Source organism: Rhodococcus sp. NPDC076796, from assembly GCF_040702765.1.
Taxonomy (GTDB): Bacteria; Actinomycetota; Actinomycetes; order Mycobacteriales; family Mycobacteriaceae; genus Rhodococcoides.
The window spans coordinates 1-57,671 of record NZ_JBFBMS010000011.1; the positions used below are offsets into that span (position 1 = coordinate 1).

Below are 57,671 nucleotides of genomic sequence, written 5' to 3' on the forward strand. Positions count from 1 at the left end.
ACGCCCGGTCCCATTCCGAACCCGGAAGCTAAGCCCTCCAGCGCCGATGGTACTGCACTCGACAGGGTGTGGGAGAGTAGGACACCGCCGAACACAACATTCCAGAATGGCCCCCGACCACCAGGTCAGGGGCCATTCTGCATTTCGAAACCACCACACCCACAACCGAACCCCTGGCGCAGACGAACGCGCACGCAATCGCCATCCGCGCGCACAATCGCACCCCGACCACTCACCAATCCCCGCGCTCCTGACGAACGCGCGCGCACTTGCCATCCGGCGAGGCTGCCGCGCATCATGCCTCCGGCCAGTCTTCGTGGGCTCCCACGAGATTCTGTGGCACAGTCGACGGCGATGAAACTCGCCGTCGATCAGCTCCGCGTCAGCAGAATTTTGCTCGATTTCGATCTGAGCATCGAATTCGACAACGGTGCCAGCATTGCCTTCAGCGAGGTGACGGTGGATGGCCTCATCGTCGACGAGGACAACCAGTTCGAGGGTCTACGCGCATTCGCGACACTGCACGGTCTTGTATGCGACGACGCAGACTACGACGAATTCGGTGTTCTCCGTCTGACGTTCGGGGGCCGGCAGAGAGTGGTGGCCAGTCCGCGAGACGAAGTCGAATCCTGGGAGTACACCGCCGCGGACGGTTCGACTGTTTTGTGTGGACCGGAAGGGGCCGTCGAATCGTGGCCCGCACCCGAGCACCCGAAGGCGGTAGCCCCGACCGTCGAGAGGCTTCCGTCCATCGGAGCCACCGTGGTCCGGCTCTCCACTGGCGACAACCCTGCCGTCGAATTCTCGGACAACACGAAGCTGTTGTTCGACCTCGCCCTCGACGCCGGGTACCTCGTGTTGCGGGAAAGTGTGACGTCGAGTTCCATATCCGACAGCGCTGCTGCAACACCGGGAGATTGGGTTGTCGAACTGTCCTCGGGCCACGTGATCTTCTACCGACCGCGCACTGTGTAGGGCCTACCGAACTGGGTCTCCACACCGGGGGAGTACAGCACCGAGTCCGGGGGCCGGGTACTGATGTCGGGTAGGCCTGCCGCGGCCACTAACTCGTCGGAGCAGTGGGTGAGTTCTGCGTCGACCAGCGGCCAGTGTCGGTGCACGTTCGGGACGTACAGCAGGCGTCCGGCCAGTGAGGTGTGCAATCCCCAACGCGCGGTGAGGAACACAGCGAGCGGATCCTCGGACATGTCGCGTGACCCTCTGACGACGCCGAAGTCCGTGGTTGCGCCGCGGTGCGGTGGTGCGAGTCGTCGGCTGCGGTAGCCGATCGTTCGACTGTCGTCGTCGATGTCGATCGATGACCAGCGGTACGGAATGCGAGCGGCATTGGTGCCCAGCACGACTGCGAGTCTGGTTGCTTCCAGGGAGCGGAACACGACGCCGCGTCGACCCTCCGCGTCGACCGAGTACAGGCGCACATTGATCTCGCCGAACGTGCCGAAGTACGGAACAGGGTGACGGTAGCCGAGGCCGGCTCCGACCATGTGGAAGCCGATCAGCCCGACCCACGACGAGCCGTCGAACTCGTCGGGTACGCACCCGCTGGGCAACAGTGGGGCGACAGCCGAACTCGGAACCCGCCAATGCAGAAAGACCAGCCGTTCCCATCGCTGATCCATCACGATCGGACGAGGCAGCAGCGGTGGCCGCGGCCAGAGGCGTCGGGCATCGTCTCGATTCATGATTCGAGCGTAGGCGCGAGGCGTCAGGAGGCGGTGAATCGGGCGTGCACACTCGCGGAGATCGTGATGTTCTCCGGCTTGAGTGCAAACCCTGCCGGCGCTGATGTCGCTGCGAACATTCGCGCCGAGGATTCGACGCCACTGTGCTCGGCGACCCCTGGCAGCAGACCGGGATCGGCCACCGCGACAGCGTGCACGCCCGATCGTCCAAGGCTCGACGCGTAGGCCTCGGCCTTGGAGACCGCGTCGCGCACTGCGAGTTCCCGGACCGCGAGGGTGCGAGCAATCCTGCTGGATTCGGTGAGGTCCCAGTCGAAATTGTCGATCGACACTCCCTCGAGTGCGGAGGCTGCGTAGACGAACGCATCCACCAGATCGAGTTGGCTGAACTGCACCTCCACTGACGCCTCGGCTTGATAGACGTACGGCAGTTGTTCTCCGTCGTGATTGAACGGGCGTTGCCGCGAGTGGCGCACCTGGTCCACCGACCACCGATCGATGGGTCCCCCGGCGCTGTTGTAGAGCGGCTCGACCAGTCTCGTGAGCTCTCGGACGAGTTGCTGAGCCGGCTCGGATGCAGACTCTGCAGTGCGACCGTCGGTGCGAACAGTCAGCGCGAGCGTGCACTGTTCGGGCGGGTAAGTGGCTGCGCCGTGACCGACGACGGTGATGTCGAGTGCTTCGGGGCTCATGGCATTCAGTGTTGCATCCGGGTCCGGCGGTTTCACAGAACCTTGACAGTGCTGGCCGACGCGTCGAGGGAGGAGGACAATGCCAAACATGCTTCCCGTTCTCGATCTCGGTCTGGCCGACCACGACCCCCGCGCGTTCCAGCTGTCCCTGCGCGAAGCAGCTCACCGGTCCGGCTTCTTCTATCTCGTCGGACACGGGATCGAGACCGAACGAATGCACGAGGTGCTGCGTCTCGCGCGTGAGTTCTTCGCCGTGCCGGACCACGTCAAGGACGAAATCAGTCAGCTGAAGAGCCCGCACTTCCGCGGCTACTCGCGGGTGGGCGGCGAGCTCACGAACGGTCGGGTGGATTGGCGGGAGCAGGTCGACATCGGTTCCGAACGCCCGGCGATCGACGGAGCGGTGGGGTACTGGAACCTTCAGGGCCCCAATCTGTGGCCCTCGCAGCCAGCAGGATTCAGGGAGACGTTCGAGCAGTGGGAACGCACGGTGTCGGGTCTCGGACTTCGCCTCCTGCGTCATTGGGCGCAATCCCTCGGAGCGCCCCCGGATGTGTTCGACGATGCATTCGCTACCGCGCCCGCGACGCTGATGAAGGTCGTGCGCTACCCGGGCACTCCCGATCACTCGCAGGGCGTCGGTGCACACAAGGACTCCGGGGTGTTGACGCTGCTGCTCGTCGAACCGGACTCGGCCGGGCTGCAGGTGGAGACGACTGCCGATACGTGGATCGACGTACCGCCGCTGGACGGGGCCTTCATCGTCAACATCGGTGAACTGTTGGAAGTTGCGACCGGCGGCTATCTACGGGCGACGCGGCATCGGGTGGTCTCGCCAGGGCCCGATAACGACCGGATATCGGTGCCACACTTTCTGAGTCCGGCCCTCGATGCGCTCGTCCCGGTGATCGAACTTCCGGCCGAGTTGGCCCGGCAGTCCCGGGGAGTCGAGAACGATCCCTCCAATCCCATCTACAGCACCTACGGCGAGAACGCGTGGAAGTCCCGTACGCGAGCACACCCCGACGTGGCGCAGTTGCACCACGGCATCGCTGCGGCCGGTCGGCAGTCCGCCTACTGATTCCGACTGCGGCCCCGACGTGATGCGCGGAAATGCGCCCATGCCCCCGTGCACCACAGCGCCCAGACGATCAGCAGTGGCTGGAACAGCAAGCGGATTCCTCGGGCCGTATCGGTGTCCAGGCCGAACGCGTCGGTGTGTGTGACGAACTGCGAAATATTGCCGGGGAAGACCGCGACGAAGAACGCCGCGACCACCCAACCGACGAGTGGTGCGCGAGCGGTCCAGAACAGCAGTGCCAAGCCGAGCGCGATCTCGACGATGCCCGACGCCAGTACGACGAAGTCGGTACTGATCGGGACCCAGGTCGGCACCTGGGCGGCGAAGGTGCTCCTCGCCCAGAAGAGATGACTGAGGCCGGCGAAGACGAGGAACGCTCCCAGTACTACTCGTCCGATGGTGCGAGATATCGATTTCGTCATGGCGTCATGAGACACCACGGGCACACTGAGCACTATGACCGGGAGTACTCCGACCGACCCAGCGCGGCGCCGATGGGTACTGCATGTCGACCTCGATCAATTCATCGCCGCCGTGGAAGTGCTCCGCAATCCGGATCTGGCGGGCAAAGCGGTAGTGGTCGGCGGTAGGGGAGACCCGACCGAGCGCGGGGTGGTGTCGACGGCCTCGTACGAGGCGCGTGCGAAGGGCGTCGGATCCGGAATGCCACTGCGCGTCGCCGCAAAGAAGATTCCCGACGCCATCTTCCTCCCCGTGGACAAGCCGGCGTACGACGAGGCGTCGGTGCTCGTGATGGACACTCTGCGGACGTTGGGATTCGTCGTCGAGGTGATCGGTTGGGACGAGGCATTTCTCGGTGTGGAGACCGATGACCCCGAGGGCGTGGCGAAGACAGTGCACGACGCGGTCTTCGACGCGACGGGGCTGCATTGCTCGGTCGGCATCGGGGACAACAAGTTACGAGCCAAGATCGCCACCGACTTCGACAAGCCGCAGGGTATCTACCGGCTGACGCAGGACAACTGGTTCGAGGTGATGGGCGATCGCAGTACCGATGCGCTGTGGGGGATCGGCAAGAAGATCTCGAAGAGGCTGACCGCCCTCGGCATCTCGACAGTCCGAGAACTGGCCGATGCCGAGGACGCGGACCTCGCCGCCGCGTTCGGACCGAAGATCGGTCCGTGGCTCGGTACGAAAGGGCGAGGCGTCGATCTCGCACCGGTGACGTCCGAGCCGTGGGTCGCACGGTCGCACAGCCGCGAGGTCACGTTCCAGAGCAACGTCGCCGATTGGGCGATCATCCGAGACGAAGTCGCGGCTTTGACGTCGACGGTGTTGGCCGACATCGAAGCCGAGAACCGGCCCGCCGTCCGGGCTGCACTGAAGATCCGTTACGCGCCGTTCGAGACGCATACGGTCAGCGCACCGATCGTCGGCGCGCCCACCTTCGACCCGGAAATCCTGACCTCGGCTGCAGTGGCCCTCGTCGACCGCCTCGACCAGACGAGAGAGGTTCGACTGATCGGCGTCCGGCTGGAAATGACTCCGCCGCAACCTCTCTGACTACTTGCGGCCCGCCGCCCAGCGCAGTCCCCAACCGTACTTCTTGTCGAGGTCGGCCTGGCTGCCCTGGATGTACTCGACCTCGCGGGTGACGGTGATCCCCGCAGAGGTGCTCTCCAACAACGCGATCGAGCAGATTCGCGCGGAGTTCTCGGCCGAGTCGAGGCGTACCTCGACCTGTGGTCCGCTGGTGGGGTACAGCGTCACCACCCCGTCCACGGCGGCCCAGTTCGGTGCGCCGTCGTAGATCATCGCGAAGATCAGGATGCGGGCGAACTTCTCGGGATTGGCGAGGTTGATGTGCATGTTCTCGCCGCCGCTGACCGAACCGGAGCGGTCGTCGCCGTCGAGCGCGATGAACGGGGCGTCCTGCAGCGAGCCGAAGCTGTTGCCGAGTGCCTGGACGACGCCCTTGGAACCGTCACGCAGTTCGTAGAGGCAGCCGAGGTCGAGGTCTACACCGCCGGAGCCGTACGACGCCGCAGCCAACTTGGCCAGGAAGCCCTTCTTCTTCGGCTGCGCCGCGGGTGCGCCGGTCGACCAGTTCAGGTTGACCCGCATCGAACCCTGCTTCTCGCCGGACTTGGTGAGGCTGATCGTCGGTGACGCCTTCGACAACGTGACTTTGCTCAGACTGACGGGAGCTCCGGGTTGCTGCGCTGGGTTCTGCCCCGTCGAGGGCTTGCGGGTGTAGTCGATGGCCATAGTGGAGCCTTCCGGAACAGTCGGTGACCGGATCGGGTGTCCGGTTTGGGCGGTCCGTCGAGAATAACCGCACGTCCGACGGTCCCGGTGCTCGCACCGACCTCGAGCTTCATCGCGACAGCGATCTACGGCCGAGGCACGTTGCGCAGATTCGACTTGGCCATCCGAACCGCCTCGCCGACACCGCCGTTGAGCACTACCTTGCTCATCGCGAGTGCGAATCCCTTGATCTGCTCCCCGGTTATGGTCGGTGGGACGGACAGCGCGAGCGGATCGGTGATCAGCTGAACCAGAGCCGGTCCGTCGACGGCGAACGCGGTCTCGAGTGCGTCGCGGATGTCCTCGGGCTGGTCGACGCGTTGTGCGTGGATACCCGCAGCCGCGGCGATGCCGGTGTAGTCGACCTGGGGCACGTCGACTCCGAAGTCGGGCAGACCGTCGACGAGCATCTCGGCCTTGACCATGCCCAGTGTCGAGTTGTCGAACAGCACGATCTTGACAGGCAGCTTGTACATCGCGACTGTGAGGAGTTCGGAAAGCAGCATCGAGAATCCGCCGTCGCCGGAGATCGAGACGACCTGGCGGCCCGGATTGGCGAACTGCGCTCCGATGGCGTGCGGCAGGGCATTGGCCATCGAACCGTGCAGCATCGACGCGACGAACGCTCTTCTGCCGGTGGGGTTGATGTAGCGCGCGGTCCACACGTTGCACATGCCGGTGTCGGTGGTGAATACGGCGTCGTCGGCGGCGAGGTCGTCGAGCACCGACGCGGCGTACTCGGGATGGATGGGGACCAGCTTCTCGGCGTTGCGGGTGTATGCGCCGATGGTCTTGCCCATCAGATCGTTGTGCTTGTCGACCCACTTCTCCACATAGCGGCGATCGGTCTTGCGAGTGACCAACGGCTGCAATGCATTCAGCGTCGCGAGGACATCACCGTGAATCGGGTACTGCACCGAGGTCCGTCGCCCCAGCTTCGTCGGATCGATGTCGATCTGTGCAGTCGTGACGTCCTCCGGCAGAAACTGCTGGTAAGGAAAATCGGTGCCGAGCAGGATGAGCAGATCCGCGTCGTGGATCCCGGCATGGGCCGCGCCGTATCCCAGCAACCCTGTCATCCCCACGTCGTACGGATTGTCGTACTGGATGAACTCCTTGCCGCGCAACGAATGTCCGACGGGAGCGCCGATGGTGTCGGCGAACGCAACCACCTCGTCGTGGGCACCCTTGACTCCGTAGCCGGCGAAGATGGCGACCTTCTCGGCGTTGTTGATGGCATCGGCCACCTTCTGGATGTCCGCCGCAGGCGGTGTCACGATCGGTGTGGACGGAATGGCGATCGGATCCATCGTGCCGGCGGCCGACAGCTCGGCGATGTCGCCGGGAAGCGTCAACACGGACACTCCGCCGCCGGTGACGGCTGCGTTGATCGCTGCTCGGAACACCCGGGGAGCCTGCTCGGCGGTGGAGACGAATTCGTTGTAGAGCGAGCATTCACCGAAGAGGCGGTCGGGGTGCGTCTCCTGGAAGTAGCCCGAGCCGATCTCGCTGCTGGGAATGTGCGACGCGATCGCCAGAACCGGTGCGCCGGAACGATGTGCGTCGTACAGGCCGTTGATCAGGTGCAGGTTTCCGGGTCCACACGAGCCCGCGCAGACGGCGAGTGCGCCGGTGGTCTGCGCGTCGGCCGACGCAGCGAAGGCCGCGGCTTCCTCGTGTCGTACGTGAATCCAGTCGATGCCGCCCTTGGCCGATCCGCCGGTGCGACGCACTGCGTCGACCACCGGATTGAGACTGTCGCCGACGATGCCGTAGATGCGTTGTACGCCGGCGTCGACGAGTCCTCGTACGAGTTGATCGGCCACTGTGGTTGGCATTGATTCTCCTCAAAATTCGGTGACGCACCGATGTGCCTCGGCCGCGTCTTCTCGACGCCTTCCCTGCACCGAGGGTCTGCCAAACATAGAAGTGCACGTCGATGAAGCCGTCAAGGTGAACGTGCTGGTGGAGGCGTCTACGATCTGCGTCACGTCGGGATGTTCCGATGACTGCGGTTACCGGCCGACCGGCGAGAAATGGGTGGGGGCAGTTCGCCCCGGAACGGTGGAGTCGCGGACGACCAGTGTCGGTGTGAGTGCCACCGAGGACACCGGTAGTCCGTGGGTGACGGCCAACAGCATTTCGGCTGCGCGTGTGCCGATTTCGCGGTGCGGACTGTGAATTGTCGTCAAAGGCACCGTCAGTTCGCTGCAGATCGAGATGTCGTTGTAGCCGACGACGGCGATGTCGCGTCCCGGCTGCAATTCCGCTTCGCGCAGCACGCCGAGGACTCCGATGGCGCTGAAATCGTTGGTCGCGAAGATCGCCGTCGGAGGTTTCGGCAATGCCAGAAGTGCTGTGGCCCCGCGTCGTCCGGCCTCGGGATCGAAACCCTCTTCCCGAACGTACTCGTCCGGAACGTCGATTCCTGCGTCGCGGAGGGCAGCCCGGCAGCCCTCCAATCGGTCGATTCCGGTGCTGGCCCACGCCGGACCCGACACGATCCCCACTCGGGTGTGGCCGAGTCTGGCCAAGTGCTCGCCGGCGAGGTAGCCGCCCCGATGGTCGTCGCACGTCACCGAGGTCATCCCGGGGTATCTACGGCTGATGAGCACGAACTTGATCCCTCGGCGGTCGAGGTCTTCGAGGTTCTCGCTGTCGAGGCGAGCATCACCGAAGATGAGGCCGTCTACGTTGCGGCCGAGCAACAGATCGATGCGTCGACGCTGCTGAATCGGATCGTCGTGGGTGTTGGCGACGAAGGTCTCGTACCCGGCACGGTTCGCGGTTTCCTCGATGGCGTCGTACATCGCCGAGAGCACCACGTCGGTCAATCGCGGTACGAGTACTCCGAACGCGGTGGATTTCTTGGTGGTCAAGCTCGCCGCGTTGGGGTTGGGGACGTAGTCCATCTCGCGGGCCAGCTCGAACAATCGCAGATCTCCGGCGCTGGCACCGGCAGGGTCGAGCGCAACGCGTCGCAGAGCTCGGGAGACGGTCGAAACATGTACTCCCGCAGCAGCTGCGACCGTCTTGAGCGTGACGCTTCCCGAAGTAGTGCTGTCCACTGGCGGTTCCCCTCGATCCTCCGTCGGCGCTGCCCCGACCCCTGATGACCCCTAAGCTAGCACCGTGCGCAATCGTTTGCGCAACAAGTTGCCCTCGAGGAACGGACATTCGATGACAGGTCTTGGTGGTCTCAATCCGTCGCCGACGTCTCTCACGCTCGGCCTGGTCCAGCAGCAGGTTCCGCTGATCACGAGCATGGACGATGTCGACGCGACGACCGATCGCGTGTGCCGGCAGTTGCGCGAGGCGAAGGCCGGGTTCGGGGCGCTCGACCTCGTGGTGTTCCCGGAGTACTCGCTGCACGGTCTACGCAAGTCGTCGTGGGCGTCCGACGAGGTGATGTGCGACATGGACGGTCCGCAGGTGGAGCGATTGCGCGACGCCTGCCGTGAGTCGACAGTGTGGGGGTGCTTCAGCATCATGGAACGCAACCCGGGCGGAGCGCCGTTCAACTCCGGAATCATCGTCGACGACCGAGGCGACATAGCCCTGTACGTCCGCAAACTGCATCCCTGGACGCCCAAGGAGCCATGGGAACCGGGCGACATCGGTCTACCGGTCTGCCCGGGGCCCAAGGGCTCGGTGCTGTCGCTGTTGATCTGCCACGACGGAATGTTTCCCGAGATGGCGCGGGAGGCGAGCTACCGCGGTGCCAACGTGTTGCTGCGCACGGCCGGGTACAAGTTTCCGCTGCGGCAGTCCTGGCGTATCACCAACGAGGCCAACGCTTTTCACAATCTGGCGTACACGGCGTCGGTGTGTCTGGCGGGGGAGGACGGCAACGGCATCCCGTCCATGGGCGAGGCGATGGTGTGCGACTACGAAGGAACGATCATCGAGCGCGGCGATTCCACACCCGATCGGGTGGTGACCGTGTCGATCGAGCCCGCCAGGGCCGATGCGGCACGTCGCGAGTGGGGAGTGGAGAACAACATCTATCAACTGGGTCATCGTGGGTACACCGCGCTCGACGGAGGGGCGCGCGATTGCCCGTACACCTACGTCCGCGATCTCGCCGACGGAACCTACCGAGTTCCGTGGGAGGACGAGGTTCACATCGTCGACGGAACATCGGAGGGATATGGACCCCCGCGCCGACACGGCAGTCCGATCGATACGGCCAGGGCCGGGATGCGCGGCGAGTAAGGCGCAGGTTACGCAGCCGGCGTCCGTGTAACGGTGCCATTAATTGGTTTCGGATTTGTCGCCCAAAGCTCGACATCGACTGAGAAACCCCTCTATCGTCAGAGCAACGCAATCGGTTGCACGACCGGTTGCACAGCAAGCGAAAGAAGGCTCGTTTCGATGACTTCCCAGGTAGGCGACTCTCTGGAGCTCACGGATCGCACCCGCCACGACATCGACTCGATGTCGTCGGGGGATGTGTACAAACTGCTGTCCTGTGCAGTGCAGCCTCGTCCGATCGCATGGATCTCGACCGTTTCCGGCGACGGCGTCCGCAACCTCGCACCGTTCAGCTTCTTCAACGTCGCCTCGCGCAATCCGGCGACGCTGATGATCTCCATCGGTGAACGCATCGGGTTCCCAGGAGAGCTGAAGGACACGCTGGTCAACATTCGCGAGACCGGCGAATTCGTCGTCAACATTCCGTCCGCCGACACCGTGGACGCGGTGACAGCGAGTTTCGCCACCGTCGACGCGGAGGTCGACGAATTCGAGCTCTCGCACATGACCGCGGTGCCGTCGGTGTCGGTCGCGGCCCCGTCGGTGCTCGAATCCCTGGTGTCTCTCGAATGCCGCACCATGCAGGAAATCGCACTCGGCACGGACACTCTGGTGTTGGGGACCGTGACGGCGGTGACCAGCAGGCCCGGCCTGCTCACCGCCGACCTGCACGTCGATACTCTCGAACACCGTTTCCTCGGCAGGCTGGCGGGCCCGTTCTACACCACCGACATGAATCGGGTGGCGCAGTGACGGCCTCGGCCCGTCTGCGCGGCGTCGACACCGAGTCGATTGTCGATACGTTCGATATCGCTGTGGTGCAGACCGGTTCGCGAATCGGGGCTTGGCAGCAGAACATCGACGCGGTGCGCGCGGAGGTGCAGTCTCTCGCCGCGGGCGGATCGAAGTTGATCGTTCTGCCCGAATTGTTCGCCAGCGGTTACGATCTCGACAGCATCGAAACGATGGCCGAGTCCGTACCCGGTCGAACGTCGACCGCGCTCGGAGCACTCGCCGCCGAAACCGACACGGTTCTGGTGACGGCCATCGCGTTTCGTGATGCCGACGGAGTCGTCTTCGACAGCTCGCTCGTCGTGGGTCCGGGCGGCCTGATCGCATTGGGACACAAACGCTTTCTGTGGGACCGAGAGAAATCGGTGTTCACTCCCGGCGCGGAGAGCGGACTGCTGGTGAGCACTCCGTTCGGCACCATCGGCGTCGTGATCTGCTACGAGGCAGGGTTCCCCGAGACGGTCCGAGACCTCGTCCAGCGAGGAGCCGATGTGATCGCCGTACCGTCGGCCTTCGGACACGTCCGTTTGCACGTGTGGAAGCTGCTCACTCGCTCCCGAGCACTCGAGAACGGCGTCGTCGTCGCGGCCGCCGGACTCACCGGACAGGCCGGCGACGGCCCACGGTTCGCAGGCCACAGCGTGATCGTCGGACCGCAGGGGCGCACCATCGTCGAGATGGACGAGAGCGTCGGATCGGTCTCGGCGACAGTGACTCGCCGTGAGTTGCTCGACGCACGCGACGAAGTTCCCTATCTGAAAGACCTTGCCCGCCTGGGCGGAATCACCGACAACGATTCAACCGAGAACCCTCACGAGAGGAACCGAGATGTTCGATCTGCGATCAGCTGATCTCCTGCGCGCGTTCACCCGTCAGCTCGAGCTGTGCAAAGTTCAGCCAGGAGAGCAGGTGGTGATTCTCGCGGAGCCGTCGAGCCGCGGGGATTACGTCTCGGCTGCATTCGGGGCGGCTCAGAGTTTGGGCGCACAGGTACTCTCGGCCACCGTTCCCGGCGGCAGTCCGGCACCGATGCCGAGCACCCACACCGGTGCGGGCCCCGGTCTGGTGTCGGTCATGAACAGTTCGGTCGCTCAGGACATGCTCAAGGGAGCCGATCTCGTGGTCGATCTGACCAGCGAGGGCTTCATCCACGCTCCCATCCAGCAGGAGATCCTGGCCGCCGGAACACGCATCATCTTCGTGTGCGACGCCCCGGACGTGCTCATCAGGAACATGCCGCAGGACGGCGACAAGGAACGGGTGCAGGCAGGCGTCGATCTGATCCGCAACGGTTCGACCATGCGCATCACCAACGAGGCCGGCACCGATCTCACCGTGCAACTGAGCAATTCGCAGCCCGAGTTCCAGGTGGGCTTCGCCGACGACAAGGGACGCTGGGATCACTGGCCGTCGACCATGGTGTTGTGTTGGCCGGAGATCTCCAACGGACAGATCGTGTTGTCCGAGGGCGACATACTGCTGCCGTTCAAGGAGTACGTCCGCGACAGGACGACACTGGCCGTCACCAACGGACATATCGACGAGGTCACCGGCGGTGCCGAGGCGGCTCTGCTCAACATGTTCTTCGCCGACTCCAACGACAAGTGGGCGCGCTACCTGTCCCACATGGGTTGGGGATTGATGAAGACCGGCGACTGGTTCGCTGCCGCGATGTACGGCAAGGACGACATCATGGGCATGGACGCCCGAGCCTTCGCCGGCAGCTTCCTGTGGTCCACCGGCCCGCACCCCGTACTCGGCCGAGACTCCTACGCACATCTCGACATCGGAATGCGCGCCTGCACCGTATCCATCGACGGCATCGACGTCGTCACCGAAGGCCGATTGGTGGAGAACTGACATGGCACCGATCGAAGTGGTCGTCGCAGGCGGCGGTCTGGGCGGGCTGACCGCGGCGCTCTCGCTGCGGCACAGAGGAATCCAGGTGACGGTACTCGAAGCAGCTGCCGAGCTCGGCGAGGTCGGAGCCGGCATCCAGACCGCACCGAACGCAAGCCGCATCCTCATCGCCCTCGGTATGCGCGAGAAGCTCGAAGCGATCAAGACCGAACCGATGGACCAGGTGCGCAGGCGCTGGGAGAACGGCAAGGTCATCGCGCTCACCGCGCTCGGCGAATACTGCAAGAAGACCTTCAACGCGCCGTACTGGCACTACCACCGTGCGGACCTGCACTCCGCCATCCACACACAGTGCCTCGACCCCGACGGCCCGGGCCCGGTCGTGGTGTTCGAGACCGACGCGAAAGTCGTCGAGGTCGACCGAACCGACCCCATGCGGCCCGTCGCGGTGACCGGAGCAGCACGTCGATACGAATCGGATCTGCTCATCGGAGCCGACGGAATCCGCTCGACGGTACGCGATCTCATCGGCCTGCCCGACACGTTGGTGTTCTCCGGCGAAATGGCCTATCGCGCACTCATTCCGGGTGATCGCATCGTCAAGGACCCGGCGACCCGCTGGCTCGTCGACCGATACCAGAGCACCATCTGGTACGGACCCGACCGACACCTGGTGCACTACATGATCCGCAACGGTGAATACCTCAATGTCGTTGCGCTGGCACCGTGTACCGACGAGGTCCGCGACGGTGGACCACGGCTCGTCGGGCCCGAGGAACTGATGGCGACGTTCCCCGACTGGGACGACCGCGCCCACGCGATGCTGTCCAAGGCCGACGAGAACGTGCTGTGCCAGGCGCTCTACTACCGCAGGCCCGACCCGCGTTGGACCGACGGCCGCGTAGCGCTGCTGGGCGATGCCTGCCATGCCATGCTGCCGTACCAGGCGCAAGGTGCCTCGCAGGCCATGGAGGACGCCGCCGTGCTGGCCGAGGAACTCGCGAAGGTGACCTCGAGCGGAATCGACGACGCGTTGGCGCGTTACGTCTTTCGCCGGGCCCGGCACGCACGGATGGTGCAGGACGCGAGCCTGCAGAACAAGACGTTCTACCACATACCCGATGGACCCGAGCAGCAGAAGCGGGACGCGACACTGGCGTCGTTCGATGGGGAGTCCGACATCTCGTACGACTGGCTGTGGAGCGGTACCCCGCTCGACGACAGCGACGACGAGAAATTCCATTACTCGTTCGTCCGATGACGACCTCGGACCACAACACCGCGCCGGAGGCTGCGATGAAGACTGGTGATCAGGTAGTACAGGAACTCCCCTGGAAATGGGGTGTGCAGGGCAAGATCTTCATCATCGGCGGGCTGGGTTACATGTTCGACGCCTGGGATGTGGCGCTGAACGGTTTCTTGACGCCGCTGCTCGGAAGCTACTGGGATCTGTCCCAGGCCGAGCGCGGGCTCGTCGCCACCGGCAACCTGATCGGCATGGCCGTCGGAGCCGTCGTGTGGGGAACGATCGCAGACAGGGTCGGGCGTAAGCGTGCATTCTCGTTGACGCTGTTGATCTTTGCGTTGTTCTCCGTCCTCGGTGCTTTCGCGCCGAACTTCGAGATCTTCATCATCCTGCGGTTCCTCGCAGGGTTCGGCCTCGGCGGCTGCATCCCGGTGGACTACGCGTTGGTCAGCGAATTCTCGCCCCGCCGCATTCGCGGCAAGATTCTGTCCGCGATGGACGTCTGGTGGCCGATCGGTGCCACCATCTGCGGCGTCGTGGCAACACTTCTGGTCCCGATCGACGGTGATGTTCGCTGGCGCTACATGCTGCTGTTCATGGTTCTGCCTGCGCTGCTGCTGTTCTGGGTTCGACGCGGCATCCCGGAGTCACCCATCTACCTCGCCAAGGTCGGCCGAGAAGCCGAGGCCCGCGCCGTCATCGACGACATGGTGACCCGCACCGGATCCGAGGCCGTCGAATACGCCATCGTCGCCGATACCGCACCCAAGGGTCCGGGTGGCATGAAAGCTGCTCTGACGCAGCTGAAATCGGTGTGGCGCTACAGCCCGCGCATCACCGCCGCGGCCTGGATGCTGTTCGTGTCGATCATGCTGCTCTACTACGCTGCGCTGAGCTGGATGCCGTCCATCCTCCGCGCCGAGGGCTACGGGGAGTTCGCAGCCTTCGCCGGTACGACGCTCATGACCGGAGTCGGCATTGTCGGTGTGCTCACCTCGGCGTTCATCGTGGAGATCTTCGGACGCAAGTGGGTCATCGGGCTGTCCGGCCCGATCGCGGGTAGTGCGCTGGTCATGTTCGCCGTCATGCTCGACATTCAATCCGCTGCGCTGATCTGGCTCGGCATCTTCGGATTCGTCATTCAGCTGACCATTCCGGTGCTCTACTGCTACGTCTCGGAGCTGTATCCCACCAACATTCGCGCCTCGGGATTCGGGTACGCGTCCTCGGTGAGCCGGGTGGCCACGGGCTTCGCGCCACTGCTCTTCGGCTCCGTGATGTGGCCGATCCTGGGTCTTCCGTTGACCTTCGGCATCGTCACCGCGTTCGTGTTGTTCGCGGTGATCTGGATGGCGTACTTCGCACCGGAGACCAAGGGGCGCGAACTCGACACCCTCGTCGACGAACCCACCGAGGTAGTCGCAGGCGAGGCTCGGGTCTGATGAAGCCCGCACAGTTCGACTACCACCGGGCGCGCGATGTCTCGGGTGCAGTGCGGCTACTGGCCGAGCTGGGCGAGGACGCGAAGATCATCGCCGGAGGCCAGTCCTTGGTCGCCATGATGAACTTCCGCCTCGCCCGGCCCGGGCACCTGATCGACGTGGGTGGGTTGAACACTCTGCGATACATCCGCCGAGAATCCGACGGCCTGCACATCGGAGCACTCACCACCCACCACGACGTCGAATCCGGTCACGTGGGAACGGACTTCGCTGTTCTTCGCGACGCCATGCGGTGGGTGGGGCACTACCCGATCCGTACCCGCGGCACCGTCGGTGGCAGCATCGCCCATGCGGACGCCACCGCAGAATGGTGCCTGCTCGCCATCCTGCTCGACGCCCGGATCGTCGTCGAGAGCGTGCGGGGGCGGCGAACCGTCGAGGCGGACTCGTTCTTCTTCGGGTACTACTCCACCGATCTCGCGTTCGACGAGATGATCGTCGAGATCGTGTTCCCGAACCCGGCACCGCACGCTGCGGTGACCGAATATGCCGAGCGCCAGGGAGATTTCGCGATCGTGGGCGCAGCGGTGTCCCTCGATCTCGACGGCGTGGCCGTGGTCGGCGGACGCGTCGCCCTCGCGGGGGTCGGCGCGACCCCGATGCGATCGCCGGCAGGCGAGGCCACGCTCGCCGCCGGTGGAACGTTCGCCGACTGCGCGGACGCCGCAGCCGAAGCACTGGAACTGGAGGACGAGGGCATGTTCACCGCCGAGTACCGCCGCACCCTGGTGCGCACGTTGGTCGCCGAAGCCTGCAGCGACGCATTGGTATCGCAGGGAGTGCCCACGTGAGCGTCGATCAGGTCCTCACACCGAAATTCGTCGGCACCTCGGTCGCCCGCCGGGAAGACCCGCGGTTGCTCACCGGCCGAGGCAGATTCGTCGACGACATCGCGATGCCGGGAATGTTGCACGCTCAGTTCGTGCGCAGCACTGTCGCGGCCGGCTCGATCACCGGTCTGGACGTCGGTGACGTCACCGGAGTCGAGGGAGTGCGCGGCGTCTTCACCGCGGCGGACTTGGACCTGCGGCCGATCCGAGCCGAATTGTCCCGTCCGCTCAGCGAATTCGTGCCCACCGACATGCCCGTGCTGGCGCACGACGTCGTGCGCTACGTCGGTGAGCCACTGGCCATCGTCGTCGCCGCCGATGCCTACAGCGTCGAGGACGGGCTCGAAGCGGCACGGGTGTCGTACCGGACCGTCACCGCCGTCACCTCCGCAGACCAGGCCATGTCCGACGGCGTACCCCTGGTGCACGATTCGGTTCCGAACAACACCGTCGTGGACGTGCAGATGTTCGCCACCGACGGCATCGACGAGATATTCGACGACGCGCACACCGTCGTATCCGTGCGATCGCGCACCGGGCGCCAGAACGCGCTTCCGCTCGAGACCCGCGGCTGCATCGCGTACTGGGACGACCGCGACGAGCAGCTGATCGTCCACATCTGTACACAGGTGCCGCACCAGGTTCGGACCGTCACCGCACTGTGCCTCGGGCTCGACGAACGCCAGGTCCGCGTCGTGGTACCCGACATGGGTGGCGGCTTCGGGCAGAAGTGCGTCGTCGGTCGCGAGGAGATCGCCGTCGCCGCAGCAGCGTTGAAGCTCCGCCGTCCGGTGAAATGGATCGAGGACCGCAAGGACGCACTGACGGCGTCGTTCCTGGCGCGCGAACAGCAGTACGACGTGCGGGCAGCGTTCGATTCCGAGGGCCGCATTCTCGGCCTCGACGCAGATGTCGTGTGCGATATGGGCGCGTACTCGTGCTACCCCTTCACCGCAGGGATCGAGCCGCTCATGGCTTCGGCCGAAATGCCCGGGGTGTACCAGGTTCCGGCATATCGGGTGCGGGGCCGCTCGATCTTCAGCAACAAGGCACCGACGGCGCCGTACCGAGGGGTGTCCCGGCCGCAGTACGTCATGGTGATGGAGCGGCTGTTCGAGCGAGCGGCCCGTGAACTGAACATCGATGCGGTGGAGATCAGACGGCGCAACGTCATCACCGCTTTCCCCTACACCGGCGTCAACAACATCACCTACGATCCTGGCTCCTACCTCGAGGCACTGAACCTGTGCGAGCAGACGCTACGAGACGGTGGGTGGTACGACTTCCAGGAGCGGGCGACCGCAGACGGCCGACACATCGGGATCGGATACTCGTGCTTCAGCGAGCGAACCGGGTACGGCAGCAGCGCATTCGCGGCCCGCAAGATGAACGTGGTGCCCGGGTTCGACATCTCGGAGGTCCGGATGGACACCTCAGGCACGGTGGTCGTGACGACCGGCACGATGAGCCACGGCCAGAGCCACGAGACCACCATGGCGCAGATCGTCGCCGACCGGCTGGGCATCGACGTCGAACAGGTCAAGATCGTGCAGGGCGACACCGACCGCATCACCTACGGCTTCGGGTCGTTCGCCTCCCGCTCGATCACCATCGGCGGCAGCGCGGTGGCGTTGGCGTCGAACAAGCTGGGAGACAAACTGTGTGAGATCGCGGCGCACCTGATGGAGACCCGTGACGACAACGTCGAGCTGGCCTCGGGCCGCGTCCGTCAGCGCGACGACCACTCCAAGTACGTCACCTACCGGGACATCGCGGACGTCGCGTATCTGAAGGCGCAACTGCTACCGAAGGGCGTCGAACCCGGATTGTCCGCGACGGCCAGCTTCGACGTGTTCAACGACGGCACGTTCTCCAACGCCACCCACGGCGTCGTGGTGGAGTTGCACGAGGGCACCGGCCGAGTAGAGATCCTGAAGTACGTGTGCGTCGAGGACTGCGGCGTCGCCATCAACCCCAAGATCGTCGAAGGCCAGTGCCGGGGCGGGATCGCCCAGGGCATCGCCGGCGCGTTGTTCGAGCAGGTCTCGTACGACGACCACGGAAACCCACTGTGCGCCAGCTTCATCGACTACAAGGTGCCCACTGCCTGCGAAATCCCGGACATCGAGATCCATCACCTCGAAACGCCCTGCCTGTTCACCGAATCCGGAGCCAAGGGAGCCGGTGAGGGCGGCACGATCGGTGCACCCGCCGCCGTGCTCAACGCCGTCAACGACGGATTGCGTTCCACCGGAGTCGAACTGAACGACACACCGATCACCCCTGTGGCAGTACAGGCAGCACTGGCGAAGGGAAGGCCATGAGCAACAAGCAACTGATCGAACTGAACGTCAACGGCACCGTCCACGAGGTGATCACCGAACCACGCCGAACTCTGGTCGACGTGCTGCGGCACGATCTGCAGCTCACCGGAACACACGTCGGCTGTGAGCACGGCGTGTGCGGGGCCTGCACCGTGCTGATCGACGGCAAGCCGGCCCGAGCCTGCCTGACGTTCGCAGCGCAGGTGGAGAACTCGGACATCGAGACCGTCGAATCGCTCGGCAACGACGGCGAACTGAACGATCTGCAGCAGGCCTTCGCAGACCACCACGGCCTGCAATGCGGCTTCTGCACACCGGGATTCCTGATGCTGGCCGAGGGCTACCTCGCCGACAACCCCGATGCCACCAAGGAACAGATCCGCGAGGTGGTGGCGTCGAACTACTGCCGCTGTACCGGATATCAAACCATCGTCGAGGCCATCGACTCGTGCGCCGAGCAGCGCCGCTGCGCCGGCTGTGTGAACGGAGTTCGCAAGTGATACTGACCAATACACTCGACATCGACGCGTCCGCCGAGGACGTGTTCCGACTGATCAACGACGTCGAGAAGGTGGCGACCTGCGTACCGGGGGCCGCCATCACAGGTAAGGACGGCGAGACCTACCTCGGTGGCGTCAAGGTCAAGGTAGGCCCGATCAGTGCGTCGTACGCCGGCACGATTCGGTTCCTCGAGGTCGACGCCGAGACGCGCACGCTCACACTGGAGGCCAAAGGAGCGGACTCGCACGGCAACGGCGACGCCGAGGCCCAGGTCGATCTCGCGGTCGAGTCGATCGGTGACCGTTCGCGGTTGACCGTGAACACCGATCTGGTGATCAGCGGCAAGATCGTCTCGTTCGGCAAGGGCGCGATCGTGGCGGTGTCGAACAAGGTGCTGCAACAGTTCGCCGTCAATCTCGGTGCGCTGCTCAGTGGTTCGGCTACGGCCGAATCGACCGCGCCTTCGGCGGTGAAGACCGCTGTTCCGAGCCCGATGGACGGCGGATTGAATGCGATGTCTCTGATGCCCGAACCGGTGCGCAAATACGCGCCGATTGCCGGCATCTTCCTCGCCGGAATGGTCGAGGGATGGTTGGTGTCCAGGGCTTTCGGGCGACGGTAGGTTCGCGATGCTCGACTTCGCCGCCACACTCCACGACTGGTTCATCAGCGGACGGCCGTTCGGGGTGGCCACCGTCGTGGCAACCTCCGGCAGTGCGGTCCGAGAGGTGGGTGCCGTCATGGCCGTCGACGCCGGCGGCGGAGCACTCGGAGGTGTATCCGGCGGATGCGTCGAAGGTGCAGTGTTCGACGCTGCGGTGTCGGCGGCGACGGGTGGATTCGTTGATCGGCTTCGATTCGGCGTCGCGGCAGATGACCCGTTCGCCATCGGGCTCACCTGCGGCGGCACCATCGAGGTCGTGGTGGACCGAGTGGATCGGGACAGCCGCCCGCACTACGGACAGCTGTTGGAGCGAATCATGTCGCGATCTTCTGTTGCCGAAGTGACCGTCGCCTCCGGTGCTGCGGGCGGTCATCTCGTGGTGACGGCCGACGATTCGTCCGGCTCCATCGGCCACCCGATTCTCGACGCTGGAGCCACCGAGCTCGCTCGGGTCATGTTGGCGGACGGATCGAGCGGACTGCGTGAGATCGACGCCGTCGAGGTCTTCGTGCGATCGTTCCCGGCTCCGCCGCTGCTGATCGTCTTCGGTGCACTCGACCTCGCCGACTCCGTCGCCCGGGCAGCCGCGATCGTGGGATACCGCACCGTGGTGTGCGACGCTCGGCCGATCTTCGCTACGGCCGAACGCTTTCCGCACGCCGACGAGGTCGTGGTGGCCTGGCCGCACGAGTATCTGACGGCGCAGTGGAAGGCGGGCCTGATCGACCGCTCCACCGCGCTGTGTGTACTGACGCACGATGAGAAATTCGATGTCCCGCTGCTCGACGTCGCGGTACGCACCCCGGCCGGCTACATCGGCGTGCTGGGGAGCCGTCGAACACACGAGGATCGCCGTCGCCGACTCCTTGCACGCGGGGTCGACGCGGATTCTTTGGCGCGGTTGGCCTCGCCCGTGGGTCTGGATCTCGGTGGGCGTAGTCCCGGAGAGACCGCGTTGTCGATCGTGGCCGAAATGGTCGCGGTATCGAACGGGCGCTCCGGCGGACGGTTGCGCGACGGCACGGGATCGCTGCATGGCCGTGAGGACGATGCACTCCGGCCGAGTCTGTCCGAAACGGATCGAAGGGAACCGATCGGAGACCGCGGGCGTCAAACCCGATGACGCCGAACGACCGGGCGTCGACACAGTGCGACTCGGGGGAGCGTCATGACAGTGAACGTGGATCCAGCGATCCTGCGGCAGTTCTCGAATGCGTTGTCGGGAACCGGACAGGCAATCGGTGAGTTGGATACTCTCGCGCCGTTCCGTACATCGGAGAACGCGCTGCAGGGAAGTGACTTTCACGCCGCGTGTGCGGCGGCGGCAGCGGCCGCCGCCGGAGCAGTTGCGGCACTGGCCGGGCGAGCCGAATGTATCGCAGGCATCGCCCGCGGCGTCGCGCAGAACTACGAGATCGGCGACGACGAACTCGCCCGCCGCCTCGCTGCGATGGACCAGCCGAAGTGACCCCGACTGTGCCGCACGTAGCGGGGTGGGAGCCGGAGTCGATGCGCAAGACGATGATCGAACTGTCGGAAATCGTCGAGCGCGTCAACGGCCAGCGCACCGGAGTGCTGGAGGAGCAAGACACGTTGGCCGAGACGTGGACCGGCGAAGCAGCTGACGCCGCAGCCGAACGCGTGGTGACCGAGTGCTCCCGGATGGGCACGGTGTGCAGTGAGATCGACTCGCTCGGAAAGGCATTCGAGAGCGCAGCCGGAATCGTCGATGCCGCGAAGGCGCACCTGCAGGCGCAGGTGTCGGCGGCGACGGCCAGCGGGTTCGCCGTTGGGGCCGACGGTGTGGTGGATGCCGACGGAATGATCGCGCTGATCCCCGACGGTCTCGGCGAGGAGAAGGTGCGCCAGGCGGACGAACTTCGCGCTGCTGCAGTGCAATTGACGCGGGACATCCAGGGGGCGTTGTTTCAGGCCGAGCGCGCTGCGGTCGACGCTGCGCAGCAGTTGGCCGAACCCACGAGGCTGTTGACCGAGCTCGCGCTCGGCAGTCCGACCGGCAAGTTCGTCGAGAACCCGGACGGATCGTTCTCGTGGATGCCGGACTGGCCGACGACCGCAGCGGCCACGGTGATCGGGGGCATGACCGACGCGACGAAGAGGGCGCTGGAATTGCCCGGTGTCAGTTCCGTGGACGACGTCGCCAAGAACATCGGCCGCGGACTCGGAGCGTTCGGTGCGGTCGCCGGAACGATTCCCTCGATTGCACACGATATCGACGAAGGAGTGAACCCAACCGAGGCGATTGCGGTCAACACGGCGAGTACCGCCGCCGGCCTCGCAGCTGCGAGCTACGTGACCGGTGCCCTGGCGGGACTCGGTGGTACCGCGGGTTCGGTGTTTCCCGGGCCGGGCACGGTGGCCGGTGCTGCCGCAGGCCTCGCGTTGGGTGCCCTGGTCGGGGGCTCCGTCAGCCACGGCGTATCGAAGGTCTTCGAATGGACGCTGCGATGACCGATCGTGAGGACACAGGCGCGAACACGCCTGTGGATTCGGGACCTGTGTGGGTGCGGAGGTGGCGCAGTGTCCACCTCGGCTGGCTCGCAGCGGTTTTCGGCCTCTGTACGGTAGCGCTGGGACTGCTGGTTGTCGCTGTTCCTGTGATCGCCAGGACAGGCGCAGGCGGCCTCGTAGCACTGTTGTGGCTCGCGTTCTTCGTGCTCCTTCCTTTGGGGATGGCTGTGCCGATGTCCGGCATCGGAGCTGCGCAATTGTCACGTTTCGTGCGGCGGGTCGACGTTGCAGGCGTCGGCGCAGGTCTGTCGGTGCCCGGGCGCGGGGACTTCGTGGCTCGGGCAGGTCTGCTCGCCTTCGCGTCGGTGGTGGGCCTGTCCTACTTCGTATTCAGGGATGACGGACCGGACCCTCGCCAAGAGATGGCCGAGTTGCTGACTTCGATAGGCGCGCCGGCATGCCTGGCGTGGTTCGTCCTGGGGTTCGTCGTCGTCAACCGCACCAGGGTCTCTCTGCACCCCGAAGGTATTGTCCAACAGATCTATCGACGTCGTGGGTGGAAGGTGACGAACGACATGACGGTCGTGCGATGGAGCGACATTGCGGATCTGCGCCTGGAGGAGCATCCGAATCCAGCGGTCCCGCACCGGGGTGACCTGCCGGTGATTCGAGTCCCGCGCCTTTCGAGCGAGACCGACGAACCGGAGCTGGTCATCATGGCGTGTGAGAAGAAGGTCGAACCGAATTCGCTGCTCGCGCTGCTTCTGTGGTGTCGCGACAATCCCTGGGCTCGTGCGCAGCTGGAACACGATGATGCGCGCGAGTTGCTGCGCCCGCCCAGGCTGCTCGACCGTATCCGCGCCGACCGTGCCGCATCGACTGTCAGCGGAAGGAACGCTGTCCAGTGACGGTTCGAGAAAGGACGATAGAAACCCATCTCCAGCAGCAGGGTGTCGAACTGGCACCGGTGCGCCGCGACGAATGCGACAGGTTCGGGCTCGAGCTCCCGGTGCTACCGGACTGGGACGTCGTTCCCGAGCATCACTTCCCACACGCCACCGCGGTGCTGCATTCACCGGTGAACGCAGTCGACGGATTCGTACCGAACGCGGTAATTCTGGTCGGCAAACTCAGTCGGTCGGTCCATCCGGAATCGTTGCTGGACTGCGGCTTCGGTGACTCTCGGGAGCTGCCCGGCTGGGTCGAGATCGGTCACGACCGAGACTCGTTCCGTGGTCTTCCGTCCGTCTCGATCGCAGGTCGCTACGACTGCGACGGTCGGTTGCTCTTCGCCCGCACCCGGTACGTCGTCGTCCACCACATCGTCGATCAGTATCTGGTTCAGGTGACGGTCACCGTGCCGGATTCGCTTCGGCAGAAACTAGTCTGCGCTGCAGACGAATTCATAGACGGGGCGCGCATCGGGCAGGGGTGATCTACTCGGGAATCTGCTGCACCACGGCGGCGACGGCTTCCACCTGATCCGCGATGCGTGGCCCCCACCGACTCGACAGGTCCTCGTCCATCGGGAAGATCCTGCCGTCTCGGACGGCTGTCATAGAACCCCACCCCGGCCGAGCTGCGACCGATTCGGCTGTGACGCCACAGCATTGGGCGTCGGCGAGGAACACGATATCGGGATCCGCGGTGATCACCGATTCGGCGGACAGTTGTGGGTAGTCGCCTGCGCCGGAGCCGTCGGCGATGCTCGTCAGGCCGAACAAACCGTAGATCTGGCCGACGAAGCTCGCGCTCGACACCGTGTACAACGTGTCGTCGAGTTCGTGGAAGTACGTCAGCGGCCGATCACGATCCGGAACGCTCGCCACGGCAGCGTCGATCCGGGACCGCATCTGCGCGACCACTGCGTCGCCGTCCGCGTCGTGCCCGGTCGCATCCGCGACGCGCTCGATCTGGGAGTACGCGTCGTCGAGGCTCGTCGCGGCCGGCACCAGCAGCGTCGGAATGCCTGCCTCGGCCAGAGTGGACGTCACCAGGCCGAGGTCGGTGGAGGTGATCACCAGATCGGGCTCGTAGGCGACGATCGCCTCGAGGCTCGGCGTGAACGCCGACAGCCCGGTCTTCGGAGCATCGGCGGGAAAGTCCGACTGATCGTCGACGGCCGCCACCTGCTCACCCGCCCCGACGGCGTACAGGGTCTCCGTCGCCGTCGGGCTCAGCGAGACGATCGAACGAGGCATCGCGTCGATCGTGACGGTCCCGCCGTCCGAGCCCGACGCGATCGTCCTCGGAAACTCCCCGCTCGACGCCATGGCCGAGGTGGTGGTCGGCGGGGAGTCCGTGGTCGTGCTGCCGCACCCGGTCGCGACCAGCGCGATGACCGCGAACCCGGCTGAGATCATTCGTGCCGATCGACGCTGCACTGCCACTCCTGTGTTTCCGATACCTCGTGGAGCGCCAACACTATCGGGTCGTGCTCAGCGACCCAGGCTCCGTGCCAGGTACGTGCCGGTGTGGGTGTCGGAGACCACCAACTCGTCTACGGTTCCGGTGAAGGTGATCAGACCGCCGTTGTGTCCGCCGTCGGGGCCGAGGTCGATGACCCAGTCGGCAGCGGCGATGACGTCAAGGTTGTGCTCGATGACGATCACCGACCTGCCCTCGTCGACCATCCCGGACAGCAACGCGATCAGGTTCGACACGTCCGACGGGTGCAGACCGGTCGTCGGCTCGTCGAGAACCAGCACCGGAGACGACCCGATCAGTTCGGTGGCGAGCTTGAGCCGTTGACGCTCGCCGCCGGAGAGCGACGAGAGGTTCTGGCCGAGCGAGAGGTAGCCGAGCCCGACGTCCCGGCACCGGCGGAGGATGTCGCGGATCTTCTTGACCTCGAAGAAGTCCTGCGCGTCCTCGACGGACATCTCGAAGATGTCGGCGATGCTGACGCCGTCGACGGTGTGCCGGATCGCGCCCGACCGAAACCGCCTGCCCTGGCACGTCTCACAGGTGCTCGTCACCGGGTCGGTGAACCCGAGATCGGTGAAGATGACGCCACTGCCCTGGCAGTCGGGGCACGCGCCGTCGGAGTTGGGCGAGAACAGCGACGGCGGTTGCCCGGTCTTCTTGGCGAAGTAGGCGCGGATCGGATCGAGCAGACCGGTGTAGGTCGCGGGGGAGGAGCGGCGCGATCCGCGGATGGGTGCCTGGTCGATGATGACGGCGTCCGGCGCGGCGTCACGGAGGTGGCCGTGGATGAGGCTGGACTTGCCGGAACCGGCGACCCCGGTGACGGCGGTCAGAACTCCGAGCGGAACGTCGACGCTGACATCGCGCAGGTTGTGCGTGCTCGCCCCGGTGATGCTCAGCCAGCCCGAAGCAGCACGGGGAGTGCGCAATTCGACGCCCTCGCGCCGCAACGCGGCACCGGTCCTGGTGCCGGCGCTGCGGAGTTCGTCGTAGGTGCCCTCGAACACGACTGTGCCACCGGCCTTTCCCGCGCCGGGGCCGATCTCGACTATGCGGTCGGCAATGGCCATGACCTCGGGGTCGTGCTCGACGACGAGGACGGTGTTGCCCTTGTCGCGCAGCGCGAGCAACATGTCGTCGAGACGGTGGACGTCGCGGGGGTGGAGGCCTGTGGTCGGTTCGTCGAAGACGTAGAGCATGTCGTTGAGGGTGGCTCCGAGGTGGCGCACCATCTTGATGCGCTGCGATTCACCGCCCGACAGCGATGACGTCGCCCGGTCCAGACTGAGGTAGCCGAGACCGAGATCGACGAGTCTTCGCAGCTGCGTGACGATTTCGGCGGTGACGGTACCCAGGCCGTTGATCTGCCACCCGTCGATACGGTCGGCGAGTTCGGACACCTGCATCGCGAACGCGTCGGGCAGAGTCAGGCCCTCGAGGGTGGCACCGCGGATGGTCTCGTTGTAGCGGGAGCCGCCGCAGGACTCGCAGACGCCGCGCGTGACGATGCGCTCGAACGCGAGCTTGGCCTTGCCCTTGAGGGCATCGGCGTCCTTCGCCAGGTAGCTGCGCCGGAACCGGGAGACGATCCCTTCGTAGCTCTTCATGATGGCGTCGGGGTTCAGCACGTCGACCTCGCCGGGCTTGGCGTCGAAGAAGATGTGGCGCTCGCGGGCGGAGTACTGCTCGATCGGGACGTCGAGATCGAACAGGCCCGAGTCGGCGAACACCCGATACGGCCATTTGCCGACCTCGAAGTCCGGATGCTTGAACGGCCCCTCGCGCAGGGACTTCGACTCGTCCACCAGTTCTGCGAGGTCCACGACCTTCGCCTCGCCGAGCCCCTCGCACTCGAGGCACATGCCGGCCGGGTCGTTGAACGAGAACGCGTTCGCGAACCCGATCGTCGGGGTGACGCCGCGGGACCAGAGCATGCGCAGCCAGTCGCCGATGTCGGTGATGGTGCCGACCGTCGACCGCGGGCCGCCGAACAGGCGCTTCTGGTCGACGATCACGACGGCCGACAGGTTCGCGATCAGATCGGCGTCGGGGCGACCGTAGGACGGAAGAAATGTCTGCGCGAACGCGGTGAACGTGGAGTTGATCTGCCGTTGGGCTTCGGCTGCGATGGTGTCGAAGGCGAGTGATGACTTCCCCGACCCGGAGACGCCCGCGAACACGACGAGCGAACGTTTGGGAAGGTCGAGGTTCACGTCGCGAAGATTGTTCTCGCGTGCTCCGCGAACGAGGATGGTGGACAGTTCGTCGATGGATGGCTGAGCTGGTGTCGTCGGCTGGGCCTGGGTCATGTGCGCTTCGGTCGCCTTTCGCCGCCCCCGACGCTGGTTCGCCCGGGGCCGACGCAGTTTACCGTACGGTGTACGGAAAAGCCACAAGTAGGCGAACTCAGGGGTTCGTGCTGATGACGGGGAGTACCAGCAACTGCTGATCTAACGGCGAAGGCTGTGCTTTCCTGCTGGAGCCGGTTCCTGCTCGGTCGAGCTGTAGGCGAGGTGGCCTCCGATGAGGCCGCCGACGCTCGCTGTTGTCAGACCGGCAGCAGCCAGGGCCTTGGCGATGCCATCGGTCTGCTTCCGACGCCGTAGGTAGGAGCCGAGGAAGAGGAACACGCCGGTCGCGTTGGAGGCCGCATGGATCATCCCGACCCGTCGCTGGCGGGTGTTCATCGTCGACCAGTCGGCCCATCCGGTGGCGATGGCCGCCGGCGCGGACATGAGCCCGACGGAAATGACGAGCTTGCTGGCCCTCGATTGGTGATTCAGTAGGTCGAGGGCAACGGCGCTGGTCCAGCTGCCGATGGTGACGTTGACGAGAGCCGGGTGGATGGGGTGTCCGATCCACCGTCCCCGGAGCGCGCTACCGACGGTGCTGTCGTCGAGTGCGGGCTCGAGGACGTCGTTGATGGCGTTGCCGGCTCCGTCGAGGAACGATGCCGATTCGAGGCTGTCGAGTGCTTGCTTCAGTGTCATACCTGGGCGAATGCCCCGCTGGGGATGTGCCAACCCCAAGGGCAGCCAAACACGGGGCGGAATACGGAGGCTACTGAGGTAGGTGCGAACGCCGCAGACGGCGGTTTGTGCGGTCGGCAGCACAGCCTCGAACGTCCCGCCGAGATCGAGGGCGCAACTGTATCGACGTCGAACAGAGGACACTGCCGTCATCCTCGTGGCCGGCTGGGGCGCTTGCGTGGGGGCCCGTTCGAGCAACACTCGTCGATGAGTCGCCACACATGGGTGTGGCTCCTGGCGCGGCTGGTCAGGCTGCTCGCTGTTTTCGTCGGTGGTAGCTGGGGATGGGTTGTCGGGTGGGGTCGATGGATTCGGGCGGGATGGCGTAAGGGTGTCCGTCGTCGCCCATGATTAGTTGCCAGTCGCCGTGGTGGACGAGGCGGTGGCATTCTCCGCAGACCAGGGCGAGGTTGTTCAGGTCGGTGGGGCCGCCGTGTTCCCAGAATTTCACGTGGTGGGCTTGGCACCACTGCGCGGGGCGGCCGCACATGACGCAGCATCTGTCGCGGATGGTCAGGGCGATGCGTTGGTCGTCGCTGGCGAGTCTGGTGGTGCGGCCGAGCGCGAGCGGGACGCCGTGGTGGTCGACGATGACCGGGGTGAGGTCGGCGTCGCAGGTGAGAAGCTCGGCGAGGGACCGGCTCATCGGCCCGGTCCAGTCGAAGTGGAACGGCCAATCGACATCGCCCGGCTCGGGAGCAGACTTCTCCCCGGCGGCGCCACCACCGGCAGCACTACCGGCAGCACTACCGGCGGCACTACCGGCGGCACTACCGGCAGCATCACTACCGGCATCGCTACGGCCGACACGATCGTCGCGGAAATCGCCGGTTCGTGAACTGCCGCCTGCGCCAGCACTCTCGCTGGTGCGGTGACCGCCGTCAGCACCATGATCGGGACCGGCGTCGGCATCACTGGTTCGTGAGTTGCCGTCGGTGCCAGCATTGCTCCCGCGGACGCAACCGCCGTCAGCACCGGCATCGGGTGCCGTGGTGGTATCGCCGGTTCGTGAACGGTCGCCGGCACCAGCGCTGCTCCCGCCGGCGCGGTTGCCGCCGTCGGCACCGGTACCGTGTGTTGTCGAACTCGTTGGTGCGCTGGCCGTGTGCTTCTTGCCGCGGGCGCTGAGTAGGTCCCGCAGCGGGACGATCAAATGCACCGATGCCCGTGACCCACCTGCCGATCCGCGGGTGCTGCCGCGTAGGTGCCGGTCGAGAATCCGATCGAGTGCATCGGCTCGGCGCTTCGACGGACTCCGCGGGTCACGCTCACCACCCGGGCCCGGTTGCGGTGCGGTCAAAGCCGACAGTGTCGTGAGCAGCTTCTCGGCGAGGAGCCGGTCGACGTTGCCACCGAGCTGGAAGCGGCCGTCGGACAACGGATGAACATCGAACCGGTTCAGGTTCGGGTTCTCCGACACCGGTACCGGCGGCGGCCCCGACGGAACAGGCTCCGGCCCAGCAGGTTCGGGCCCATCGGCACCTGCGCCGGCCGAGCCACCTGCGCCACCGCAATCACCCGAGCTACCTGCATCACCGGAGCCACCTGCATCGGCTCGGCTCGCCTGCTCCCGTTCGCGCTCCCGCTCCTGCTCCCGTCGTTTCTTCTCGGCCTGCTCGTGTCGAGATCTGGCGTCTTCTGCCGCAGAATGCGCCAGTGCCTGCGCACGGGAGGTGACCTGCCCGGCGGTGCTGCGCATCGCGGTCTCGAGCAGTTCCGCGACGACGGCGTCGCGGCGCTGTTCGTCGAGGGTGGGGTCGGCGACCAGCACGGTGGCGTAGCCGTCGGCGATCACCGAGGCGTGCGCGGCGTGGATGTCACCACCGGCGAGGGCGTCGAGCACCGTGCGCCGGTCGGTGAGCCACTGGCCCAGTTCCATCTGACGGGCAGCGGACCCGTCGGTGATGCGCACCGACCTCGCATACCAGCGGGTGACCGTCGAATGCCCGAGTTTCATGGCCAGACCACGCCGCTCGATCTCCGCCAGCATCGTGTATCTGGCTGCGGCGAGAGCGTTTTCGTGGGAGGACACCTCAGCGAGCGCGGACACCAATTCCTGGTCCCCGAGCCCGAACACATCCCCCCATGTCTTCACCCCACGAAAGCTATACCCACCCACCGACAACTTCTGTCGGCGCAGGTCAGCGCGTCCACCGGATGCGGATGGGCCCCTTCGCGGTCGACGGATCGACGACGGATCCTTTCTGGGTGATCTCGACTTCTCCCGCGTCGACCATCCGGCGGGCGGCGCGGCGAACCGGTTCCATCAACTCCCGCCAACCGTCGTCGGACAGGGCACGTGCGACGTCGGAGGGGCAGATCGTGGAGTCGCGGGACCGGGCGTCGAGCAGGGAACGGATCTTGTCTTCGAGTTCCTTGTCGGTGGTGCTCACCTTGTGCCGCCGGCATGCGTCGCTGCAGTACTTGATGTCATCCCAGTTCTTCTCCCACTTCTTGCGCCATTCGATTCGCCGCCCGCACGATGCGCAGACCTTGTCGGCGGGCGGCGCAGTGGAGGAGCGACGAGAATGGGCCATGCTTCGACAGTAACCTCGGTGCATGGCGATTCGACCCATTCTCATTGCCGGTGACCCGCGGCTGACTAGGGTCGCCGAACCCGTCACCGTGTTCGACGCGGAGTTGGCCGCGTTCGTGGACGACCTGTTCGAGACCAACACCGCGGCGCACGGTGCCGGTCTCGCCGCCAACCAGGTCGGCGACCCGCGGGCAGTGTTCGTCTACGACCTGAGGGACGGCGGGGTCCGCCATCGCGGGCACGTGCTCAATCCAGTGCTCGAGACGTCGGCGATCCCGGAGACGATGCCCGACCCCGACGACGGTGAAGGGTGTCTGTCGGTCCCGGGGGAGCGGTACCCGACCGGCCGCGCGGACTGGGCCCGCGTGACCGGTGTCGATGTGGAGAACGCTCCCGTGTCGGTCGAGGGCCACGGTTACCTGGCTCGGTGTCTGCAGCACGAGTCCGACCATCTGGCCGGTCACCTGTACCTCGACCGCCTGATCGGCCGCAATCAGCGTGCTGCGAAGAAGATGATCAAGGCGCGAGGATGGGTCGGACCCGGCAACAGTTGGCTGCCCGGGTCCGACTCCAATCCGTTCGGGTGGTGATCAGCAGACCCCAGTGACTGCGCACGCGGTCGCACGTTCGAGCTTCCAACGGCTCTCGGAGACAACGAAACCGATCGAGGACACTCGCCCGACGGAAGTGCCGCTCGCCTCCACCCGTCCGGGTGCGACGGCGTCGACGCGGTCGAACGTCACGTCCGACATGACCCCGCCGCTGTCGAACAACGCTGCGTTCTCCTCGAGTGTGCCTTCGAGTGCGTCGGCGCGGTCGGACCGCTCTGCGGTCCAGTCGAAAACAGTATTGAAGATGGCGGTCGCTTCGTCCGGGGTCGGGATGGCGGTGGGTGCGATGGAGGGAGGAGGGGGCGGGAACGACGACGGTGCAACGTTCACCGCGGCGTCGATGTCCGGCTCGGGTTCCGTTGCGGCACAACCGGTGGGCACGACCAGAGCCAGTCCGCAGAGCGCGCGACCGACGATCATCAGAACGGGTTGTAGACGTAGAGCATCCGGTAGTCCCACTCCGAGGATCCGGCCGGGATTCGGATCTCCGTCAGGACCCGGCCGTTCTGGGAGCACGAACCGCGGGCGTGAAACGACCAACAATCGATCTGCATACTCGTGCCGAACGGGCTGACGATCAACGACTTATTGCTGCTGAACGCCGCGGGGTCGAATGCGCTGACGAAACTCGAGGTCGAATCCTTGGGGCCGAACGGGTTGTCGTCGGGAGCGGCGGAGGCTGTCGGCGCGACGAACACTGCGCCGCCGATTGCCAGCGCGACTCCGGCGAGCATCTTCTTCAGCATGGTGGCCCCGTTCGTTTCGAGCACGAATACTCAGTGCTCATGGGATCGGCCGCAACCGACCGCGCGTTACGAACCGGTTCCTCCCTCGGACGCGGCACACTGGAGTCCATGACAGCACTCGAAGCGCCCATCGTTGCCCAGCGGCTCGGCCGTCGTCTCACAGTGTGGGGCGGTGGAAGTGTGCTTGTCGGAACGGTGTTGGCGTTGCGCGGGTCGTCGCCTGCTTGGCGGGCGTTCGGTCAGCAGACCGCCGGGTGGGGAGCAATCGATGTGGCCATCGCCGGTGCCGGGGCGCTGAACTCCTCGGTCCCGACGTCCAAGAGCTTGACCAAGCTGTTGTGGATCAATGCCGGTCTCGACGTCCTCTACATCGCGACCGGTGCGCACATCGCCGTCAGGAAGCCTCGGTTCGGCGGCCGGATCACTGCTGACCAGGCGCTGGGCCACGGCTCTGCCGTCGTCGTCCAGGGCGCTGCGCTTCTCGCATTGGACACGACACACGCCCGCATGATTGCCAGCTAATCACACGAGTGTCATTCTCGCCGTAGGTGTTTTGTCAAGTATCAACACGCCCGATTTGTTGCGCGATCAGTAGATTTGCGTAACACTCGTCCCATCAGTCACATCAGTATCGTGGGTCACACGGGAAACGGCGGGTTCGTCCATGCGTGTACGTAGTCGGCAGATTGCTGTCGGGGCTGTCCTGGCACTGGCAGTGAGCGGACTCAGCGCTCTGACCGCGCCCACCGTGTCGGCCGAACCGTGCGGTGGGCTCGGAGGGCCGGGCTCGTCTCCGCTGTTCGGGTCGTCGGGCAGCGCCGGGATGTCGGGCAAGAACCCGCAGGGCCCTCAGGGGCCGCTTCCTCGGATCACCGGCAACACGCAGAGCATCGCCTGGGTCACGGGTCCGCAGAGTGTGAACAACACCTACAACGACCTCGCGATGTCCGGCACCGACCTCGGGATCAGTTGGGACAACGGGGCCGGCCAGATCCTGATGGCGTTCGGAGACACGTTCGGAGACTGCTCCTCCGGCAATGCCCAGTGGCGCAGCAACGCGCTCTTCCGGTCGGACAAGGCGTCGACGAATTTGGCGCAGGGCATCGAGATCGGTCCGGCCGACCCCGCGGACAACACCTCCGGTGCCGTTGTGCGGGCCGGCAGTCCGAACTATGCAGCCGAGATCATCTCCAGCGCAAAGCTGCCCAGCGTCGAAGACACGACGATTCCCACGGCGGCCATAGCGATCGGCAACACCCAGTACATCAACTACATGTCGGTGCAGAGCTGGGGCACACCCGGGCGCTGGATCACGAACTACTCTGCGACGGCGAAATCTACTGACAACGGCCAGAATTGGTCGACGGATCCCAAGACGATCCGCGTCAACAAGGGTGTGACCATCCCGGGTTTCACCAACGTCCACGAAAGCCAGGGCAAGTTCCAGCAGAGTGCGTACGTGCTGGGTCGCGACGGCCAGTACCTGTACCAGTTCGGTACTCCCAACGGACGATTCGGCGACGCCTTCGTCTCGCGGGTGGCACCGAACGACATCGAGAATCTCGACGCGTACGAGTACTCGACGCAGGATCCGGATCCGACGAAGCAGTGGTCGAAGAACATCGGCGACACCGTTGCCATCGTCAAGGGCCCGGTCAGCGAGATGTCGGTTGCGTGGAACGACTACCTCGGCCGCTACGTGATGATGTACGGGGACGAGAACTCCCGAACCTTGGTCGCGCGCACTGCAGACAATCCCGAGGGGCCATGGAGTGCGCCGAGGACCATCCTCGATGCCAATCAGACCGCCGGCGGAATCTATGCGCCGTTCATTCACCCGATGTCGAGCGGAAAAGACCTGTACCTCACTGCTTCTCGGTGGTCGGACTACAACGTGTTGCTGTTGAAGACGAACCTCGATGCGTTGAAGTAGTCTCCGCGGATCGATCGATCGCCGCCTGCAAGTAAGCGTCCACATCGAGATCGTCGGGGGCGGAGAGTAATCCGCGCCGGATCGTCGAGAGATATCTGCTCGACGGTTCGCCGGGCTCTCGGGCGATCGAACTGGTCAGCGTGAACGCGGCCGTTCCATCGATGTCCGGAAGTCGGAGCAGTGCATCGTATTTCCCGCGGAAGCTCTCACCTTCGCGATCCACTGCCAGTTGCGACCACTGTCCGATGGCAAGTGTCTCCGTCGCCCCGGCATCGATGGATGCGACGACGTTCTCGACGGCAGCCAGGTGAGTGAACTGGACGCGGTCGAGTAGATAGCCGTGCGCTACAGACCGATTCGCGGTATCTGCCGTCGTCGAGACGAACGCAGATGCTCCGGTCCACCGCCGCGAGACTCCGGCGAAGTACAGCGGATAGTCGATCCACAGCCATCTTTCCCCGGCGGGCAACGCTGTCGGGGGTGCCGGTGGGTGCGCACCGAATTCGGAGCTTTCGTCGGATCCCGTCAGGTAGGTGAAGAACCTCTTGCGCAGCAGATTCGAACCGTACGAGACGTACCAGAGCTGACCGGTCACTCGGTCTCGAACAGCTGTCGGTACGCCTCGGCGAGCAGGTCGGCCGCGAGGTCGTGGTTGTGTGACGCTGCGCCCGTCGAGTTTCCGGATCGCATCAGCCTGGCGTTGAGGCCGTAGGCGAGGTCGTCGAACGTGTCGTCGTCGATGCCGAGGTCGACGTCCACGTCTTCTTCCAGCAGCGCCCCGAGGTCGATCGACCACGACCACACGCGTTCGTCCCGGTATGGTCCGCGTCCGGCGCTGACGGTCTCGTTGGAGACCTCGAGTTGCTCGTCGGTCCGGTCGCGCGGAACGTTGGTGTTGATCCGCAGGTCGAGTTCGATCGTGTCGTCGTCGTGCACGATCTCGTCGACGCGGAGCGTCTCGAAGCCGCCGCACGTCAGCGTCACCAAGCGTCGAGGCCCGGTGTCTGCGGGTTCGTCGGATAGGGCGGCGATCTGCCACAGATATTTCGCGGTGTTCGCCGGGTCGGGGATCGAGGAGTTGATGTAGTCGGCCACGATGCTGCGGATGGCGGGGTATGCGATGTGGTCGGACAGTTCCCAGAACTGCTTGCGCGTCTTGCCGACGGCCGTGTCGAGCAGTGTGGCCCGCTTGGCTCTTTCCTTCGGTAGTGCGGATTTCGCGCTCGGGGCCTCGTCGTTTGCACCGGGCTCCGAGGGGCGTTCGCGTAGGCGCGTCAGGTGCGACACGAGATCCCGCAACTGCTGGAGCTGGTCTGCTGTGCCTGCGGTGAAGTCGAGTGCCTCGATGTCGGTCCACGCGGCGAGGTCCGCGGCGAACCGCGCGGCCACGGAATCGGAATGGTCGACGTAGGCCGAGCCGTCGGTGAAGTGCAGAACGTAGAGCCCGGCTCGGTGTTCCTTGGCCGCGAAGACCGTGGCGATGGATCCGGCGTCGGTGACGTCGAATCGTTCGAAGGTGAATCCGTCGGGTGTGGAGGCAGTCGGCATAGTGGTGAATCTACCGATGTGAGTGGAAAGCACCTATTCCGTGACTTGTCCGCATTGTCGGAATTACCGTCCCTGTGCTGGCAATGTATCGAAAGATGTTCTGACACCGCTATTTCCGCTTTGTCCGTTCCGGCTCGAGTATTTTCTCTTCCATGAACGGGTAGGGAATTTCTGGTGCTATCTTGTGGAATGTCTGTTTCCACCGCTAACGAAACAAACAGGAAACAAGCGGTGTGAACAATGCCGATAGCAGTGCCACTGGGCACCGCCGTTGTGTTCGATGGAAGGTGGTTGCGCGTGGGCGGTTATCTTGCGCGGAGGTTGCTGAACTACGTCGTCCTGCTGCTCATCGCGACGTTCCTTACCTACCTCTTGGCGTCGCTCACGTTCGATCCGCTGTCCAATCTGCTCAGCCGCAACCCGCCGCCCTCCGACGCGGTGCTGGCTGCCAAGCGAGCGGCTCTGCATCTCGACGACAATCCGGTGTTGCGTTACTTGAAGTGGCTGTGGGCGGTGCTGCACGGTGATTTCGGGCAGACGATCGCTGCTGGCTCGGTCAACGACGAGCTGTGGCGTCGCATTCTCGTATCGCTGCGGTTGGTGGTGCTCGGCACCGTGTTGGGAGCAGTGCTCGGCACGTTGATCGGCGCATACGGAGCGGTTCGGCAGTACAAGATTTTCGATCACGTGGCAACGGTCGTGACGTTCATCCTCATCAGCACGCCTATCCTGGTACTCGCCCCGGTGCTCAAATACCTCGCGGTGCAGGTCAATCAGAGCACGGGCAGTCAGTTCTTCCAGTACACCGGTGAGACGTCGACCACGCTCGCGCCAGGTCTGATGAACGAAATAGTCGACCGCGCGCAACATTTGCTGTTGCCGACCGTGGTGCTGATGTTGTTCACCATTGGTGGTTACAGCCGCTACATGCGTAGTTCGATGCTCGACGAGCTGAACATGGACTACATCCGCACGGCTCGCGGCAAGGGTCTCACTCGCGGTCGGGCGATCTTCAAGCACGGCTTCCGCACAGCGTTGATTCCGATGGCGACGCTCTTCGCGTTCGGTATGGGTGCGGTGATCACCGGTGCGACGTTCACCGAGCGTGTGTTCGGCTGGTACGGCATGGGGGACTGGCTGATCTACGGCATCACCAGCCAGGACATCAACATCACGCTCGCGGTCTCGCTCTTCACCGCGCTGTCGGTGCTGGTTTCCGGAATGTTGACCGACATCTTCACTGCCGCATTGGATCCGCGTGTTCGCTACGCGGACTGACCCACCACTTCGATCGAGGAAAGGATCGGCGATGGCAACACCTGTGGTTCCCGAGATCACCGCCGTGGACGGTCCGGGCGAGACGACGGCTCCGATCACCCGACGGCGGTTGGTGTTTCGTCGATTCCTGAGGAACAGGCCGGCGTTGGTGGGCATCGTGGTGCTGGTGGTGATGTTCGTCGGGGCGTTCGTTCTCCCGCACTTCATCCCCTTCACCTACGAGGAACTCGACGCGTATGCGCTCAACTCGCCGCCGACCACGCGGCATTGGTTCGGCACCAACCAGATCGGCCAGGACGTCCTGGCGCAGACGCTGCGCGGGCTGCAGAAGTCGCTGATCATCGGCATGCTCGTCGCGTTGATCTCCACCGTGCTCGCCGGAGTGGTCGGGGCGGTGGCGGGGTACTTCGGCGGCTGGACCGATCGTGCGTTGATGTGGGTGGCCGACGTGCTGCTGGTGGTGCCGAGCTTCCTGGTCATCGCCATCTGCTCACCGTTGTTCCGTGACAAGAGCTTCTTCATTCTGGTGTTGCTGCTCGCCGCGTTCGCATGGATGATCACCTCCCGCATCATCCGTGCAATGACGCGATCGTTGCGCGAGCGCGAATTCATCCGCGCCGCAAAGTACATGGGCGCGACGCCGGCGAGTGTGATCGGCAAGCACGTGCTGCCGTCGATGGCCTCGATCCTCATCGTCGACGTGACTCTCAATGTGGGTATCGCCATCATCGGCGAGGCGTCCTTGAGCTACTTCGGGTTCGGTGTGCAACGACCCGACGTTTCGCTCGGCACGCTGATCGCCGACGGTACGTCGTCCGCGCTGACCTATCCGTGGCTGTTCGCATTCTGCTGTGGCGCATTGGTATTGATCGTGCTGGCCACCAACTTCGTCGGCGACGGCCTGCGCGATGCTTTCGATCCGAACTCGACGAGGGGACAGGCACGTGGCTGAGACGGTGCCGGTGTTGAAGGTGAGCGGCCTCGAGGTCAGCTTCCCGAGCGAGGAGGGTCGCGTCACCGCTGTCCGTGGACTGGACTACCAGGTCGACAAGGGCGAGGTGATGGCCATCGTCGGCGAATCCGGCTCGGGCAAGTCGGTGTCGTCACTGGCCGTCATGGGACTGCTCCCGCAGACCGCACGCGTCACCGGTTCCATCGAGCTCAACGGTCGCCAGCTGCTCGGGCTGTCCGACCGTGAGATGTCCCGCGAGCGTGGGCGTTCGGTGGCGATGATCTCGCAGGACCCGTTGACGGCGCTCACCCCCATCTACCGGATCGGCGACCAGATCGCCGAGGCGATCTCGGTACACAACCCGTCACTGACCAAGGCGAAGGTTCAGCAGCGCACCCTCGAATTGCTCGACCTGGTCGGTATTGCCGATCCAGCGACCCGGGCGCGGTCGTATCCGCACGAGTTCTCCGGTGGCATGCGGCAACGCGTCGTCATCGCCATGGCCATTGCCAACGACCCGGATCTCATCATCGCCGACGAGCCCACGACAGCTCTGGACGTGACGATTCAGGCCCAGATCCTCGATCTCCTCCGTACCGCCCGCGACTTCACCGGTGCCGGCGTCGTGTTCATCACGCACGACCTGGGAGTCGTGGCCGGCGTGGCCGATCGAGCGATGGTCATGTACGCCGGTCGCGCAGTCGAGACCGCGCCGGTGGACGAGCTGTACGCGCAGCCGTCGATGCCCTACACCGTCGGGCTGCTCGGGTCCGTTCCTCGACCGGACCGTCCCGCGCAGGAGCGGTTGGTGCCGATCGAGGGCACCCCGCCCGCGCTGGTGAATCTCCCGACGGGGTGTCCCTTCGGGCCTCGGTGCCCGTTGCACATCGAAGCCTGTGATGCAGGTGAACCACCACTGGTCGAGGTCGCCCCGAATCACAGCGCGGCGTGTATCCGTATCGACGCGGCGACGGCCGACTCCGTGGAGGCCGAGTTCGAGGGTGCCCCGCGTTCGGAGGCTCCGGCGGAACTGGTGGTGACGGTATCGAAGGACGCTCCGGTGTTGTCGGTGACCGATCTGCACAAGAGCTATCCCATGTTCAAGGGTTCCGTGCTGCGGCGCCGGGCCGGGGAAGTGCCTGCGGTGCAGGGCATCAGCTTCGATGTGCACGCCGGGTCCACCCTGGCGATCGTCGGTGAGTCGGGCTGCGGCAAGTCGACGACCCTGCTCGAGATCATGGAATTCATCAAGCCGCAGCACGGTTCGATCAGGATCAACGGCGTCGAGCCGTACAGCCTGAGCCGCGCCGAGCAGCGAAAGTTGCGCGCGCACATTCAGATCGTGTTCCAGGATCCGATGGGCTCGCTCGACCCACGGATGCCGGTGGGGGAGATCATCGCCGAGCCGCTGAAGATCAACGGTGTCCCGGTCGACGAGCGCACCCGCAGGGTTCGAGAGCTGATGGACACCGTCGGGATGCGTCCGGAGCTTGCGGATCGGTATCCCACCCAGTTCTCCGGAGGGCAGCGTCAACGAGTCGGTATTGCACGGGCTCTGGCGCTGAAGCCGTCGATTCTGGTGCTCGACGAGCCTGTCTCTGCACTCGATGTGTCGATCCAGGCGGGTGTGCTGAACCTGCTGCAGGATCTGCAGGAGGAGCTCGGTCTGGCGTATCTGTTCGTCTCGCACGATCTTTCGGTGGTGCGTCATCTCGCCGACGAAGTGGCGGTGATGCGCAACGGAGTGTTCGTGGAGAAGGGCCCGACGGCGCAGATCTTCGATGCACCCGAGGACCCATACACACAGGCACTCCTGAAGGCCATTCCCATCCCCGATCCCGTGCTCCAACGAGCCCGAATCGCTGAGGCCGCAGCATTGGCCGACGCCATCTGACCCACAGGTTTACGTGCACACTGAGAAAGGTGAACTGATGAGAGTCAAGCTATTTCGGGCGCTGGTCCCGATCGCGGTGGCCGTGACCACTGTGGGACTGGTGGCGGGGTGCAGCTCCGGCGATACCGGGCCCAACCCCGATGCGCCTGCGTCCTTCGACAGCGGAGCGCAGATCAATCCGCATCCGATCAGCGATCTGCAGCAGGGCGGAAACATGAACTTCCCGCTCACGCAGGTGACAGCCAACTACAACTACTACCAAATCGACGGCACCACGGTCGATACCTCGCGGTTCTACGCCGCGCTGATGCCGAGGTCGTTCACCGCCGCAGCCGACGCGAGTCTGACGGTGGACACGGACTTCTTCACCGACATCACCGAGTCCGAGGTCGACGGCAAGCAGGTCATCACGTACAACATCAACCCGAAGGCGAAGTGGAGCAGCGGGAGGTCGCTGGATTACACAGACCTCGTGGCGACGTGGACGTCGAACAGCGGTAAGGACCCGGCTTACGAGGCTTCATCCACGGCCGGGTACGACAAGGTCGACTCCGTGGTGCGCGGTGAAAACGACCAACAGGTGATTCTGACCTTTGCCGAGAAGTTCGCGGACTGGCCATCGCTGTTCTCCCCGCTGATGCCTGCAGAGTCGGTGAACAGCGTCGACGCATTCAACACCGGATCCGTGAGCACGATGCCTGCCACCGCAGGCCCGTTCCGTATCCGGAACATCGAGCCCGGTGGCAAGCGCATTGTTGCGGAGCGCAATCCTGATTGGTGGGGCGAAAACCCAGCGGTGCTCGACACCATCACGTTCCTGCCACTCGATTCGACAGCCTCCGTCGGCGCGTTGCAGAGCGGCGAGATCGATTACTACGAACTGGGCAGCAGCGCTGACGCATTCAAGGTCGCCCGGGGTATCCCGAACATCGACCTGCGGCAGAGCCTGGGTCCGCAGTACCGCCACTTCGATTTCAACGGCGCGCCCGGACGCATCACCTCCGACAAGGCGGTACGGCTGGCTCTGATGAAGGCGATCGACCGCGACTACCTGGCTACCTCCCAACTCGGCCAGATCACCTCGAACCCGACGGTGCTGAACAACCACATCTACGTCGACGGCCAGAAGGGCTACCAGGCCAACAACGGCGACATCACTTTCGACCCCGAGAAGGCGAAGTCCGAACTCGACGCCGCGGGCTGGACGATGAACGGTGAGTTCCGCTCCAAGGACGGCCAACAGCTCGATCTGCACGACATCATTCCGGCAGATACCCCGAATGCAACGCAGGAAGCGCAGATCATCCAGCAGAACCTCAAGGCTGTCGGTGCCAACCTCATCATCGATGCGGTGCCGTCGGACGACTTCTTCGAGAAGTACATCCTGGTCGGTGCGTTCGATGTCACCCATTTCACCTGGGAGGGAACGCCGTACAGCTCCAGCAGTGACGGCATCTTCCGTTTGACACCCGGCAGTACGTTGCAGAACTACGGGCAGGTCGGGTCCGAGGAGATCAACGGTCTGCTCGACAAGGCCGCAGGCGAGCTCGACGACGCTGCACGTATCGACGACTACAACGAGGCGGACAAGGCGGTCTGGGCGGAAGGCCACAGCCTGACAATGTTCCAGCGTCCGTCGACGTACGCGACCAAGTCCAATCTCGCTAACTTCGGTGCTCCAGGATTCGGCGACATCGACATGTCGAAGGTCGGGTTCCTGAAATAGACAACGGGCTCGGATATCCGGTCGGTGCCGCGGCAGCCACTCTGGTTGTCGCGGCATCGACCGTTGTCGTCATCGCACCGCTGGCCCTGTTCGTCGCTGTGATCGTCCTGGTCCGGACGGGTTGGTCTGTGGGGTGTGCTCTGTTGGCCACGCGATCAGCGGCCGGTTCGACCACCCGAACCACCGTGCGGCGGGTGCGGTTTCAACACCGCATGCGTTCGCGCGGCTATCTGGAGGTGCAGGAGAAGGGTGCGCGAGCCTGGTATCCGGTCTATTTCCACACCGGGCTTCTCGCGATCGTTCCCGACGCCGCCGCACGTGTCGGTAGATCGATTCTCGGGCACCGTGCTTTCGTGATCGAGCCCGGGATTCTCGCGGTGCCGTCAGGCCGGCGTCGTACGTCGTTGCCTCCCGGCGCACCCCTCGATGCCCCGCGCCTCAACGATTCCGATCTCCGCACGCGCAGTGCACGATTCGGTTCTCTACGTCGTCGGGTCATGCTCGACGCTCCCGCCGCGGTGGCCGGCCCGATCATCGGCCTGCTGTGGCTGATCGTCGACGGGGGAGGATTCGCCGAGTTCGTTGCTGTCTCCGTTCTGGCCGCGGTCACCGCGCTCTGGTGGTCCGCGATAGGCGGGAGCGATCCCAGTTGAGCTGCGGAGCAATTGAGCTGCGGAGCAATTGCGACGACGCGTGTTCGTAACTGCGGAGAAACACCTCCGGTCTACGTTCGAGATTCGGACAATTCTGGAGGTAGCAATGGCGCAGTCGATGGCGGAGCACGCAGCCGAGACGATCACCAAGGGAATCGGTCGGCGCGGTTTCATCCAGGCGGTGGCGGCCCTGGGCGCAGGCGTCGGAATCGCCGGAACGGCAGCGTGTTCTACGTCCTCGTCGAACACAGCCGCTGCGAGTTCGTCGGCACCCGCAACTACCGCTGGCGGGATCCTTCAGCCCGGAGCCGGCGACATCTCCGGCGATCACTACCTGAGTTCCGAAGTCGACAAGGTCCTGTGGGGCTACGTCCCGACGGTCGAGTCCGAGTCGGTGCTGCAGATGAAGTCCGGTGAGACGGTGACCATCGACGCGCTCAGCCATGAGGGAATTCTCGAAGACCAGGGCCGCGACCCTGTCGAATTCTTCGGCGGCAAAGGTGTATCGGAATCCGACGTGCTGCAGGACGCCATCGACATCGCCGGCGGTTACGACCGGACGGTCCGTAATTTCGACGTCGACGGCCCGCATGTGGTGACGGGCCCGGTGTTCGTCGAAGGGGCGCAGCGAGGCGACGTGCTCAAGATCGAGACGCTCGAGGCGATTCCACGCGTTCCGTACGGTGTGGTGTCGAGCAGGCACGGCAAGGGCGCTCTGGCGGTCACTGCGTCCGGTGAGGCACCTGCGGGCATCAGCCTCGACGAGGTGATGCCGCCGATCGCAAACGATGGCAGGACTTCGGGCGACCCGACTCAGTACGGGAACATCTCCACGTTCACCGCCGTCGAGGACGGGCAGGGTGTGATGCGGTACGGCGATGCGGCCGTGCGCTTTCCGCTCCGTCCGTTCATGGGCATGATGGGTGTCGCGTTCGCCAGCGACCCGGGTCTGACGTCACCGAATGCGAATTCGATTCCACCGACACTCGGCGGCGGCAACATCGACGTCGGCCTGCTCGGCGTCGGATCGACGTTCTACCTCCCCGTGTTCGCGGAGGGTGCGTTGTTCTACGTCGGCGATCCGCACATGGCGATGGGCGACGGTGAGGTGGCGCTGACTGCGATGGAAGGCTCCCTGCGCGGCACCTTCCGCCTCACGGTCTGCAAGGCGGGCAGCGGGGATGCCCCGTCCGTCGCGTACTCGTATCCCTTTGCCGAGAACGAGGACTCGTGGATTCCGATCGGCCTCTCCGACCCGGACGGTGCCGTCGGCGGCCAGAGTTCGGACCTGAACGCCGCCATGCGTCGCGCCGTGGTCAATGCGCTCGACTTCCTCGAGACCGACCTCGGCATGGACCGGGCGACGGCCTATGCGTACCTCTCCGCGGCCGCGAACTTCACCGTGTCGCAGGTGGTCGACAAGACTGTCGGCGTGCACGGTCAGATCTCCAAGGCACACTTCGACCGGTAGGAGTGCGCCTTCGGCGCAGTGGTGCGAACAAGTGCCTCTGCGGGCACTTATTCGCACCACTGCCGAAGGCACCTCAGCGGTGTGCTGTCGCGACGAAGTGGCGGGCGGAGGCGTCGACGATATCTGTTGGGGTGACGTCGATTTCGTCGTTCAACCACGCGATGACCAGTTCGGCGAGTCCGCCGATGAACAGCAGGCCGTTGATTTCGGATTGTGGTTGCGGCCAGGCCTGTTCGCCGAACAGTTCGCGTGACTGCTCGGCTACCAGATGGGCGAACGCGCGCATGGACTTTCGTCGATAATCCCGCAGTGAGTCGACGGCCAGTGACTCGATCATCGCGACGCGGCCCTTGCGTCGGTCGTCGGTGAGTACGCCGACGAACGCGCCGATGGCGTTACGCACCTGTTCCTCGACGGTGGGTGCCGGGGAGTGCAGCGCGTCCAGAGCAGCGGCCCGGATCTCGTCGGATACCGACTCCACCACCTTCTCGAGCAAGTCCTCTTTACTGGAGAAGTTCTGGTAGAAGTAGCGCTCGGTCAGCTTGGCCTCCGCGCAGATCGCGGTCATGGTCGTGTTCTGGGCACCGGCCGTCGAGAACACCTCGAGTCCGGCTTCGAGCAACCGCGCGCGACGGTCGGCGGTGCGATCGTCGGCACTCATGCCGTTGTAGCGGCGCGTCGGGGAAGCCATGGATAGATCTTGACAGAGGAAGCATGTGTGACGCAGACTACATCTCATCTGACAGGACGCTCTGTCAGATTGACGGAGGTAGACGATGGCACGTGCTCTGGCTGCTCCACCTGCTGATTCAACGCTCCAACCGGTATACGGCGACGGCGGCATGCCCGTCGTGGGGCACACCCTCGAGTACATCCGAGATCCGCTGAAACTGCTCGGGAGTCGGTGGGAGAAATACGGCGAGGTGTCGTGGCTGACGATGGCCGGGCAGAAGTGGATCACCGTTCTCGGTCCGGACGCGTGCCAAGAGGTGTTGCAGAACGCCGACAAGGCGTTCGCGAACGGTGACGGCTGGTCGCTGCTGATCGGCCCGTTCTTCCACGGTGGTTTGATGCTGCTCGACTCCGACGAGCATCTGAAGCATCGACGAATCATGCAGCAGGCCTTCACGAGGGACCGACTCACCAAGTCCGTCGAGGCGTTGAATCCTGTCACCGCAACCGGTTTGGACGCGTGGCAGGGCGGGCGCGACGTCCAGGTCTACCCGGCGCTCAAGGCGTTGACCCTGGAGGTGGCAACGAGCATCTTCATGGGCGGTGCCGAGGGCAGCACCGAAGCCGAGATAGCCGAGCTCAACTCGAGTTTCGTGGCGTGCGTCCAGGCTGCGACCTCGATAGTGCGCTATCGCGTTCCGGGAACGCGGTGGAAGCGTGGCCTCGATGGCCGCGCCATGCTCGAACAGTTCTTCCGGCGCTACCTACCAGCGCGGCGAGCCAACGAGACCGACGACCTGTTCTCGGTTCTGTGCCACATCGAGGGGAACGACGGCGAGCGTTTCTCCGACGACGAAGTGATCGACCACATGATCTTCCTGCTGATGGCGGCGCACGACACGTCGACGATCACGCTCTCGACGATGATGCAGTACCTCGGGCAGCATCCGGAGTGGCAGGACAAGTGCCGCGCGGAATCGGAGTCACTGGGCACCGATGCGCCGACGCTCGCGCAACTCGACGAACTGCACAGCGTCGATCTGGTGATGAAGGAATGCCTGCGGTTGGTCTCGCCCACTCCGGTAGTCGCGCGTCGCGCAGTCAAGGACACCGAGGTGCAGGGAAAGTTCGTACCCGCGGGGACGTACGCCTCGGTCGCTCCGCACTTCACGCACCACATGGAGCAGTACTGGCCGGACCCCGAGAAGTTCGACCCCGGCCGGTTCGCCGACGATCGCCGGGAAGACAAGGTGCACCGCTACGCGTGGGAACCGTTCGGCGGAGGCGTGCACAAATGTATCGGCATGTTCTTCGCAGGTGCGGAGATCAAGACGATCATGCACCACCTGCTGCTGCGGTTCGACTGGTCGGTCGACCCCGATTACGTTGCGCCGCTGAACTTCACGTCGCTGCCCTTCCCCGAGGACGGGCAGCCCGTGCAGCTACGAAAGCGGTAGGTCTATCCGGCGCGGTCGGTGAGCCAGCCGATGATGTCCGCGGTGATCTCGTCCCGGTTGGTCTCGTTGAGGATTTCGTGGCGCGCGCCGGGGTAGAGGGTGACGGTCACGTCGCTCATCCCGGCCTCGCGGTACCGGGCGGCGAGAGTCTCGATCAACTGTCCGCCGCCGGCGAGTGGGTCGTCGGTTCCCGAGGTGATGAGCAGCGGTAGGTCGGAGCGGATCTGCTCGAGATTGTGCGGGTCGGCCAGCTTGTCGGCCTCACCGAACAACGCGGGGACCGTCGACTCCGGCAGGTCGAATCCGCACAGAGGATCGGCGACGTAGGCGTCCACTTCTGCCTCGTCGCGGGTGAGCCATTCGTATCCGGTGCGATGCTCGAAGGCGGCGTTGAAAACGCTCAGATCGCCCGCGGGGGCGTCGGCCATCCCGGCCGCGAGGATGTTCAGCGTCGTCGATCCCGACAGCACCACGCCCTCGTACAAGTCGGATCGTTCGATCAGAACATGTTGCGCGGCAAACGAACCCATCGAGTGCGCGAACAAGAACAGGGGCAGGTCCGGGTACTCGCCCAGCAACGATTCGCCCAACTGCTCGATGTCGGCCCACAGACCCGCGAACGCTGCCGCACCGAAATCACCGGGGGTGTCGACGATCGACTGGCCATGACCACGATGATCGGACGCGACGACGTGAAATCCGGCGTCGTTCAGGGCAGCGGCGAACCGGGCGTAGCGGCTGCCGTGTTCGGCGAGTCCGTGCGCGATCTGCACGACGCCGCGAGCCGGATCGGCCGACGTGGCCCAGGTGTACGTGCTGATCTCGATGTCGTCCTGCTTGGATACGAACGACGAAGCATTGGCCACGGGTGACTCCTCGAGACGGCGATGGGGACGAAACTCGAACCTATCTCCTACGCCCTGAGCCTCGGAGCGAAATGCTCGACGACGGGGAAGGGTTCGTAGAAGTGATGCAGCAGCGTCTTCCACTCTTGGTACTCGTCGGACTGCCTGAAGCCCTGGGTGTGGTCTTCGAGGCGTTCCCACTCCACCAGCAGAAGGTAGACAGAGGGCTGCTCGATGCCCCGCGACAGCGTCAGATTCACGAACCCCGGCATCGAGGAGATGATCGACTTCGCGTCGGCGAAGGCGGCTTCGAACTCGTCGGTTCGGCGGGGAATGACATGCAGGAGGGCGTGTTCGACGATCATCGGGACAGTATGCGAGGCGCAGCCCGGTGCCGGTTCGGCGGGCCCGAAGCCCTAGACGCCAGGAATTCCGAACGCCGTGGCCTTACGGACGCAATCCACCCGTGACACAGCACCGAGTTTGGCATAGATATTGGTCAGGTGGCGCTTCACCGTGGATTCCGTGATTCCGAGTTCTCGCCCGATCTGCCAGTTCGAACGCGCCTGGGCGAGCAGGTGCAGAACTTCGAGTTCCCTGGGCGACAACAGGTTCGGCGTTCCCGGCATGTCGGAGTCGAGCGCCGAGCTGATCGAATCGCGAGATGTGGACAGCAGTACGTTGTCCGGACTGCGCTGGACGGAGTGCAGCCCGGCGATCAGTTGATCGCGCGCGACGGTTTTGGACAGAAATGCCGATGCCCCGGCATCGAGCAGGCTGCGCAACAGTTCGGCATCCTGATGCATCGACAGGACGACGATGGAGACGGTCGGTGCTGCGGCGCGAATCGCCGTCACCACCGCGTGTGCTCCTGGGCCCGGCATTTCGATGTCGACCACCGCGATGTCCGGAACGTCTCGAGTGATCACCTCGATGGCGGTCGTTCCGTCCGGGCACTGCGCGACCACCGTGAACGCGGGGTCGGTCTCGATCAACGCTGCGAGACCGTCGCGGAAGAGCGTGTGGTCGTCGGCGAGGATCACTCGGATGGCGTGGCCGGTCACCACCGGTTCCTCCCGAGCGACTCGGCGGTGCGGTCGAGCAACGGCAGCTGAACCTCGACCGTGGTGCCGCACCCCGGATCGGCTGTGATGACGGCGCGCCCACCGAGCAACTCGGCGCGTTCGCGAATGGACGCCAGCCCACCCACGATCTTGATCGCCGTGACGGCTCCGACGTCGAAGCCGCACCCGTTGTCGCGGACGACGGCGCGCAGTCTGTCCTGCTGGGTGGCGAGTTCGACGGTGATCGTGTCGGGCTTCCCATGGACGACGGCGTTGCGGATCGCTTCTCGCAGCAGCAGGTAGAGCTCCTGGGCAACTTCGTCCGCCAGACCCGGTTCGTCCCCGTCCACCGTCACTTCGGAGACCGTTCCCTCGGGGACGGTCGATTCCAGGTAGGACGCCAACGACTGGCTCAGCGATTCGCCGCCCAACCGAACCCACAGGTCCGCCGACACCTGCCGAGTACTGTCGAAGCTCGACTTGATCGACTCGCGTGCGGTGGCGAGATGGGCTTGGGCTCGAACGGGATCGCGCGAGCGGTAGTGGTCGTAGAGGTCGAGTTGTTGGAGTGCGGCACCCATTCCGTGAGCGATGCGGTCGTGTAGGTCGCGAGCGATCCGGCTACGTTCGTCCTGCTGCGAGGACAGAAGCTTCGTCAAGAGATAGTTGACGTACGGGATCGATCCGACCGCCAACCGTTCCTGGATCTCGCGTTGCAGGGCGGTTCCCAAGGCCACGACGGTATCGGTCGGTGGGTCGAATGCTTCGACGAGTACGGGAAACAGGGCTTCGAACATCAAGGTAGCCGCTGCCAGCGACTGGGTCGGGTGAATACCGGATTTGGCGCGCTGCTCACCGATGGCCTCGCTCGGATCGGGCGCGGGCAACGTCGATGTCGGTGTCCCGAAAGCGGCGAACGCTGTTGCGACGACGCGCACGACGGCTTCGGCCTGACGCGTCAGCTGCAATTGCAACGATCGGTCGGTGAGGACCGGGCTTCCCGAACCGTCGAGAAGGGTGGTGTACGCCGCGACCGCTCGATCGACGAGTCGATTCGGCTCGACACTCACTTCGTTCGCCCCCGCCCTGGAGAACCGGACGGATCAGGCCCTGGAAAGCCTGATTCGCGACGCCGATCCCGATCGCGTCATATTAGCGGGACAAACAGCGCAATTGGTACCGAGGACACGGATACCCGCACGTCGAGGCGCTTCCGTTCGGGACTTCGCCCGAAGTGGTTCACCTGCTGGTCACCGGTGGTTCGCTGCGTGGTCGGGTCGGATCTCGATTCGCGGCGACCGGGTGTCGATCACAGCAGCATGCACAGCGCGCCCGTGTGCGCACCGTATTGCGAGTACATGAAGGCGTGGTACGGGGTACGCGGATGCCATCGACGCGATCGTCCGGCGACCGCGCATGCGCCTATCGCCGCTACTCCACAGCCCAAGGCGAGGGCGGGGACGAGGAGACGTTCTTCCACGGTGAACGCCGAGACGGCGAAGCCGACGGCGATGATCCCGGCCAGCGAAGCGACGATCAGACAGGTACCGCGTTCGCTCCACATCGCCAGCGTCGACCGTCCGGCGGCGCGGTCGCCCTCGACGTCGGACAGGTCCTTGGCCAGACCTCCGACTCCCATCCACGCGGACATGACGACAGCGAACACGGCCACGGCCGGCGAGATCCCGATGCCGGCCGCACAGGCTCCGGCAGTGTAGGTGGCAAGTCCGCCTCCGATCACCGAGACCTGGACTCCCCACACTCTGTTCTTCAACGGCGCGGGACCGGCGGAGTACAGAAAGCCGAGGGCGACCATGACGAGCGCCGACACCAGGACCGTTCGGCCGGCCGACGCGCACAGAATCACACCCGCGCACGCAAGAACGGGGACGAGCTGGCGAGCCACTCCCGCATCGAGTGTTCCCTGCGCAAGCGGCCGCGTCGAACCGTTCAACCGATCCTCGACGCGGTCGGCAAGACCGTTGAGCAGATAGATCGACCACGTGATGCACAGCCAACCCGCACAGCACAGTGCGACGGCCGTCCACCGGGGAACAGCTCCGGCGTCGAGAGAAGCCACGGCGACAACCGCGATAATCCGAAGCTGGAAGATGATCTGCACCGCGGGGCGAGCTTCGGACCAGGCGGAGCGGATCGACGACCGCAGCGGCCGATCGGGCGCACCGGCAGCGACAACGTGACTCGGCGATGCAGTGCTGGGACCGACTGTTCCACTAGCGGTGGCCATGCGTCGATCGTCTACGGCCGCGCGACGCACGTCTATGGCCCGAGGGTCGTAGTCCACTACGACCTTGGTCGTAGTGGCGGGTGCACCTTCGCGGCGACCCCATTGGCTTTCGGTGTTCTGCCACTTAGCTTTCGAGTTGTAACACCGCATTCGACGGAATCGGAACCCGGCGCACGAGAACGACAGTCGCCGACTCTCATCGGCCTACGAAGGTGGAATGCTCGTGAACACGGACTATGTCTGGTTGGCGCTCGGATGGATGGCTTTCATCGCCATCATCATCGTGGTGGTCGTCGTTGCACTGGTGGTCCTGGTACGCGGACGCCAGACGGCATCCCGCTCGGACGATCACCGCACGGTGCCGGCGAAGAACGACCCGGCGGAGTAGCCCCCCGGACCCGATCTGTACCCCGCATTGCACCGTCGGAGCCGATGCGCGTCGCGCCTTCGGGGATTCCGACGCCAGCCCATGGGAGATCTGCGAGATGAATCGATTGACCGCCGCTCAGTCGGCGATGCTGTTCGACCAGATCGCCGAACCCACGGATGTGGGGAACAACGTCGTGGCGTCGGTGATCGTTGCGAGTGCGGCATCGGCGGCCGCGCACCGATCGGCGTGGGAGGACGCACTGCGACGCCACCCGGTTCTGACGAGCCGAATTATGGCTCACGACAGCGGGTTCCGATTCCAGACGGCCGACGGGTCGATGTCGGTCGACGTTGCTCAGGTGCCCGATGTGCGTGACCGGAGTGTGCGAGAGGACCTCGCGCTTCGTGCGATGCAACCGTTCGACCTGTTCGCCGGCCCCCTCGTCCGCGCGGCGGTCCGTTGTGACGGGCACCGTGCCGTGGTGTCGCTGGTGGTCCATCACATCTTGATCGACGTCGCGAGCGCACCACTGATTCTCAACGAATACTTCGCGAACCTGCGAGCGCTCGAATTCGGCGAACCGGGAACGACGATCGATCCAGGAGCGAACTTCGAGCAGTTCGTCGATGCCGAGCAGGCCTACCTGCGATCCGCCGACGCGGAAGCAGATCGAGCGTACTGGCGTGCTGCAGTCGAGGGCTACTCGAACGATCCGCTGGCCGATCTGCCGACCTCGACCGACCCCGCTCACGACCCTCTCGAACCGTTCGTGCGGTTCGAGGCCGAGCCCGACGTCGCCGACGCTCTTCGCGCACATGCGAAGTCCGCCGGTGTGTCGCCGGCCGCACTGTTCCTCGCAGCCTTCCAGCGCGCTCTCGCCGCCGTCTCGACCTCCAGCGCCGCCGACATCGCTGTCGGAATGCCGGTGCTGCAGCGCGACGAACGACATCTGACGACGCTGGGCAGCTTCACCCAACTCGCAGTGGCGCGTTCGCGTGTGGGGCTCTCGTTCGACGACGACCTTCGGGCAGCAGGCGCGGCCATTGCGGGTGCCAGGCGCCACGGACGCCTTCCGCTCTCGGAGTACGCACAGTACGCCGACGAACCGGCACACCTGACTCGCACCACCTTTCTCTACGAGCCGTCACATCTGGCGTTCGGCACTGCCTTCGTTCTCGGCGATCGATGGGAATTCGATCTGTCGGGTTATCGGGCGAACCCGTATCCGGTGCCCTCTCAGACCGGCCAATTCGATCTGAGATTCCAGGTTGGACTGGTGCACGGAAGATATGTCTGTGCAGTGCATTTCGGACCGCGGCATCACCGTGCCGCAGTGCTGATCGCCGAACACATCCGAGACGATCTCCAGCGCATATCGGGACCGGCGTCCATCGCTTTCGTCGAACAGGGTCGCTTCGGTTCGGGTTGGGTGCATCCGGCCGATCGCGAGCCTGCCCCGCCACCTGCCGATGTGATCGCACGAATCGGAGACATCGCGCGTTCGCACCCCAACCGTTCCGCAGTGTCGTCCGGTTCGAACCGGCTGAATTACGCAGACCTGTGGCATTCGGCGAGTCGGGTGGCCCGTCTGCTGAGCGGTCGACGGGGCGAGATCGTGGCCGTGTCGATGCCGAAAGAGCCCGACGCAGTGGCCGCAATGCTCGGGGTGATGTTGTCCGGCAACGCTTTCGTCGTCGTGGATCCGACGTATCCCGAGCAGCGCCGTGCCATCATGCTCGCGGGCATCGACGTGGTCGTCGTCCCGACCGATACGAGGGGCGCGATTCCCGAGACGTTCGCAGGGGCCGTCATCGAACACGGCGGTGCGGTCGGGAGTCCCACGGCCGGTGCACTTCCGATACCCGACCGCACACCTCCGACGCGTGCTGCATACGCCGTGCACACCTCGGGATCGACCGGACGGCCGAAAAGGGTGCTCGTCGGTCGCACAGCTCTGGCGTACTCCACGGCTGCCCGCGATGTCGTGTACGACGAAGAGCCGCAACGCTTTCTGCACCTGTCGTCGCTGTCGTTCGACAGTGCATACGCCGGTCTGTTCTGGACGTTGGTGCGGGGCGGTGAGCTGTTGCTCGTCGACACCGGGGAACCGCGCTCGACCGCAGAACTGGCCGATATCGTCGCCCATCGGGGTGTCACCCACATACTTGCCATCCCGTCGCTGTACGAGGCACTGCTCGACGAGTCCGCGAGCCTGTTCTCGCTGCGACAGGTGATCGTCGCGGGCGAGGAGTGCACCGAGGCTCTGGTCGATCTACACCATGCGAGACTTCCCGGTGCCACGCTGACCAACGAGTACGGCCCGTCCGAAAGTGCGATCTGGTCGACCGCCGATCACGTCGCGGCGAGCGAGCCGGTCACGATCGGGCGAGCAGTCCCCGGTATCGGTACTCGCGTGGTCGACGAGTCCGGTCGCCCGGTCCCGGCAGGCACGCTAGGAGAACTTCACCTGACCGGCACACTGGCATACGGATACGACGGCGACCCGCGCGCAACGGCCGACAAGTTTCGGCCCGATCCGTGGGGGACCGGCGGACGGCGGGTGTACGCAACCGGGGATCGAGTGCGGATCGGATCCGACGGTCGGCTGTTGTTCGACGGCCGAGTCGACGAGCAGTTCAAGATCTCCGGGTTTCGTATCGAACCGCGCGAGGTCGAAGCGGTGGTGCGTCGGATCACCGGGCATCAGTGCGTCGCGGGTGTCGCGACGGGGCCTGGTGGACGCCGCGACCTCGTCATCGCCGTCGACGATGCCGTGTTCGCAGACATGGATGTCGAAGCGATGCTCTCGCGCATTCGCGAGGAGGTGCCTGCACATCTCGCGCCGCGCGCTGTGCGGGTCGTCGAGTCCATCCCGCGCAATGTCAACGGCAAGGTGGACAGGCGTGCGGTTGCGGCATTGTTGTCCGAGGTCGCGGTCCCGACGACCGAGCGCGATGCGGCCGATGTGCCCTCGACCGACACCGACGGCCTACTCCTGGATGCGGTTCGGCATGCGTTGTCGCGAGACGTCGACGCGAGTCGAACGTTCGTCGAGCACGGCGGTGACTCGATCGCCGCTATGCGGGTCGTGGGATTTCTGCACCGACGGGGTGTGCAGCTGTCACCTCGCCGACTTCTGGCACCGGTACCGCTACGCGAACTGTCACTCGTCGCCGGACAGGAGGTGGTTCCCTCGGTCCGGCCCACCGGCGATCGGACGGATGCGCTCGCCACCAGCCGTGCTCAACGAGCGATGCTCCTGCAGACCGCGCAGGCGTCGTCCCCGGGGGTCTACGTCGAGCAGTTGGTGCTCGAACTGTCGGGTGATGTCGACCTGGTCCGGCTCGCCGCCGCGTGGCGAGCCGTGTTCGACGCCTTCCCTGTCCTCGGTGCGCACGCCACTGCGGCCCCGTACCTCACCCTCGACACCGGACGAGCAGGCACCGTTCCGATCGACGTCCGCCACGAGGTCGTGAATTGGACCGACGTGCTGACCGAAGATCGTGCGCGCGGCTTCACCCTGCCGGTCGACCCGCTCTCGCGGGTGCTGATCGCGCCTCACGCGGAAGGTGTGCGGGTCCTGTGGACTCATCACCACGCAATCGCCGACGGTTGGTCCCTTCCGGTGATAGTCGGCGGCCTCGCGGCCGCGTACCGCTCGGGCGACGTCGGCGAAAGGCAAGCCGGATTCGAGTTCTCGGCGGACGAGTCCGTTGCTGCCCATCGATCGAGTGCACGCCCTCTGGTGGAGAGGCTGACCTCGCCGACGGAGCTCGAACTCGGTGCCACCCGGACCCACACCATCACTCCACCGGTCGATCTCGATGTCGTGGCCGACCGACTCGGCATCACGGAGGCCGCACTGGTCAACACGGTGTGGTCGTTGGTGCTCGGAAGTGTCTTCGGAGTGCAGACCGTCGAGCACGGCATGGTCGGCAGCGGCCGTCACATCGGTACACCGGGGATGGATCGCGCGGTGGGGATGTTCGTGCGGATCGACCCGATCGCCTCGACGTGGACCGACGTCACCGAACTCGCCGACCTCGGTGCTCTGGTCGCCGATCAGGTGGCCGCCGCGATGGACGGACCTGTTGCCACCGGGTGGGCACCGGAGACCCTCGTCGTCGTCGAGAACTATCCGCTCGATCCGTCGGCGCTCTCGTTCGGACCAGGGATCGAGACGGCATCGGTGGAGCTCGTCGAACAGACCGAGTTCGCACTGGTTCTGCAGTACCGGACATGGCCGACGAGCGCGCTGCATCTGCACGTCGATACCACGAGGGTCTCGCCGGCAGCCGCAGGAGCCGTGGCTCGACGAGTTCGAGCCGTGCTGTCGGGGCTGGCCACTGCCACGGGTGATACTCCGGTGGCGGCGATCCTCGCCGCCCCCGTGCACCGAGAGATCGATCACGCTGTGGAACAATCGGTTTCGGTGGTCGAGAGATTCGCCGAGAACGCGCGGAACCATCCCGCTCGGGTCGCCCTGGTCGACGGTCGCGTCCGCTCGACCTACGCCGAACTGGACGAGCTTCGTAGAGACGACGCGGCTCGATTGCGTGCCATCGGTGTCGCGCCAGGGCACGTGGTGGCCGTGCACGCACCGGCGTCCGTGTCGCTGGCCCGTACGCTTCTCGCGATCGCGACCGTGGGTGCCACCTGGCTGGTCGTCGACGACGACCTTCCGGCCCAGCGAATCGACGCCATGCTCGCCCGATCCGGTGCGCACTGGTCGTTGGTGCCGGGCGAGCGGGCCGTGCGGTCGACCGTGGCGCTGCCGCCGAGGTCCGAGGCGAGCTCGGCCGATCATCTCGCGTACCTGATCTTCACGTCCGGCACCACCGGTGAGCCCAAGGTGATCGCTGTGGAGCACGGCGCACTTGCTCGCCATCTTTCCGGTACGTGCGCGCGTTTCGACTATCGGCCGACCGACGTCGTGTTGGTGTTCGGCTCCGTGGCGTTCGATGCGTCGCTCGAACAGTTGTTGGGTGCACTGTATGTCGGTGCAACGGCGGTGGGCAGACCGAAGGACATCGTTGCGCCGACCGAACTCGCACAGTTCCTGAACGACTTCGCCGTCACCGTGTTCAACCCGCCCACGGGCTATTGGACCCAGTTCACCTCCGCTGCGCTGCCCCCGACCGTGCGCACGGTCATCGTCGGGGGAGAGGCGTTGCCTGCGTGGGCAACTCGCGTACCGGACGGGGTGGCGCTCTGGAACGCATACGGCCCGACGGAGGCGGTGGTGACGGCGCTCGCCCACCGCGTCGACGGCCGCGCGATCGATCCACTCCCGATCGGCACGTCGCAGCCGGGCCGCGGTGCGGCGGTCCTCGGCCCCGATCTGCTGCAGGTCGCCGACGGCGTGATCGGCGAGATCTGGCTGACCGGCATTCTGGCCGCAGGCTATCTGGGAGACCCCCGAAGCACGGCCGATGCGTTCCGGCCGAACTCGGCCACCGGAGCATCGGCGGGCGAACGGATGTATCGCACTGCAGATCTGGGGTTCAGGGCTGCCGACGGTTCCATCACGTTCGTCGGCCGGGTCGACCGTCAGGCGAAGGTCCGAGGATACCGAGTCGATCCGGCCGAGATCGAGACCGCGGCGGTTGCAGTGGACGGCGTGGTCTCGGCGCGCGCACTGCTCGTAGCACCCAGCGACGGTGTGGCGGTGCGCATCGAATGCGTTGTCGTGGTTCGAGACAGGGACGCTCGGTCCGTTCGTGCGGCAATGGGAACCACCCTGCCTGCCCATCTGGTGCCGTCGCGTGTGCACGTGGTCCCCGAGTTGCCGCTGACCCGAAACGGGAAAGTGGACGACGTCGCGTTGCGGACTCGGATTCTCGCCGGTACCTCAGCCGTGGGTGACCCCGGCGACGCCGCCGACATCGACGGGATCGTCACCTCGGCGGTGCGGGAGGTTCTCGGAGTCACCGATCGAAACGTCGGGTTCGTCTCCGCCGGAGGCGATTCGCTGCGTGCGCTGGAACTGTCGGCGATAGTGCGGCGCAGCGGTGTCGTACTCGACGTACGGGTAGCCCTCGCCGACGGCACCGTCGATGCCCTGGTGGCAACCGCATCCGTCGACCCGTCTGCCATGGCCGACGGTACCCAGCCGAATCGCAGCCGACTCCTACCGCCGGCAGTGCACTGGTTCAGCGATCGCGTGTCGAGTGAGCCGATCGCACAGTGGAACATGGCAATTCGGCTCGATCTGGATTTCCTGCCGGACAGTGCCCACGTGGACGCGGCAGTAGCGGAGGTGCTTCGCGTACACCCGATGCTTCGCGTCCGACTCGAAGAAACGGACTCGGTTCGGGAGTTCGTTCTCACGGAGGCATGCCCTGTTCTGTTCTTCTTCGACACGGTCGAACACGAAGTGACGAACGCGTGCAAGCGGGTGTTCAACCGGTTGACCGGCCGAGTCGGCATCGACAACGGCACACCGATCGGTTTCGGTGTCGTCCGAGCGATGGACTCGGGTGCGGCCACGATCATCGTGTTGGCGCATCACCTCGTCATGGATGTCGTGTCCCTGCACATCGTTGCGGGCGACCTGATCGAGGCCATCGCTCACGGCAACGACGGCGCTCGTCTTCCGTCCGAGCGCACCAGCGTGCACGAGTGGGTGCAATGGCTGGCCTCCGACGCGAGCGCGCCCGGTGCGTACGAGCGATGCCGCGCGGCCTATCGAGGACTGACGGCGACGGGCGCTGATGCCGGACGCGTCGACCCGGGCACCGAGGGCGACGCGGTGTCGGTGCACCGAAGTGTTCCCGCCGCGGTGATCGACGCGGCGACGGCAGCGATCGGTGCCAGCGTCGAGGAGATCCTGCAGTCGGCGGCGGTCACGGCGTATGCCGAGACAGCAGGCGCATCGCCGGTCGTCATCGAAGTCGAGACGCACGGACGTGAGCTCGATGCGGAGGGTATCGATCTCACCCGAACCGTCGGGTGGTTCACCGGACTGTCCGCGGTTCCGGTGCACCCCGCGACACCGGGCGAGCAGATCTCCGAGATCCGCGCAAGGAGAACGTGTCTCGGCGCGACCGGCCAGCTGCCCACGGTCCTGCGGTACGTCCTCGGGTCGGATCCGTGCCCGGGACTGCGTCCACACATCGGCGTGAATTACGTCGGGAGACTCGACGCCGATCGGACGGGCTCGGCGGGTGCGTACGGCGAGGGGCACCTGCGTGCCGCGCACGCTGCGCGACCGGTCGCCGTACAGATCGACGCCTGGTTCAGAGGCGGGGAATTCGTCGTGGCGGTCGAACACGTGGACGGGGAGTCGGCGGAACTGGTCGCGGATGCGATCGTCGCGGCGGTGACAGCCGCGACGACGGCCCGGCCGATTGCAGTCGAGGCAGGACTGTGTGCGATCGATCTGCGCGGCAACACGATCGACGACGTACTTGCTTCCGGGCCTGTCGAGGCCCTCGCGCCGCTCACCGAGGTACAGGAGGCGATGTACCTGCGCAGCGGTTCCGATCCCGCTGCTGCGTACGTCGAGCAGATCGTCCTGAGGCTGCCGGACGGCGTGGAGGTCGACCGCCTGTGCGCAGCCGTCCGATCCGCGGTCGCGGTGATGCCCCTTCTACGCGGCGACATCGTATGGGAGGGGCTCGCCGATCCCATCCTGGTGGTGCGAGCGCACGCCGAACCGGTCTTCGTGTCCGACACCCTCGATGCCGGGATCGAAGTCGATTCTCTTGCAGAAGGTTCCGCGCTCTTTCGGGCCACCATCTCGAACGGTGCACTGGCCCTGACCTTCCATCATCTCGTCGCCGATGGCTGGACTGTCCGAATGCTGCTGCAGCACATAAACGATCACTATTTGGATCGCCCCGTGCCGACGGACGCCGATCACCGGATGCTCCTGCACATGGTGGTATCGGCGAATCGGCACCGGCCCCCCTCCCTCGACCGTTCCCCGGCCACGCTGCTGCCACCACTCGATCCGGACGCACCCGCGGCGGGCCACGGGAACATCGATCTGACCCGCTCTGTCGAACCGGGGGCTGCTCG

The 57,671-nt window shown here is 65.1% G+C and carries 51 protein-coding genes, 1 rRNA gene and 1 pseudogene (1 of these 53 running past the window's edge); 31 read left to right on the forward strand and 22 right to left on the reverse strand.

The genetic code is table 11. The features are described from left to right. Together rrf and AB0366_RS23260 are read left to right on the forward strand one after the other, a co-directional pair. Positions 1–93: ribosomal RNA gene (rrf, locus tag AB0366_RS23255) — 5S ribosomal RNA — on the forward strand; the annotation flags it as partial. A gap of 261 nt (positions 94–354) precedes the next feature. Next, positions 355–975 carry a DUF6188 family protein gene (locus AB0366_RS23260; protein ID WP_366246039.1) on the forward strand — a complete coding sequence of 207 codons (621 nt, stop codon included), beginning with the start codon at positions 355–357 and terminating at the stop codon, positions 973–975. Here the strand turns inward: AB0366_RS23260 and AB0366_RS23265 are convergent. Together AB0366_RS23265 and AB0366_RS23270 are read right to left on the reverse strand one after the other, a co-directional pair. Continuing rightward, the gene (locus tag AB0366_RS23265; protein WP_366246040.1) at positions 954–1,703 is read right to left on the reverse strand and encodes a DUF2071 domain-containing protein; all 750 of its coding nucleotides are present in this window, start codon (positions 1,701–1,703) and stop codon (positions 954–956) included. The two genes, AB0366_RS23260 and AB0366_RS23265, sit on opposite strands and share 22 nt — an antisense overlap. Positions 1,704–1,726: 23 nt before the next feature. Continuing rightward, entirely contained in the window at positions 1,727–2,395 is a 669-nt protein-coding gene (locus tag AB0366_RS23270; protein WP_366246041.1) for an SIMPL domain-containing protein, read from the reverse strand. Positions 2,396–2,483: 88 nt separating this feature from the next. On the opposite strand from AB0366_RS23270, the gene AB0366_RS23275 reads away from it, so the two are divergent. Further along, the gene (locus tag AB0366_RS23275) at positions 2,484–3,476 is read left to right on the forward strand and encodes a 2-oxoglutarate and iron-dependent oxygenase domain-containing protein (RefSeq protein ID WP_366246177.1); all 993 of its coding nucleotides are present in this window, start codon (positions 2,484–2,486) and stop codon (positions 3,474–3,476) included. Here the strand turns inward: AB0366_RS23275 and AB0366_RS23280 are convergent. After that, positions 3,470–3,898 carry a hypothetical protein gene (locus AB0366_RS23280; protein ID WP_366246043.1) on the reverse strand — a complete coding sequence of 143 codons (429 nt, stop codon included), beginning with the start codon at positions 3,896–3,898 and terminating at the stop codon, positions 3,470–3,472. The two genes, AB0366_RS23275 and AB0366_RS23280, sit on opposite strands and share 7 nt — an antisense overlap. 34 nt (positions 3,899–3,932) lie before the next feature. Between AB0366_RS23280 and AB0366_RS23285 the strand changes: the two genes are divergently transcribed. Then, positions 3,933–5,000 carry a DNA polymerase IV gene (locus AB0366_RS23285; RefSeq protein WP_366246044.1) on the forward strand — a complete coding sequence of 356 codons (1,068 nt, stop codon included), beginning with the start codon at positions 3,933–3,935 and terminating at the stop codon, positions 4,998–5,000. Here AB0366_RS23285 and AB0366_RS23290 read toward each other — a convergent pair whose 3' ends face one another. The 3 genes from AB0366_RS23290 to AB0366_RS23300 all read right to left on the reverse strand — a co-directional run bounded on the left by AB0366_RS23290 (position 5,001) and on the right by AB0366_RS23300 (position 8,812). Continuing rightward, a complete protein-coding gene (locus AB0366_RS23290; protein WP_366246045.1) occupies positions 5,001–5,705 on the reverse strand; it encodes a tellurium resistance protein in 705 nt (234 codons plus the stop codon). A gap of 125 nt (positions 5,706–5,830) precedes the next feature. Beyond that, a complete protein-coding gene (locus AB0366_RS23295; protein ID WP_366246047.1) occupies positions 5,831–7,582 on the reverse strand; it encodes a pyruvate dehydrogenase in 1,752 nt (583 codons plus the stop codon). A 177-nt stretch (positions 7,583–7,759) separates the two neighbouring features. Continuing rightward, entirely contained in the window at positions 7,760–8,812 is a 1,053-nt protein-coding gene (locus AB0366_RS23300) for a LacI family DNA-binding transcriptional regulator (protein ID WP_366246049.1), read from the reverse strand. 112 nt (positions 8,813–8,924) lie between these two features. Between AB0366_RS23300 and AB0366_RS23305 the strand changes: the two genes are divergently transcribed. From AB0366_RS23305 to AB0366_RS23375, 15 genes are all read left to right on the forward strand, one after another. Continuing rightward, entirely contained in the window at positions 8,925–9,959 is a 1,035-nt protein-coding gene (locus AB0366_RS23305; RefSeq protein WP_121873162.1) for a formamidase, read from the forward strand. 159 nt (positions 9,960–10,118) lie between these two features. Next, complete coding sequence (locus AB0366_RS23310; RefSeq protein WP_366246050.1) at positions 10,119–10,751, forward strand: flavin reductase family protein; 633 nt, start codon at positions 10,119–10,121, stop codon at positions 10,749–10,751. Next, positions 10,748–11,641, forward strand: a complete 894-nt coding sequence (locus tag AB0366_RS23315) for a carbon-nitrogen hydrolase family protein (protein ID WP_366246052.1) — start codon at positions 10,748–10,750, stop codon at positions 11,639–11,641. The genes AB0366_RS23310 and AB0366_RS23315 overlap by 4 nt, the downstream gene beginning before the upstream one ends. Beyond that, the gene (locus tag AB0366_RS23320) at positions 11,619–12,650 is read left to right on the forward strand and encodes a hypothetical protein (RefSeq protein WP_366246054.1); all 1,032 of its coding nucleotides are present in this window, start codon (positions 11,619–11,621) and stop codon (positions 12,648–12,650) included. The genes AB0366_RS23315 and AB0366_RS23320 overlap by 23 nt, the downstream gene beginning before the upstream one ends. A 1-nt stretch (position 12,651) precedes the next feature. Next, positions 12,652–13,911 carry an FAD-dependent monooxygenase gene (locus AB0366_RS23325; RefSeq protein ID WP_366246055.1) on the forward strand — a complete coding sequence of 420 codons (1,260 nt, stop codon included), beginning with the start codon at positions 12,652–12,654 and terminating at the stop codon, positions 13,909–13,911. Next, the gene (locus AB0366_RS23330) at positions 13,908–15,338 is read left to right on the forward strand and encodes an MFS transporter (protein WP_366246056.1); all 1,431 of its coding nucleotides are present in this window, start codon (positions 13,908–13,910) and stop codon (positions 15,336–15,338) included. Before AB0366_RS23325 ends, AB0366_RS23330 begins: the two co-directional genes overlap by 4 nt. Further along, positions 15,338–16,189 (forward strand): FAD binding domain-containing protein, encoded by an 852-nt coding sequence (locus AB0366_RS23335; protein WP_366246057.1) that lies wholly within the window; start codon positions 15,338–15,340, stop codon positions 16,187–16,189. Before AB0366_RS23330 ends, AB0366_RS23335 begins: the two co-directional genes overlap by 1 nt. Then, a complete protein-coding gene (locus AB0366_RS23340; RefSeq protein ID WP_366246058.1) occupies positions 16,186–18,552 on the forward strand; it encodes a xanthine dehydrogenase family protein molybdopterin-binding subunit in 2,367 nt (788 codons plus the stop codon). The genes AB0366_RS23335 and AB0366_RS23340 overlap by 4 nt, the downstream gene beginning before the upstream one ends. Next, a complete protein-coding gene (locus AB0366_RS23345) occupies positions 18,549–19,052 on the forward strand; it encodes a (2Fe-2S)-binding protein (protein ID WP_121873157.1) in 504 nt (167 codons plus the stop codon). The genes AB0366_RS23340 and AB0366_RS23345 overlap by 4 nt, the downstream gene beginning before the upstream one ends. Further along, complete coding sequence (locus tag AB0366_RS23350; RefSeq protein ID WP_366246059.1) at positions 19,049–19,675, forward strand: SRPBCC family protein; 627 nt, start codon at positions 19,049–19,051, stop codon at positions 19,673–19,675. Before AB0366_RS23345 ends, AB0366_RS23350 begins: the two co-directional genes overlap by 4 nt. Before the next feature lie 7 nt (positions 19,676–19,682). Beyond that, positions 19,683–20,840 (forward strand): XdhC family protein, encoded by a 1,158-nt coding sequence (locus AB0366_RS23355; protein WP_366246060.1) that lies wholly within the window; start codon positions 19,683–19,685, stop codon positions 20,838–20,840. A 45-nt stretch (positions 20,841–20,885) separates the two neighbouring features. After that, a complete protein-coding gene (locus tag AB0366_RS23360) occupies positions 20,886–21,185 on the forward strand; it encodes a type VII secretion target (protein ID WP_366246062.1) in 300 nt (99 codons plus the stop codon). After that, entirely contained in the window at positions 21,182–22,189 is a 1,008-nt protein-coding gene (locus tag AB0366_RS23365; protein ID WP_366246063.1) for a hypothetical protein, read from the forward strand. The genes AB0366_RS23360 and AB0366_RS23365 overlap by 4 nt, the downstream gene beginning before the upstream one ends. Further along, positions 22,186–23,097, forward strand: coding sequence for a hypothetical protein (locus tag AB0366_RS23370; RefSeq protein ID WP_366246065.1), 912 nt, complete (start codon positions 22,186–22,188; stop codon positions 23,095–23,097). The genes AB0366_RS23365 and AB0366_RS23370 overlap by 4 nt, the downstream gene beginning before the upstream one ends. Beyond that, on the forward strand, positions 23,094–23,624 hold the full coding sequence (locus AB0366_RS23375; RefSeq protein ID WP_366246067.1) for an LpqN/LpqT family lipoprotein: 531 nt from the start codon (positions 23,094–23,096) through the stop codon (positions 23,622–23,624). Before AB0366_RS23370 ends, AB0366_RS23375 begins: the two co-directional genes overlap by 4 nt. A 1-nt stretch (position 23,625) precedes the next feature. Here the strand turns inward: AB0366_RS23375 and AB0366_RS23380 are convergent, their stop codons facing one another. The 6 genes and pseudogenes from AB0366_RS23380 to AB0366_RS23405 form a co-directional block, all read right to left on the reverse strand. After that, entirely contained in the window at positions 23,626–24,552 is a 927-nt protein-coding gene (locus tag AB0366_RS23380; protein WP_366246178.1) for an ABC transporter substrate-binding protein, read from the reverse strand. A 75-nt stretch (positions 24,553–24,627) separates the two neighbouring features. After that, entirely contained in the window at positions 24,628–26,925 is a 2,298-nt protein-coding gene (locus AB0366_RS23385; RefSeq protein ID WP_366246069.1) for an excinuclease ABC subunit UvrA, read from the reverse strand. Between the two features lie 141 nt (positions 26,926–27,066). Next, a complete protein-coding gene (locus AB0366_RS23390) occupies positions 27,067–27,606 on the reverse strand; it encodes a DUF2231 domain-containing protein (RefSeq protein ID WP_366246070.1) in 540 nt (179 codons plus the stop codon). A 286-nt stretch (positions 27,607–27,892) separates the two neighbouring features. Continuing rightward, the gene (locus tag AB0366_RS23395) at positions 27,893–29,740 is read right to left on the reverse strand and encodes a DUF222 domain-containing protein (protein WP_366246071.1); all 1,848 of its coding nucleotides are present in this window, start codon (positions 29,738–29,740) and stop codon (positions 27,893–27,895) included. Between the two features lie 46 nt (positions 29,741–29,786). Beyond that, positions 29,787–30,038, reverse strand: a complete 252-nt coding sequence (locus AB0366_RS23400) for a DUF3253 domain-containing protein (protein ID WP_237669216.1) — start codon at positions 30,036–30,038, stop codon at positions 29,787–29,789. A gap of 15 nt (positions 30,039–30,053) precedes the next feature. Further along, positions 30,054–30,227 (reverse strand): annotated as a pseudogene (locus tag AB0366_RS23405) (DUF2256 domain-containing protein); the annotation flags it as partial. Here AB0366_RS23405 and AB0366_RS23410 point away from each other — a divergent pair. Further along, positions 30,205–30,771, forward strand: a complete 567-nt coding sequence (locus tag AB0366_RS23410; RefSeq protein WP_366246073.1) for a peptide deformylase — start codon at positions 30,205–30,207, stop codon at positions 30,769–30,771. The pseudogene AB0366_RS23405 and the gene AB0366_RS23410 overlap by 23 nt on opposite strands. Here AB0366_RS23410 and AB0366_RS23415 read toward each other — a convergent pair whose 3' ends face one another. Beyond that, positions 30,772–31,212: a hypothetical protein gene (locus AB0366_RS23415; RefSeq protein WP_366246074.1), complete on the reverse strand. Its 441-nt coding sequence runs from the start codon at positions 31,210–31,212 to the stop codon at positions 30,772–30,774. Beyond that, on the reverse strand, positions 31,212–31,562 hold the full coding sequence (locus tag AB0366_RS23420; RefSeq protein WP_366246076.1) for a hypothetical protein: 351 nt from the start codon (positions 31,560–31,562) through the stop codon (positions 31,212–31,214). Before AB0366_RS23420 ends, AB0366_RS23415 begins: the two co-directional genes overlap by 1 nt. Positions 31,563–31,646: 84 nt before the next feature. Between AB0366_RS23420 and AB0366_RS23425 the strand changes: the two genes are divergently transcribed. Together AB0366_RS23425 and AB0366_RS23430 are read left to right on the forward strand one after the other, a co-directional pair. Continuing rightward, positions 31,647–32,060 (forward strand): hypothetical protein, encoded by a 414-nt coding sequence (locus AB0366_RS23425; RefSeq protein WP_366246077.1) that lies wholly within the window; start codon positions 31,647–31,649, stop codon positions 32,058–32,060. A 142-nt stretch (positions 32,061–32,202) separates the two neighbouring features. Next, on the forward strand, positions 32,203–33,471 hold the full coding sequence (locus tag AB0366_RS23430; RefSeq protein ID WP_366246079.1) for a DUF4185 domain-containing protein: 1,269 nt from the start codon (positions 32,203–32,205) through the stop codon (positions 33,469–33,471). Here AB0366_RS23430 and AB0366_RS23435 read toward each other — a convergent pair. Both AB0366_RS23435 and AB0366_RS23440 read right to left on the reverse strand, forming a co-directional pair. Beyond that, positions 33,404–34,066, reverse strand: coding sequence for a hypothetical protein (locus tag AB0366_RS23435; protein WP_366246080.1), 663 nt, complete (start codon positions 34,064–34,066; stop codon positions 33,404–33,406). The genes AB0366_RS23430 and AB0366_RS23435 overlap by 68 nt on opposite strands. Next, entirely contained in the window at positions 34,063–35,019 is a 957-nt protein-coding gene (locus tag AB0366_RS23440; RefSeq protein ID WP_366246082.1) for a hypothetical protein, read from the reverse strand. Before AB0366_RS23440 ends, AB0366_RS23435 begins: the two co-directional genes overlap by 4 nt. A 297-nt stretch (positions 35,020–35,316) precedes the next feature. Between AB0366_RS23440 and AB0366_RS23445 the strand changes: the two genes are divergently transcribed. From AB0366_RS23445 to AB0366_RS23470, 6 genes are all read left to right on the forward strand, one after another. Then, positions 35,317–36,297 carry an ABC transporter permease gene (locus AB0366_RS23445; RefSeq protein WP_128645883.1) on the forward strand — a complete coding sequence of 327 codons (981 nt, stop codon included), beginning with the start codon at positions 35,317–35,319 and terminating at the stop codon, positions 36,295–36,297. 31 nt (positions 36,298–36,328) lie between these two features. After that, positions 36,329–37,249 (forward strand): ABC transporter permease, encoded by a 921-nt coding sequence (locus AB0366_RS23450; protein ID WP_358371383.1) that lies wholly within the window; start codon positions 36,329–36,331, stop codon positions 37,247–37,249. Continuing rightward, the gene (locus AB0366_RS23455; protein WP_366246084.1) at positions 37,206–39,143 is read left to right on the forward strand and encodes an ABC transporter ATP-binding protein; all 1,938 of its coding nucleotides are present in this window, start codon (positions 37,206–37,208) and stop codon (positions 39,141–39,143) included. Before AB0366_RS23450 ends, AB0366_RS23455 begins: the two co-directional genes overlap by 44 nt. 37 nt (positions 39,144–39,180) lie before the next feature. Beyond that, positions 39,181–40,869 carry an ABC transporter family substrate-binding protein gene (locus tag AB0366_RS23460; protein ID WP_366246085.1) on the forward strand — a complete coding sequence of 563 codons (1,689 nt, stop codon included), beginning with the start codon at positions 39,181–39,183 and terminating at the stop codon, positions 40,867–40,869. A 194-nt stretch (positions 40,870–41,063) separates the two neighbouring features. After that, positions 41,064–41,522, forward strand: a complete 459-nt coding sequence (locus AB0366_RS23465) for a hypothetical protein (protein WP_366246087.1) — start codon at positions 41,064–41,066, stop codon at positions 41,520–41,522. Between the two features lie 106 nt (positions 41,523–41,628). Beyond that, the gene (locus AB0366_RS23470; RefSeq protein WP_366246089.1) at positions 41,629–42,993 is read left to right on the forward strand and encodes an acetamidase/formamidase family protein; all 1,365 of its coding nucleotides are present in this window, start codon (positions 41,629–41,631) and stop codon (positions 42,991–42,993) included. A gap of 73 nt (positions 42,994–43,066) precedes the next feature. Here the strand turns inward: AB0366_RS23470 and AB0366_RS23475 are convergent, their stop codons facing one another. Further along, complete coding sequence (locus tag AB0366_RS23475) at positions 43,067–43,684, reverse strand: TetR/AcrR family transcriptional regulator (protein WP_366246090.1); 618 nt, start codon at positions 43,682–43,684, stop codon at positions 43,067–43,069. A gap of 85 nt (positions 43,685–43,769) precedes the next feature. Between AB0366_RS23475 and AB0366_RS23480 the strand changes: the two genes are divergently transcribed. Next, complete coding sequence (locus AB0366_RS23480; protein ID WP_366246091.1) at positions 43,770–45,122, forward strand: cytochrome P450; 1,353 nt, start codon at positions 43,770–43,772, stop codon at positions 45,120–45,122. A 2-nt stretch (positions 45,123–45,124) separates the two neighbouring features. Here AB0366_RS23480 and AB0366_RS23485 read toward each other — a convergent pair whose 3' ends face one another. The 5 genes from AB0366_RS23485 to AB0366_RS23505 all read right to left on the reverse strand — a co-directional run bounded on the left by AB0366_RS23485 (position 45,125) and on the right by AB0366_RS23505 (position 49,279). After that, positions 45,125–45,988, reverse strand: a complete 864-nt coding sequence (locus AB0366_RS23485; protein ID WP_366246093.1) for an alpha/beta hydrolase — start codon at positions 45,986–45,988, stop codon at positions 45,125–45,127. A 47-nt stretch (positions 45,989–46,035) separates the two neighbouring features. Continuing rightward, entirely contained in the window at positions 46,036–46,332 is a 297-nt protein-coding gene (locus AB0366_RS23490) for an antibiotic biosynthesis monooxygenase (protein WP_366246094.1), read from the reverse strand. 51 nt (positions 46,333–46,383) lie between these two features. Continuing rightward, a complete protein-coding gene (locus AB0366_RS23495) occupies positions 46,384–47,031 on the reverse strand; it encodes a response regulator transcription factor (protein ID WP_220709167.1) in 648 nt (215 codons plus the stop codon). Beyond that, positions 47,028–48,101 carry a sensor histidine kinase gene (locus AB0366_RS23500; RefSeq protein WP_366246096.1) on the reverse strand — a complete coding sequence of 358 codons (1,074 nt, stop codon included), beginning with the start codon at positions 48,099–48,101 and terminating at the stop codon, positions 47,028–47,030. Before AB0366_RS23500 ends, AB0366_RS23495 begins: the two co-directional genes overlap by 4 nt. Before the next feature lie 239 nt (positions 48,102–48,340). Then, entirely contained in the window at positions 48,341–49,279 is a 939-nt protein-coding gene (locus AB0366_RS23505; protein ID WP_366246098.1) for a UbiA family prenyltransferase, read from the reverse strand. 223 nt (positions 49,280–49,502) lie between these two features. Between AB0366_RS23505 and AB0366_RS23510 the strand changes: the two genes are divergently transcribed. Both AB0366_RS23510 and AB0366_RS23515 read left to right on the forward strand, forming a co-directional pair. Next, complete coding sequence (locus tag AB0366_RS23510; RefSeq protein WP_187298471.1) at positions 49,503–49,667, forward strand: hypothetical protein; 165 nt, start codon at positions 49,503–49,505, stop codon at positions 49,665–49,667. Positions 49,668–49,764: 97 nt separating this feature from the next. After that, on the forward strand, positions 49,765–57,671 hold the 5' portion of the coding sequence (locus AB0366_RS23515) for an AMP-binding protein (protein ID WP_366246100.1). Its footprint extends 631 nt past the window's final position; the window shows 7,907 of its 8,538 coding nt (coding positions 1–7,907); its start codon is at positions 49,765–49,767; its stop codon lies beyond the right edge, outside the window.

Bases quoted from the DNA above. Each gene is read 5' to 3' on its own strand.
- AB0366_RS23260 (WP_366246039.1), top strand. From the start codon at position 355: ATGAAACTCGCCGTCGATCAGCTCCGCGTCAGCAGAATTTTGCTCGAT.
- AB0366_RS23265 (WP_366246040.1), bottom strand. From the start codon at position 1,703: ATGAATCGAGACGATGCCCGACGCCTCTGGCCGCGGCCACCGCTGCTG.
- AB0366_RS23270 (WP_366246041.1), bottom strand. From the start codon at position 2,395: ATGAGCCCCGAAGCACTCGACATCACCGTCGTCGGTCACGGCGCAGCC.
- AB0366_RS23275 (WP_366246177.1), top strand. From the start codon at position 2,484: ATGCTTCCCGTTCTCGATCTCGGTCTGGCCGACCACGACCCCCGCGCG.
- AB0366_RS23280 (WP_366246043.1), bottom strand. From the start codon at position 3,898: ATGACGAAATCGATATCTCGCACCATCGGACGAGTAGTACTGGGAGCG.
- AB0366_RS23285 (WP_366246044.1), top strand. From the start codon at position 3,933: ATGACCGGGAGTACTCCGACCGACCCAGCGCGGCGCCGATGGGTACTG.
- AB0366_RS23290 (WP_366246045.1), bottom strand. From the start codon at position 5,705: ATGGCCATCGACTACACCCGCAAGCCCTCGACGGGGCAGAACCCAGCG.
- AB0366_RS23295 (WP_366246047.1), bottom strand. From the start codon at position 7,582: ATGCCAACCACAGTGGCCGATCAACTCGTACGAGGACTCGTCGACGCC.
- AB0366_RS23305 (WP_121873162.1), top strand. From the start codon at position 8,925: ATGACAGGTCTTGGTGGTCTCAATCCGTCGCCGACGTCTCTCACGCTC.
- AB0366_RS23310 (WP_366246050.1), top strand. From the start codon at position 10,119: ATGACTTCCCAGGTAGGCGACTCTCTGGAGCTCACGGATCGCACCCGC.
- AB0366_RS23320 (WP_366246054.1), top strand. From the start codon at position 11,619: ATGTTCGATCTGCGATCAGCTGATCTCCTGCGCGCGTTCACCCGTCAG.
- AB0366_RS23325 (WP_366246055.1), top strand. From the start codon at position 12,652: ATGGCACCGATCGAAGTGGTCGTCGCAGGCGGCGGTCTGGGCGGGCTG.
- AB0366_RS23330 (WP_366246056.1), top strand. From the start codon at position 13,908: ATGACGACCTCGGACCACAACACCGCGCCGGAGGCTGCGATGAAGACT.
- AB0366_RS23335 (WP_366246057.1), top strand. From the start codon at position 15,338: ATGAAGCCCGCACAGTTCGACTACCACCGGGCGCGCGATGTCTCGGGT.
- AB0366_RS23345 (WP_121873157.1), top strand. From the start codon at position 18,549: ATGAGCAACAAGCAACTGATCGAACTGAACGTCAACGGCACCGTCCAC.
- AB0366_RS23355 (WP_366246060.1), top strand. From the start codon at position 19,683: ATGCTCGACTTCGCCGCCACACTCCACGACTGGTTCATCAGCGGACGG.
- AB0366_RS23360 (WP_366246062.1), top strand. From the start codon at position 20,886: ATGACAGTGAACGTGGATCCAGCGATCCTGCGGCAGTTCTCGAATGCG.
- AB0366_RS23370 (WP_366246065.1), top strand. From the start codon at position 22,186: ATGACCGATCGTGAGGACACAGGCGCGAACACGCCTGTGGATTCGGGA.
- AB0366_RS23380 (WP_366246178.1), bottom strand. From the start codon at position 24,552: ATGATCTCAGCCGGGTTCGCGGTCATCGCGCTGGTCGCGACCGGGTGC.
- AB0366_RS23385 (WP_366246069.1), bottom strand. From the start codon at position 26,925: ATGACCCAGGCCCAGCCGACGACACCAGCTCAGCCATCCATCGACGAA.
- AB0366_RS23390 (WP_366246070.1), bottom strand. From the start codon at position 27,606: ATGACACTGAAGCAAGCACTCGACAGCCTCGAATCGGCATCGTTCCTC.
- AB0366_RS23410 (WP_366246073.1), top strand. From the start codon at position 30,205: ATGGCGATTCGACCCATTCTCATTGCCGGTGACCCGCGGCTGACTAGG.
- AB0366_RS23415 (WP_366246074.1), bottom strand. From the start codon at position 31,212: ATGATCGTCGGTCGCGCGCTCTGCGGACTGGCTCTGGTCGTGCCCACC.
- AB0366_RS23425 (WP_366246077.1), top strand. From the start codon at position 31,647: ATGACAGCACTCGAAGCGCCCATCGTTGCCCAGCGGCTCGGCCGTCGT.
- AB0366_RS23430 (WP_366246079.1), top strand. From the start codon at position 32,203: ATGCGTGTACGTAGTCGGCAGATTGCTGTCGGGGCTGTCCTGGCACTG.
- AB0366_RS23440 (WP_366246082.1), bottom strand. From the start codon at position 35,019: ATGCCGACTGCCTCCACACCCGACGGATTCACCTTCGAACGATTCGAC.
- AB0366_RS23450 (WP_358371383.1), top strand. From the start codon at position 36,329: ATGGCAACACCTGTGGTTCCCGAGATCACCGCCGTGGACGGTCCGGGC.
- AB0366_RS23455 (WP_366246084.1), top strand. From the start codon at position 37,206: ATGCTTTCGATCCGAACTCGACGAGGGGACAGGCACGTGGCTGAGACG.
- AB0366_RS23460 (WP_366246085.1), top strand. From the start codon at position 39,181: ATGAGAGTCAAGCTATTTCGGGCGCTGGTCCCGATCGCGGTGGCCGTG.
- AB0366_RS23470 (WP_366246089.1), top strand. From the start codon at position 41,629: ATGGCGCAGTCGATGGCGGAGCACGCAGCCGAGACGATCACCAAGGGA.
- AB0366_RS23475 (WP_366246090.1), bottom strand. From the start codon at position 43,684: ATGGCTTCCCCGACGCGCCGCTACAACGGCATGAGTGCCGACGATCGC.
- AB0366_RS23480 (WP_366246091.1), top strand. From the start codon at position 43,770: ATGGCACGTGCTCTGGCTGCTCCACCTGCTGATTCAACGCTCCAACCG.
- AB0366_RS23490 (WP_366246094.1), bottom strand. From the start codon at position 46,332: ATGATCGTCGAACACGCCCTCCTGCATGTCATTCCCCGCCGAACCGAC.
- AB0366_RS23505 (WP_366246098.1), bottom strand. From the start codon at position 49,279: ATGGCCACCGCTAGTGGAACAGTCGGTCCCAGCACTGCATCGCCGAGT.